We start from the raw sequence: 57,671 nt of genomic DNA on the forward strand, positions 1-57,671 counted from the left end.
GCTAGAAAAAGAAAATTGGCAATTAAGAGCAATGCTAGAATAAAAATATATTAAAGCCGAAAGTCTCCCTTTCGGCTTTTCTTTATACGCTCAACAATGACCTTGAAGATGTCAATCATATGATGCTTCACAGGTTCTCCATCAAGTACTGCCAATGCGTGGGCAATGGCCTCATAAGTACAAAGAAAATTTTCTCCAGGTGACTTTCTTAGCTCGTAAATACTATGGCCAACATCGATTAAGTGATACTTTGGCATTTTCGCCAAGACCTCTTCACGCTTATGGAATTTCTTTGCCTTCGACCAAGAACCATCCGGCACAACTAAGCAAGGCGTTTTATCAGACGAGCGATATTCATTTATAGGCAATGAGTCTTCAGTTGGGAAAAGATAGATATAATCAAATGTTTCAAAGTCAAAAGAATCAACATCAAAAGGCGCTTCAAGGTTACCACGTTCCATAATTTCACAATTCTTAAGTACTTTTGTTGCGAAATAGGCCGTATTACTCGTTAGCCAACGCTCGGTGAAGTGCATCGGTATAATCACTTTAGTTTGGTTAGCGAACGGTTTTAAAACGTCGCAAAAGCACCAATGAGTATTGATGCGACAATTTGGACAACGGGAATCTCTTGTATCTCGACGTGACTTTGACATAGGTTTGATTTATCATAATTAGTGCATTTATTCGATTTTAAAATAAAGGAAAGGTAAAAAATGAATTATTTTAGTGATGAAAGTGAATGGAAGTGGATGCTTAGAAACGCGATTGATTGGAAAACGATCATTCCAATGTACTATCCAAACTTCCCTACTGAAGATGGCTTTAATAATGAAGAAGAAATCCTAGGCTTTATGGAAGAGCTTCTAACTCAAACAGGGAGTTGGGCGGCCGACGCAGTTTATGGAAGAGCTGAAGCTATTGATCAAAATGGCGCCGGTGAAGTAAAAGATGGACGAACGATTCCAGGGCCAGAGCTTAGTGCTTTTTACAAAGAAGCAACAGAGCTAGGAGCATTTGGTGTAAGTCTTCCTACTGACTTTGGTGGAATGGGACTACCTGCGGTGGCACTTATGGTTTTACTAGAGCAACTATCTCGTGCCTGTAACTCACAATGTACACAACTGGCCTTCTTTAGTTCGATTGCAGACATGGTTCATCGTTTTTGTGATCATGAAACAGCACAAAGAATTGTTCCAAAGATTATATCAGGGGAACTTTCAGGTTCAATGAATTTAACAGAGCCAGGTTGTGGTTCTGATCTTGGAATGATTAAAACTTCAGCAACACCTGTTGGAGATGGAACATACAAACTTAATGGATCAAAAATCTTCATCACAAACGGTGGTGGCGGTGTTGGATTTGTTCTAGCACGTATAAAAGGGGCCCCTGAAGGTCTTCCTGGACTTTCACTTTTCCTTTGTGAACAAGATGAAGAAGGTATTGAAGGGCCAAACTTTATCGTTGCAAAGAACGAACATAAAATGGGAATGCACGGCTCTTTTACTTGCGAAGTTGTTTATGAAAACTCAATTGCTCGCCTAATTGGCGAAGAAGGCCAAGGATTCAAGTACATGCTTCACCTAATGAATGAGGCACGTATTGCTGTAGGAATGCAGGCCCTAGGTGGAATCGAAGGCTGTATTGGTTATGCAAGAAAGTATGCCGATGAGCGAATGCAATTTGATAAGCCAATTTCAGAGCTTCCACTGATGAAGAGAAATCTTGAAGACTTTGAAACAGAAAGAGATGCCCTAAGAGCACTTCTTGTTGATACAATTTCTTCGTATGATATTTTTCAAAAATTAGACCTTAAAAAGAAAATGACTGGTGAACTTTCTAGTGAAGAAGAAGCACAATTTAAGAACGCTTCTATCTGGACAAGAAAGCGTACACCACTTGTAAAATACTATTCTTGTGAAGCTTATACATACCTATCAACTAAGGCCATTCAAGTTCTTGGTGGATATGGATTTATGGAAGAGTATCCAATGAGCCGCTATCACCGCGATTCATTTGGGCCATTACTATACGAAGGAACAAGTCAGATCCAGGCCCTTATGGCACTAAAGGATATGATTAAGTATATCGCTAAAAATCCTGACAAGTACTTTAAAAACCTCTTTATTAAGCACCCTGCATTCAATTGGGTAAGTGCAGAGAGCAAAGAACAAAAAGAGCTAACTTCAACTCAGTACACTTTTAAGAAAAGTCTAGTGAAGTTAATTATTAAATGTCTTAAGCCTGACAGTCTTTCTGATCTTGCTAATCCAAAGGCATGGATGAATGAAGAAAATGTTGATAAGCTTATGATTCATGCAGAAACAATCTGCCAAGGATTATCATATCTTGAAACCTTACGTGTTCTTGCAAATCATGCATCAATCGATAAGGAACGCTATGATTTATTCTCACGTTACCTAAGGCTTGTCATGCCAAGACTTACTGCAATTTATAATGACTGGGATATAAGATAATTTAAAGGGCCTCTAACAAGGCCCTTTTTTATTTTAAAGAATATTCTTCAATATTTTGATAATCGTATTTCACATTGCCATTTGAGCATTGTGTTTCGTATTCAATCTTTTCAATCATCGCGTTTCTAGTCGCAGATGAGTTTGCTTCGACTGTATAGGTTTTCTTTTGTGACAAAATCGTTTCGTTAGTAGTATTTTTAGTAACGACGCTTCTAACAATTGTATTTGAATTTGGGAATGCATAGACAACTCCGAGGCCAAGAAAATTTGAGTAAACTTGGTTAGGGTCACCATTATTAAAGAATGCCTGACAAAATTGTTGCATGATACCGTTTTCATCTGTGTTCACAGATTCTTCAAGAAGCTTTCCAGGAATATCATATTGAGATAATGTCGTAACCGATAAGGTAATTTGATTATTAAATACAGAATCAACAGTTGCTCTGGCCGACATCACATCGGGATTTCCATTACAAGAACCGAAACGAACGTCAAACTTAATCGAGCTTATATCATCAGTACTTGCTAAATTCATTCTCATGGCCCTTAAACGAGAACAGGCCGAACGAGCATTAGAGAGAGAAAGTTCATCAAGAGATGGCTGAACTTCAATAATACTTCCAACACGAGCACTTGAAATAGGTGCAGGACCACCACCGTATTCACCACATGAAGACATCACAAGTGAACCGGTGATGGCCATAAAAATATGAAAGAATTTTGATTTTAAAACCGTATTCATCAATATTCTTCTCGGATACACTTAAGTAAACTTAAATTTCCATGGCCGTGAAATAGCTCAAATGTTAAATTTTACCTATGAAATTCAAAACAAAATTAGGCGAATACCAAGCTGTAGAAACCGCAGATGGCCATCTTACACTACACAGTGGCCTCTACGATGAGAATTGTCATTCAACGGCCGGAGCTTACAAGGAAACTCTCCATAACTACGTATACGGCTGTGAAACAATAGACCGAGCAAATAGCTCACCTATAATCATCCTAGAGATTGGACTTGGGGTAGGCCTAGGAATTCTGGCAACATTCAATGAGACAAAAAACTGTCAACATAAAATCAAATTCATCTCAACAGAGATCGACCCAGAATTAGTTCAATGGGTTTGTAAGCAAAACAAATTCTCTAATAATCAAGTCGACAACGATAAAATTTCATTCGATTTAAGTGATAAATTTGAAGTTGAAATACTCATTGGTGATGCCAGAGAAACTATAAAGAAACTTATCCTAGAAGATATTAAGATCGACTGTATTTATCAAGACGCGTTTTCGCCTACTAAAAATCCTTCTTTATGGACTAAAGAATGGTTCAGGAATCTGCGTAGTATATGTGATAATAATTCAGTAATGACAACATATAGTGCTTCAGTCAAAATTAGAAAGGCCATGTTAGAAGCAGGCTTTCACGTTACCAATATGAAAGGTTTTGCTAATAAGAGAACGGCCACTCGTGCTTACACTAACGGCCAGTACAAAGATGAGAAATTAGAGGCCGAACTTTCGCGCTCTAAGACTCCCCCTTTTTCAGATAAGGATTTAAATGAACTTTAATACTTTTAACACACAAGAAAATATAATTTGTAAGCTCTTTAATATTAAGTACCCTATCATTCAAGGTGGGATGGTTTGGGTTTCTGGTTCAAAACTAGCAGCTGCAGTAAGCAATGCTGGAGGCCTAGGCCTTATAGGGGCCGGTTCAATGAAGCCGGATCTTTTAAGGGAGCATTTAAGAAAAGCTAAATCACTTTTAGATGATGGTAAGCATATAGGAGTTAATGTTCCTCTTCTGTATCGTCTTGCTGAAGAACAAATCCAAACTTGCCTTGATGAAGGAATAAAAATCTTTTTTACTTCAGCAGGCTCACCTAAGAAATATACAAAGTTTTTAAAAGACCAAGGATGCACAGTTGTCCATGTTACCTCAAGTCCTGCCCTTGCCAAGAAATGTGAAGACGCAGGTGTTGATGCCATAGTCGCAGAAGGTTTTGAGGCCGGAGGCCATAATGGTCGAGATGAAATCACAACAATGTGCCTTATCCCACAAGTTTGCGATACAGTTAAGATCCCAGTCATTGCAGCAGGTGGAATCTTTGATGAGCGCACAATTGCCGCAGGCCTATGCCTTGGAGCAAGCGGTGTCCAACTTGGAACACGCTTTCTAATGACCAAAGAAAGTAGCGCCCACCAAAATTATAAAGAAATGATCTTAAAAGCTGGGCCAGGAGATACTCGCCTTCAAATGAAGCCCTATGTTCCAGTGAGACTTTTAAAAAATAAATTTGCCATGGAATCACTTAAACTCGAACTCGAATGTGCACCAGTTGAAAAGCTAGTAGAACATTTAGGAAAAGGACGCGCCAAGCTTGGTATGCTTGATGGTGATATAGACGAAGGCGAATTAGAAGTAGGCCAGGCCTCGGGTGCCATTCATGATCTGCCAAGTGTGGACGAGGTTATGTTAAAACTATCATCGGTTTTTAATTAATTACCAACCTTTATAATCTTGAAATTGGCCCGCCCTATAACGACGATCTAATTCTTTATAGAAGATTTTCATATATTGAAAATCTTCTACTTCTATACGAGCATCCATAAGCTCTGAGTAAGTTAATTGCGTAAAACGCTTTGCCTTGGTTAGATCATTATCGAAGTATTCACGATACAACTCGAATTGGTATGGGAATAAGTCAACTCCTTTAAAACCAGAGCAATATTTAAAATATGCAGTAAATTTAAAACGATCATACTGAGGACTTTTAAACTTATCTCTAAGACTAGAAAAGAAATTATTATAATAATTTCTTCTTTGTGGAGTATTAAAGTAGAGCGCATACAACTTTCGTTTTAAATAATAATCATCAAACTTAAGATTATCATAAATACAAAACCTTAAATTATTATAGAGCTGAATTTCACGCTCAACCTGAGTATGATACATATTCTCTAATTCAAATATTCTTTCAAAGTTTCTCAAATACAAAGAAGCTATCTTCCTCTCCTCCTCATTATCATTCTTTAAATTTGCCATTACATAATCAAACACATCGTCTCTAATCCCATCACCATTTTTATCAACTCCTCTAAGCGTATCACTTAGATCCTGATTTAATAGTACATGTATAGGTGGAGTTGATCTCATTTTCTCAATGATCCCATAGAGTAATAAACCTATCGCATTGGCCTGAGTAGTAAAGATGAAACAAACCAAAATCTTTAACATTAATATATTATTTATTTTTTTCATTTATGAAATCCGTTATTGTACCATATTCATGTTATATCCACGATCCTTATCAGAATAAAATATTGCAGTTACAAAAGTTTTAGTCCACGACTCAGATGTAGGGTATTGCAAATTAAACATCCTATACCTAGGATATACTCTAACAACAATATCTTCGATACCATCATTATTGATATCACCATAGGAACTAACGAATACTCTTCTGTCACATACAACATAGTCATCACTTAAAGAAGATTTTTCACATTCGTAGGAAATATAATCTCGTTCCTTACTCCCATGTTTTTTTGTATAGATTACTGCCTTATTTGACTCATTAAGTTTGATACCAATCTCTGAATTATCTTTATTATAAAGTGTAATCTTCTTCTTATCTTTTAGAACATACTCTTTTTCATACTCACCAACATTAAGCTGAGTAAGATTATACAGAGTTTGAATTTCTGAAACTTTAAGAAGATATGCACATGAATCTGTGGAAATATTATTTACGAGTGATTTATAGGAAATTATATCCGTGTCCACAACATAATCCCCTTTTGGCCCAACAGATGCAATGAATAAATCAATAGGTTTTAAACGATCATCAAGACATGCCAAATCAAACGGTTTTTTTAAAACATTTTCATTATTTATATGACGAAAACTATATTTCTTATATCTTAGAGATACTATATCCAATTCCTCTTTATTAAGACTAAACCTGACATTGTCATTTCTTAGAATCTTTCTATTTTTTATAAAAGCAGATAACTTAACATAAGCATCGCTAACACTTTTCTCATAGACGCGGGATTGTTCTATTATCTTGCCAAGTGTTACATCTTGATTCCGATTATATTTAAATTCTTTATTGAATCTTTTCTTATATTCATCTTCCAGATTCAAAAATTCTTTATAAATAAAGTTCGAAAATTCATAATATTTTTCGAAGCGAACAAAATCACCACAAGACTTTAAAAATTGAGAAATCAAAATAGGTAATTCTTCATCTTCAATTTTTCTTTGCTGAATTCTTTGAGAAGGAATCATTCCACTAGAAAGAGCGAAGAATGCATTATATAAGCGATTCTCCCATGCGTATTCAATAGCTGTAACCCCACTTGCTAGTTTCGTTAATGAATTAATACCAAAATTATTATAATCCTTAATATTTGGATTCCTTAAAGCGGCTTTGATAATCTTATCATTAAGATCTGTGTCTTTAATTTTAGCAATAAATGGAGCAAGCTCATAAAGATTTTCACCAATATCCTTGCGATTAGAAAACTCCAGGATATAAAGAAGAGGTATAACTTCTTCTCCATTAGAGTTTTCAAATCTCTCTACAAATGAATATCCTGATTTATATAAATCGCTAATGCTATTTTTATCTAAGGAAAAGCTAGTCTTGTAATTATTCGTAACAAGCATTAGAGACTCATTAACAGTAAAACCAGCTTTAGCAAGTACTTTAGTTTTATCAAATAACTTCTGATCTTCTTTGATCATGGTAAAGATATTATTGTATTTATTTTTTCTTTTGTATGGTTCTATACTCATCAAATCAGTCATGTATGACTTTCTTGCCTTATCGCTAAATTTATATTTCGATAAAATTGGAAAAAAGTAGTCATCATACATTGATGCCTTTAATAAGGTATCATTCCCAACAACTTTCGTTATTTCATCGACATTTCCATTATAAAAATAACTTAAACGTAACGCCAAAAACTTTAAAAAGTCTGAGTTGTAATGATTAAATAATATTTTTAAACTTTCGAAATTATGACTACGAACCGCTTCTAAAACATATGCAAAAGAAGAAGAATAGTGATTTACATCTTGCTTTCTTCTATAGCTTACGTAATTACTTTTGTAAGTTATAAGACGTGAATACAACGCAAAAAAATATTCATCTGAAGGTATTTTTATATTTGTAAAAGTCACTTCGCCAACCTTCAACTCAGGCTTGTCTATTACAAGTTTATCAAATATTTTCTTATTTGTTTCCAACCTTTCTTTTAATAACTTTTGACTTTCTTTGTTTCTGACAAGCTTCAAAACATCCTTATCTTCGCAAAGAAAAAATTCATCGGCATATAAACCGTATGTCACCTTACATGTATATACTATTTTTTCCTTTTTTATATAAATAGATTTGTATGCAAAAACTGAATAACTACACAATAAGAAGACAACAAAGTATTTCATAATATTTTTTTTCAATTAGAACTTCCCAATTATTAATTAATTTATCTATTTATCGACAAATAAAACCTATTCATTAAACATATATTACTGTTTAAAGATCATTAATTGTGGCGCCGCTCTGATCCCGAGCTATTTAGACAGTTACTTTGTGTCACCTGTTCATTCTTTTTTTTAGATAATAACCATCTAATATTGTTATGTTTTTTGGCACGCCCCTTGCTTTTATATAGCTAAGGAGGTGAAGAAGTCCTTAAATAAGGCACACACAACACACGCACATTACACAGACATTTTGACGGAGGAAAACGCAATGAATGCAATCGCGATGAATGGATTATCGTTTGGTTTCTATCGTGAATTGGCCATGACACTAGTATGGTATATTGGCTCACTCTCGTTGATGTTATCGCTATTTGTTTTTGTTATCAGACCAAAATTTGGTCTAGCGCAGGCCGAGCAAGCAGAGTTTAGAACGCAGATGGAGATTGCAAAATTTATTCACACAAGAAAATCCCAAGTGGCATTTGGGAATGAAAAAAATTGGAAGTACTTACGTAAGCAAGTCTTTCGTATCCAAGGCACAAAGTGTCTTAAGTGTGGAATCGAACACGACAATATGCATATTGATCATATTAAACCTAAATCGATTCACCCACACTTAGAGTTTATGATCGACAACCTTCAGGTTCTTTGTCCAACTTGCAACAGAGAAAAGTCGAATAAAGATGAAGCCGACTATCGCAAGGGACATCATTTAATGGCATTAGTAAATACCATTAAAGAAAATAAGTTATTAAGAGAAAGGTATACTTATGACTTTGATAAACTAACGAACCTTACAAAAGAAAAAATGCAATTTGAATTAGCAGCATAATCAAATGAAAGAAGGGAGCCAATAAAATAAAGGTGCTCCCTTTTTAACAATCGATAGGTGTCACTTTATACACTAACAAGCTGGCCAACCTATATACATAAATTTATAGGCATCATTTTCTTGGGAAAGATAAAATTCTAAAGTACCATAAGTTAGACTTGACTTAGCACCATCTTTTACAACAATATCAATGAGACTATCGCCATTAAGATCTCCGATAAATACAATATTAGGATGACTGCAATAATACTTTCTATCAAAGTCGCTGGTAGCACAATCAAATTTAGCAAACTTTAGAATATTACCTTGCTGATCACTTACATAATAATTTTTAAAGTCCGTCAGCATACTATATTTATCATTAATTTTTTGAATAGTAACAAGACCAGTTTTTAACAACTCTTTATATTCTCTATCGGATCGTGGAAGAATGCTGTTCCAATTCACATTTAAATCGTATTTTACAAAAGGTAACTTGAAATCTTTTTTTCCAGTAGCATCTAAGGTTGCACTACACTCATATGATTCAGGTCGCCTCTCACCACTTACTTTACCATAAAATATTTCATCAAACCTTGTGACATCTTCACCCCAACGAGTTAAATCACGTTCACTAGTTTTTATAGAATGAATATCAAAAACACCAGATAATTTAAAATCACTATCAATACAAGCATACTTAATTGTATCTTTTTGCTCTACATTCTTTTCAATTGAAACATATATGTTTTTATGAATATTAATTTCTTCGTGAGATTTTATAATGATATCTTTAACTTTAGGGTAAGTAACTTTATAAAATGGTAATTTAACAACATTATTATTATCAAACTTAAACAAAGCTGAGTTATCAATATAAGACTTTAACTTTTTTGAGAACATAGTTAAAGATTCAATTAATTCGTTTGCCTCTTTTACTAAGAATTTATCCTGCTTAGAGTTTTTAACGATATCCAACAAAGTAAGATAAAAAACAATCTCTGTATGCACAGAAGAGATGTTTTTAATAGTATTTAAATCAACATTATCATTATACATATACTTGATGCTACTTTTAATTTTATAAATGGCCTTTCTAACTTGATTAAGATCGATTATTGCTGGTATTGATGTGACTACATAATCTCCTTCCGTTATTGAAATAACATCTGAATACTTTCCCTTTTGCCAAAGATAATCGACCAATAGTAATCTTTTATTATTTATTATTAGAGTTTTAAGATTTACATCTTTAGGAAGAAAGTGCTTTCTCAAATCATCAAAAGAAACTCCTTCCTGTAAAAGTCGCTCAACTAAAGTAGATCCTTTACTATTCACTTCTAATAAAGCTTTATTATAATCAATATCAGGAATCTCTTTAATTAAGAATGGATTTTCATTTAATATAAATTCAAGTAGAGAATCTCCATCAACTGAGATTTTAAAATTCAGATTTATATTTTTACTTTTTAACAAAGTGTTCAAATCATCAGAAATACTTTTTAAGGAACAATTACAATTGAAATTTCTTAAAAGGAATAGAACCCTTTCACTGTTACCAAATATTTTTATATAAAACATTAAATCATTAATATAAGAGTCAAGAATACTCGAATTATCAAAAATAATATTTCCATTTACATCATATATGCGTTTAACTGCCCCGTATTTGATATTAAGTAAAATATTTAGTTGCTCAACACTAAAAGACTCATGCTTGTTACTTTTATTCTCATACTCATAATTGCCTATAAAAAAATTATGTGTAAACTTACTGTATCTATCTCCACTTGCCTTTAAGTATTCAAACACTTCTTTGTTATTAAAATAATGAGCTAACGCAATAGAGAACTGGTCCAATATAAAATCATTTTTTACTGATAATATTTTGATAATTTTATCATTATCATTCTGTGCAAAGAGATTAAGAAAGTATAAATTAAATACTTCAACAGGAAGAGTTTCGAATCTAGACTTCAAATGAAATTCGAAATCGATATTAGAAAAACAAGATTGTTCTGGTTGTACATATCCCGCATAAATAGATCCATCTATACTATTGCAACTATTTAGGTCTTTTAACCTTGTCTCTTTATCAAAAACTAATATATTTCTAGCGAACGTATTAACAGCAGAAAGAAAGAAAGCAATGAGAATAATTTTAATTTTTAGCATAACCATATTATCGGCTAGTTACACTTTTTTATAAACATCTAATATTTACGCCTAATTTAAGAGATTTAACCTAGCTTTCTATACATAAACTAAATATAGAAAAATAAAAAAAGGGAACCAAAAAAATGAAGTGCTCCCTTTTTAACTATGAAATTATAGATATTCTAGTTTTGTGACTTTAAATAAGAATACATCACTATCTGTTTCAACAATTGTTTCATTCGATTCAACAGCTGGTTTTGATGATCCGTAAACAACCTCAAGAACTCCTGCATTCTCAATGTTATAATCAAGACTAAGATTCGAAAATAATTGTCCAACAATTCCTTTTGAATGATCCAAGAAGTAATGAGTGAAAGCACTCGATTTAGTGTAATCATAGCCAAGGCCATTGCTTACATTCTTCAATAAGAATTTCTTCTCGTCAGAAATACAGTTAAAAACATTGATTGCATTACGCCACTCGAGAACTTGCGTTACTTCACATTCGGCCATGACAACAACTTCATTAGTCATAATATTTGTCATTTCAAAGTTAAGTTGAAATCTCGCAGTTGAATTTGCATAAGAACAAAGACTGATTGTTACAAATGCAAGTACCATTAATAAGTTTTTCATATGAATCTCCCTAATTATTCTTTAGGGATACGGTATAAAGATTGGTATGATAAGAATATATTCAAAGCAGCAATTTTTTAAGAAACTCTCCCCGAATTTGTAACAAGATTCACAAAATTAGACACAAGCAAGAATTCTTACTCATTAATATCATCACTACCAGGATTAAAGAGGTTAAAATTTAGCACAAGTGTAACAACATCGTTATCTTTGTCCTTAACTTCAGTAACGATCTTTTTAAAATCCTCAAAGAATCTTAAGTATAGAGCTATGATCTCTTGTCTAGCATTTTGACTCGTATTAAAAACCATTGATCCATAGGCATCAAGGCCAGACTTGTGTTCAAGGTTTGCAATTGCTTTATTTAACCAAAATCGACGCACATCAGTCATCTGCTTTGCGCTTCCTCGATCACTTAGCTTAATTTTTCCGGCCTGATAAATCCCGTTAACTTTCTCAATTAGATTATTCTTCTCACAAATTTCAATGATCTCATTTACTTCCTTTATACTAAGGCCCGTGGCCTTTGCGACAAAGGAGTCTTGATGAAAGCTTAGCTTTTTATAGCCTGGTAGATCCAAACAAACTAGTACATGGCCAATATTTGGATTCTCAAAATAGTGCTTCGTGATCGCAAGGCGCATTTGATTATACTGATCCAATACTTCAATAGAGCGATTTGATGAAAATTCAAAAACAAGGGCCATGGACTCCATCTCATCAAGGCCAAAAATAATTTGTAAAAAGTCATTTAAACACAGCGCCGTTTCACCACTTTTTAAACGCCTTAATTTAGATGCTGAGATTTGACACGAATTAGAGATATCACTTAGGGACTTATGACTAAAGATATGTTCTAGAAGCTTATCTGTTTTTGTCACATCATCATTAAAGCGTAAATAAGACATAAGAATCGCTTCGACATCGATATTAAAAATCGAGCAAAACTTTAAAAAGTCTTCCCATGATGCCTTAGAATGCCCCTTCTCCCAACGATGAATGATATTAGAGCTCGCCCCTAATTTCTGATTCACCCATTCTTGGCTTTTCTCACCTCGAATGGAGCGAATTAACTGTTGTGAAAGATCATCGTAATTTATCTTTTGTGCTAAACTCATCTTCTAATACCCCAAACTATCCCGCTTTATATGATGGATAAATATCCTCATACGAGTGAACACCGTGATTACTATCGCGCTTAAAAATATCTTTGCGCTTTAGATCTTTTACATTTTCATAGCCTGCTGCTGCAACAATCTCACGCACGGCCTCAACTGTAGCGTGATGAAAATTTGCCACACGCTTTCCTTTTTGATCAACATTAAGCCCTTTAACAAGGTCTGGATTTTGTGTCGTGATACCAACAGGACACTTATTTGAATTACAAGTTAACGCCTGGATACAGCCTATGGCAAGCATCATGGAACGTGCCCCATAACAAGCATCTGCTCCTAATGCCACGGCCTTAACGATATCAAATGCAGTAAAGAGTTTTCCTGCAGCGATAACCTTAATTTCATCTTTTAGGCCATGCTCCTCTAAAATATTAACAACAGTCGTTAGCCCTTCAATTAAAGGTGTTCCAATTGAGTCTGAAAATTCTAAAGGAGCGGCACCGGTACCACCCTCGGCACCATCAACTGCAATATAGTCAGGATAGTTATCAAGGTCTTTAAAAGTTTCAACCATTTCAATAAATTCATCTTTTCGGCCAAAGCATAATTTGATGCCCACGGGCTTGCCTCCACTTAACTCTCTTAGGCGCTGAATAAAGGCAACCATCTCTGTCGTGTCTCGAAATTCTTTATGAGATGGTGGAGAATCAACTTCTGTTCCTTGCTTTACACCACGAATACGTGCAATTTCAGCGGTATTCTTTCTGGCAGGAAGTATTCCACCGTGTCCTGGCTTTGCGCCTTGTGAAAGTTTAAGCTCAATCATCTTCACTTGATCATGGCCGGCCTTTACTTTAAACGTTCTTTCACAGAAGCGTCCCTCAGGTGTTCGCGCCCCAAAGTAGCCTGTCCCAATTTGCCAAATGAGATCACCACCACCTTTCATATGATAATCACTAATTCCACCTTCACCTGTGTTGTGAGCGAAGTTATTTAACTTTGCACCTAAATTCAGGGCCTCAACGGCACGGGAACTTAGAGCACCAAAGCTCATGGCCGAGATATTAAAAATTGAAAGATTATACTTATGCTCACAATGCTTACTTCCCACAAGAACTCTTAAGTCTTTTTGGACCTCGTGAAATTCCTTCGGGTACATTGAGTGATTAATCCACTCATAACCTGTTTCATAAACATCTTTTTGAGTACCAAAGGGCTTTGTACTAAGAGCAAGCTTCGCTCTTTGATAGATAACATTTCTCGTTGTTCGAGGAATAGGTGTTCCATCTTCATCTGATTCGATAAAATATTGATAGATCTTAGGACGCAGATCTTCCATCACATAACGAAAGCGCCCAACCACAGGGTAATTACTTTTTAGCGTATGCTCACTTTGCATAAGATCATAAAAACCTAGTAAATAGATTGGCCCAAGCACCAAGTATTGATAGTAGAAGAATTCATTAAAGAAAACTCCAGCAAATATTGTGGCAGCATTGGAAATAAAGAAAAACCACCAAAATAACTTACGTGGGCTAACCCCGCGACCAAGATAGGCCATACTCACCTCATTCGTAATAAACAAATTAAATTACAATTTGTCAGTTTTATACCTTTTATGACTTACTTATCGTCAAGATTTACATTTGTTTTACAATGAAATTGCTCGTGAATTGTTAAGATTAGTTAAACACAAACACGAGAGACACCTATGTGCACAAAGACTTATTCATTAAAAAACTTAAATAAAACAAACACACTCTTTCTTCTAATCACACCACTAATTGCCATCGTAGGAACAATTGCATGGCTAAAAGTAGATGGTTTTGATTGGAGAATCCTGGCCTTGTCCCTCATCTTCTATATTGCGACAGGACTTGGGATTACGGCCGGCTACCACCGCCTATTTGCCCACAGATCGTATCAAGCAAGTTGGCCAGTAAGGCTTCTTCTGCTTATTTTTGGGGCCGCAGCTGTTCAAAACTCAGCATTAAAATGGTGTAACGACCACAGAGTTCACCATGGAAAGGTTGATACTGAACTAGATCCATACAATATTAATGAGGGCTTCTTCTATGCTCACATGGGATGGATCCTTCTTCTTGAAGATCAAAATGAGTACAAATATTCTAAAGACCTCTTAAAAGACCCAATGGTTATGTTCCAGCATAAGTTCTATCTTGGCTTTGTTGCGCTGTTTAGCTTTGCACTGCCTGCCCTTATTGGATACCTTTGGGCCGGATCATGGCTAGGTGGTTTATTTGTTGCTGGTGTTGCAAGAATTGTATTCGTCCACCACTGTACATTCTTTATCAATTCACTTTGCCATGTTGTTGGAACACGTCCTTATGACAAAGGACAAACAGCACGTGATAGCTGGGTGATGGCCTTATTCACATATGGAGAGGGTTATCATAATTTTCACCATACATTTCAAACAGACTACCGAAATGGAATCAAGTGGTATCACTTTGATCCAACAAAATGGTTAATTCGTTCTTTAAACTTCGTAGGCCTAACGTGGAATCTTAAGAGGACACGTCCTGAGTTAATTCAAGCAAGAATTCAGGCATAAACGAAGCTTATATACCTGTTAAAGGCACATTCACTTGTGCCTTTTTTTCCCCTAACTTACCCCAGATAAAAACCTTGCTAAAATTGATCTATGTTCGATTTAAAGCAAGAAGATATTGGCCACGACTTTATTCTCGATGAAGAGTTTTTTGAAAACTTCACTTCATCTCATACAAGAAAATCTTATCTAAATGATATTAACCAATTTCTGTGCTGGATTAGTGACTATTATAAACTCACTTCATTTGGCTCTATCGAGCGCATTCATGTCATCAAATATAGAAATTATCTTTCAGAGTTTGGTGGCCACAATCAAAATCCTTCGACGCCAAAAACTATTAATCGCAAGCTTGCAAGCTTAAGTGCATTCTTCAAATACCTTGTTGAAAAGAACCTTCTAAAGGCCAATCCTGTTGCCAGTGTTAGAAGGCCACGAAGCGAAGTGAAGTCCCCTACAAATGCTTTAAATAAGCAGCAAGTACTAGAGCTGCTTTACCACATGGGACAGAATGAAAAGAGTAAATACCTACACCTGGCCCTCTTTACGACGTTTTTTACGACAGGTCTTAGAAAGAGCGAAATCTTAAATTTAAGATTTAAAGACTATCAGGAGCAAGGTAATAATAAGATTCTTCAATATCGTGCCAAGGGTGGCAAGCTTGGAAAGAAGGTCTTAAACCCTATCGCAATCAAGGCACTCGACGAGTATATTCAATGGATGAATGAGTGCGAAAGAGAGACAGGAGAAAATGATTGGCTCTTTCAGCCAACGAGAAATCCAAGTGATCCAACAAATTTAAATAAACCAATAAACCCTCGAACAATTAACGAATTACTAGACAAGTATGCCCAGAAAGCGGGTATTGGTTTTAAGGTTACTCCTCACTCAGCAAGGGCCACATTTATTGGTGAGTTACTCGAAATCGGTGTTGATATTTACACCATAGCCATTGAAGTGGGACACGCTTCAGTAAAGACGACAGGCGAATACGATAAGAGAAGAAATAAAATTAAAGAGTCACCTACCTTAAAATTAAACTGGGAATAGGCCTAAATCTCGCCAACGCAGCTCATCGTTCGTATATTTTATCAAGATATAGTAGTGTCAAAAAAATTACGGCCACAACATATGGTATAAGCACGTCGCATCAAACTCTCCTGTTAGCACTAAAAATTAGATGACAGAATTTTTAAGACAGCATTTTTTTTCTAAAAATAAAACTTGAAAAAGTGCCCAAACCCCTTGTCTAATGGGTCTACAAAGACACACTAACCTAATCAAGTATAAAAATTAGCGGCCCTCCAAAAAAAAGAAAAATCTATGGAGTCTTGTGTATTGAAATAAAAAGTTACGGGTCATACACTGAATAAGAACAACACAACACAATCTTATTAAAAAACATTTAAGAGATTTAATATTTTTTTAACTAAATTAAGTTGCATGTATTTAGCACACACACGCTATTGCAAAAGTTAAGGAGGAACTTGTGACTTCACCAATTCTAGCACAAAATGACGATAGATTCGTCCTTTTCCCAATCGAATACAATTCAATTTGGGAAATGTACAAAAGACACATGGCAGTTTTCTGGACTGCTGAAGAAATCGACTTGGCCCAAGATATTACTGACTGGGAAAAGTTAAATGACAATGAGAGACACTTCATTACTCACGTTCTTGCATTCTTTGCAGCAAGTGATGGGATTGTTAATGAAAACCTAGCAGTACGTTTCTACAATGACGTACAAAACCCAGAAGCTAGATGTTTCTACGGATTCCAAATTGCAATGGAAAATATCCACTCAGAAACTTACTCTCTACTAATTGATACATATGTAAAAGACGCTAAAGAAAAAGATCGTCTTTTCCACGCAGTAGATCACTTTGAGCCAGTTAAGAAAAAAGCTGACTGGGCAATGAAGTGGCTTTACTCGAAAAATACATTCGCTGAAAGACTTGTTGCATTTGCTGCCATCGAAGGAATCTTCTTCTCTGGTTCATTCTGTGCAATCTTCTGGCTTAAGAAAAGAGGCCTAATGCCAGGTCTATGTACTTCTAACGAATTCATTTCTCGTGACGAAGGTCTACACTGTGAATTTGCGGTTCTTCTTCACTCACTTCTTGATAAAGAAGAGCAATGTAGCAAAGAAAAGATCAAAGAGATCCTTACTGAAGCAGTTGAGATTGAAAAAGAATTCATCACTGATGCAATTCCAGTTTCTTTAATTGGTATGAATGCTGATCTTATGAAGCAATATATTGAATTTGTTGCTGACTTCTGGATGCAACAATTTGGTCTTGAAGCACACTACGGTTCAGTAAATCCATTTGATTGGATGGAGCTTATTTCTCTAGAAGGTAAAACAAACTTCTTCGAGAAAAGAGTTTCTGAATACCAAAGACCAGGAATCCTTTCTGAGAAATCAGAAAATACGTTCACACTAGACGCGGAGTTTTAAGAAATGTACGTACAGACAAGAAGCGGCGAGAGAGAGCCAATTAAATTCGATAAAATTACAGATAGAATCAACACACTTGCTTTCGGACTAGAAGGTAATGTTGATCCAACACTTATTACTCAAAAAGTAATTGAAGGTATCTACGACGGTATCACAACAACTGAACTAGATGGCCTTGCAGCTGAGACAGCAGCATACCTTGCTACAAAGCACCCAGACTATAATGTTCTAGCGGGACGTATTGCAGTTTCTAACCTTCACAAAGAAACAAGAGGTTGTTTCTCTGAAAACGTTAAGGAAATGTACCACTACGTAAACGCTGCAACTGGTGAGCACGCGCCACTTGTTTCAAAAGAATTATATGAAACAGTAATGGCAAATGCTGAGCTACTAGATAAGACAATCGTTGATAAGCGTGACTTCAACTACGACTACTTTGGATTTAAAACTCTAGAGAAGTCTTACCTTCTGAGAATGGATGGTAAAATTGTTGAAAGACCGGGACAAATGCTTCTTAGAGTTTCAGTTGGTATCCATATGAATGACATGGAAGCAGCGGTAGAAACATATAACCTAATGAGCCAGAAGTTCTTTACACACGCAACTCCGACTCTATTTAATTCGGGAACAACTAAGCCACAGCTTTCTTCTTGTTTCCTACTAACAATGAAAGATGATTCAATTGATGGAATCTACGATACTCTTAAGCAAACTGCTCTTATTTCTCAGTCTGCTGGTGGGATCGGTCTATCAATCCACAATATCCGCGCAAAAGGTTCATTCATTAAGGGAACAAATGGTACGTCGAACGGAATCGTTCCAATGCTAAAAGTTTTCAATGATACTGCTCGCTACGTTGATCAAGGTGGTGGAAAGCGTAAAGGTTCATTTGCAATCTATCTTGAGCCATGGCACGCAGACATCTTCGAATTCCTAGAAATGAAGAAGAATACTGGTAAAGATGAGCAAAGAGCGCGTGACCTTTTCTACGCACTTTGGACACCAGACTTATTCATGAAGCGTGTTGAAGAAGATGGACAGTGGTCACTATTTTGCCCACACGAGTGCCCAGGCCTAGCTGAATGCTATGGTGCTGAATTCGAAGCTCTTTACACTCGCTACGAAGCAGAAGGTAAAGCAAAGAAAACAATTCGTGCCCAAGACCTTTGGTTTGCAGTACTTGAATCACAAACTGAAACTGGTTCTCCGTACATGCTTTACAAAGATGCAGCTAACGAAAAATCAAACCAAAAGAACCTAGGTACAATCAAGTCTTCAAACCTTTGTACTGAAATTCTTGAATATACTGCACCTGATGAAGTTGCAGTTTGTAACCTTGCTTCTGTTGCTCTTAACAAATTCGTTAAGACTGACAAGGAAGGAAATGTAACATACGACCACAAGCACCTTTACGAAGTTGTTTACCGTATGACGAAGAACCTAAACAGAATCATCGACATCAACTACTACCCTGTTGTTGAAGCGAAGAATTCTAATATGAGACACCGTCCAATTGGTCTTGGTGTACAAGGTCTTCAGGATACTTTCTTCATGATGAGAATGCCATTTGAGTCTGAACAAGCGCTTCAGCTAAACAATGACATCTTTGAAACAATCTACTTTGCAGCAGTTACTGCTTCAAAAGATGATGCAATCATCGATGGGCCATACTCAACTTATGAAGGTTCACCAATGTCACAAGGACAATTCCAATTTGACATGTGGGGACACTCAGCTCACTCAGGACGTTGGGACTGGGATGCACTAAAAGCAGAAGTAGCTAAGCATGGTGTAAGAAACTCACTACTAGTTGCTCCAATGCCAACGGCATCAACTTCTCAAATCCTAGGTAATAACGAGTGTTTTGAGCCAATCACTTCAAATATCTATGTAAGACGTGTTCTTTCTGGTGAATTTGCAGTTGTTAATAAATTCTTAGTACGTGACCTAATTGATCGCGGACTTTGGGATGATACTTTAAGAAATGAAATCATTGCTAATAATGGTTCAATTCAAACAATTGAAAGAATCCCTGAGGATTTAAAAGCTCTATACAAAACAGTATGGGAAGTTAAGCAAAAAGCAGTTATTGATATGTCTGCTGGACGTGGGCCTTATATTGACCAAGGTCAGTCACTTAATATCCACCTAGAAAACCCTAACTTCGGGAAACTTTCTTCAATGCACTTCTATGCTTGGAAGAAAGGGCTTAAGACAGGAATGTACTACCTACGTTCACGTGCTGCAGTTAACGCTGTTCAGTTCACAGTAAAGAACGAAGGAAAGAAAACTCCTGAGCAGCTTGAGCAAGAAGCGGCAGCAATGGTTTGTTCAATCGACAATCCAGAAGATTGCCAAATGTGTGGAAGCTAGAAGTTACATAAAAATTAAATTTGATCCAACTCCGGTTGAATCGAAGTGCTAGAAAGAGGGGCCAAGGGATTTGGCCCCTCACTACATTTAGAGTATCACAATGAAAATTGAAACAAATCAAAAACAAGATAACGCCAAGTTTTGGCAAGAAGGTTGGGATAAAGGATTCACTGGATTTCATCAAAGTGAATACAACCAGGCCATGATTGATTACTTCGAAGATATCGATCTAAAAGACAAAACAGTTCTAATTCCTCTATGTGGTAAGTCCCTTGACATGATCTATCTTGCAGGCCAGGGCGCAAAAGTTATTGGCGTTGAAGTCGTTAAAGATCCAGTGGAGCAGTTCTTTCAAGAGAATAAAGTTGATTTTGACTTAGGTGATAATGTTTATACATCAAAAGATGGCAAGATCGAAATCCATAACAAAGACTTTTTTAAGATCGAAGACTTAGGAAGAATTGACTATCTTTACGACCGTGCTTCAAACGTCGCCCTTCCAATGTGCATGAGAGAAGAGAAGTATTACCCTACAATTAAGAGATTAGTCCAAGAAGAAACAAAGACTCTACTGATTACAATGGATCATGATGGCTCACGTGACTTTGGCCCTCCTTATGCCATTAATAAGGAAGAAACAAAAGAGCACTACCCATCACTTAAGTTGATTAGTGAAGTAAGTTCTAAAGCAATGGAGAGATTCCAAGAAGAAGGGATTAAGAAAGTTAGACGCTATATTTGGGCCAACTAAGAAGCTGGCCCAAAGTATAAATCGAATTAGTAATCGTAGCTAGCAAGAAGCTTTAGGCAATCAGTCTCTGGAGATTCAAATTCAGCTCCATCTGACTCAATACATTCCTCTAGTCTTCCTTTAAGTTCAATCGACATTTCTTGACGCTCTTCTTCAGTCACAACACCGTCGGCAATGATCTGACCAGCTTCTTCAAACTCATCTGTTGTAAAAGCATCAGTGATGGCCTCAGTAGTCGTCACAAATGGTGAGATTGTTAGAATCGTTGATAACTCTCTTTCAGACATTCCTTCAGAATGTGCATTAAGACTAAGAATTGTTAAAACAATAAGTGCAATATTTTTCATAAACTCTCCTTTTCCAAACGATTTCGTTTATTGATTTCTTTGATTAAGTCTTTTGTTGATTTGATATTCATAGCAATTGAGTTAATACGCTCAATTTCTAAAGAAAAATTTTGGCGATAAAAACTATCAATACGATTTAAAATACGACTCTCAATAGGAGCTTTTCCCTCCCTAATAAGAGAATTATTCGTCCTGTACCAACCTTTGTACTCAGTTGCTAGGTTGCTAAATTCTTTTGCAATTGATGCATCCTTATTCTTTGCAGCAATATTTAAAAGATTCATATTCTCTTTTGAAAAGGCCATAGACTCTAAGAAAACAAATGCATGCAACACAGCTGTATCTTCACGATTTTTTCGTGATGCCTTATGGTGATACAGATTGGCCATCGCTGATCTCTTGTCTGGATCTATCTGAAGGTAATCTTCAAAGCTTTCGACAGAAAGCTGTCTTAAATTTTCTTGAACTCTATTTGATTTCTCTTTCAAGACTCGGTTTTCTTTTTCATTGATAAGCCCAGCATCAAGAAGTTCTTTTAGGAGTCCCTTAGGTGTTGAGATCTTGTCACGTAAATCCTTATGGCCAAGAGCTGCCCTTAGAATTTTATAGGACTCAGTTGCACAATTTGCTGAAAAGAATTTATAGCGTCCCATATCTTTTGTCTCATATAAAGAGAGGGCGTGAGAAATAAACTTCCTTCTTTCTATCCCATCAATTTTTAAGTCATACTGATAAAGGTCTCTAAATTCTTCATAATTATATTTTTGTTTCACTTGTGACAAAGACATGAAATCAATCTTTGCAGCGTATCCGCCAAAGATTCCCTTAAAGAAGCCAGGCGATAAATCGTCAACATCTGCGGCCACACCTAGAACAAACTCAACTTGTTGTCTTAGCGGACAATTCTCTTTATCAACCTTACAAGCAGCGACATAGAACATGCTGTGGCCAAAGCGGCTCATGGCACTACTTCCATTAGAGGCCATTAAATACGAAAGCTTCGTAATACGATTCGTATAAAAACTTATTTCCACAAGGCCTGTTTGATTAAAAATAAATGTCGAGAAATGATTGTCACATTTACTTGGCGCAGGCCTCATACCTGTAACGTCTGCCATAAATTCATAAACAGCAAAACGCTCACACTTGAAATTTCCATCAAGATAGAAACTTTTTAAAACGGAAGTAAATTCCATAGCAGGTGATTTAAAATCTGATTCGAGATTAAGAGACTTATAGATGACTTGCCTCTTTCTGACATCGCCGTAGCGAATCGTTCGAATACTTCTCTTCCAATTAGTCAGAGAAAGAAATTGATCCCTATGGGCCTTACTTAATTGACGAAACTCAAGAGCACCTGCTTTATTACTAGCAAGAGCAGAACTTATAAATAAGCTCATCAAGAGTGTTGTGAATAGCTTGGCACATAAACGTAATTTCATATTTTATAAAATTACGCTAAATTAAGTCAGTAGAGTTAAGAAATGAAAGAATGTTATGGCCGACTATTAAGTAGACGGCCATAAAGTATTGAATTAATTAGCGTTGGCACTGGCCTGAACAAAGCTATAGTAGAATACAGCGTTAGGATCATTAGAAACCTTTCTAAGTTCAACCCTCATCTCATCAACAGTTTCCTGCTCCACTCGTCCTTCTTTTACAAGCTGAGGGGCCGCAGACAAAAGAAGCTCGCACCAATAATCGATAAATTCTTTTCTCTTATCAGGCTTGCGATTATCAAGGTGCCATGTTTTAGATTCCACCTTTATATTTCTAAAGCCTTGTTGCATAAGTAGGTTTCCAAGTTTTGCACCAATAAAAGGATCTCCGCCCATATCGTATTGGTAGTCGTTAAAGGCCTGCCAATACTTCCAAGTACTAGGTGAGTATGGATCAAGTAGGAAACTTGAGTTCATAACCTCTGTGATATAAATGCGCCCACCAGGTCTTAGAACTCTTCTTGCTTCAGACAGAACTTTGGCCGGCTCTGGCACGTGCTCAAGAATCCAGCAAAGAAATGCTCCATCAAATTTTCGTGAATCAAAAGTAAGATTTGTCGCATCCATTTGATGAAGTTCAAATCGATCTTTAAATGCACCATTAAGAGTGTTTCCAAGAAACTCTTTGGCCGAAGAAAGTTGATGTTCACTTCGATCAACACAAGTAATATGCATATCAGGAAATCTTCTTAAAAGGATTTCTGTTTGAGCACCAACGCCACTACCAATCTCAATTAATTCTTTTACTCTTGAAAGATTCACATCTTTGTAAACAGTTTGTTCTGCAAAGCGGGCCTGAGCTCGCAGTCGATCTTGTTCGGCCTTATCAAATCCGTGAAGATATGGAAATTCACTTGGTTTAATTTTATTTGTTTCATTATTATCAGACATATTTACCTCAATAAAGTTTGAGTAATTATAACATGAATGGCCCAAGCGTGATAGATTTGCTAAGTTAGAATAAATCGTTAACGGAGTAAAATATGCAATTAATCTTAGGAAGTTCATCACAATTTCGCCAGGCACAACTAAAGCAACTCGGCCTAGAATTTACATGTATCTCCCCTAATATTGATGAAGAGTCTATCAAAACTCAAGGTCTTACTCCTCTTGAAGTCTCTCGTGAGCTTTCCCTACAAAAAGCACAAGAAGTACTTAAAACGAATCAAGATGCAATTATTATTGGTGGAGATCAAGTCCTAAACTTTAAGGGCGAAATCTTTAATAAGCCAGAAACACCAGAAAATGCATTTAATCACCTAAAACGCCTGCAAGGCCAAACTCACGAGCTAATCACAAGTATTGCAGTTATCTCAAAAGATAAGCAAGTTATCGAAACTGTTGTTTCAAAAATGACAATGAAGCAACTTAGTGATGAGCAAATCAAGCGCTATATTGAAATCGATGAGCCTCTATGGAGCTGTGGTGCTTATAAGTTAGAAACACTTGGGATCGCGCTTTTTGATACAGTCGAGTGTCCTGATCATTCATCGATTATTGGCCTGCCACTTATCTCACTTTCAAAAATCTTAGAAGAATTTGGGATAAGAGTACTATAAGTTACTGAAAAAGCTTAAAATTACAATATCAGACTAAACAACTCCCCTAAAGGTGCCGATATATAATCGATATCTATTAATGTGAGGGAGTTATCATGATGAGAAAGAGCGCCATAGTTGTCGTTATGGCAACCAGCTTAATTGTTTCAAGCTGTACCAAAGACTATGCGAATATCAATAGTAGGAAGATCTCCTCTGTGAGCCTCTATGGCCCTGAACTTGAAACATATTACGATCATGAAGAGTTAGAAAACTACCAAAATAGAATTGAAGAGATTCTTGTCTGGCGACATAAGGCCATTGACTTTATTATAGATATCCAAGAACAGAAAGTATTAAGAAGTGATCAAATCACTACGATGCATGAAGAAGGGACCGAAACATATAAAAGCTTCAGAGACGCAGTCTGGCCTAAAGTAGAAGAAACAATGTGGGTTGTTGATAAGTACAATGAAATCACTATCACTTCAAACAAAGCTTCTCAAGTTTTAGAAAAGAAGAAAAAAGTAAAAAGGCCAGGGGCCCCTCATAAGAATGAATCGAATAATTACCGATGGGTAAAGTACAAAGAAATAACAATCAACCCTAATGATGAATTAGGAAAGACTCTTATCTATGACATGAAAATGGCCATCGCCACTTCCCTTGTTATGTATGACAATTACATGATCGTTCTTTCACAGATCCAAGAAATGAAAAAGATCCGCCACCTTATCAATTACGACAACGCCGAACTTAAAAATCAGCTAGCTAAGATTACCTATAGCTATAATAAATATGATAACTATAATCGTATTGAAAGAGGGCTAGGCCTATATCACGATCTATTAAAATTCAATCATGACAATAAAGTCGTAGTTGACCGTGCAAATTACTATCTTGATTCACTCATCCAATCATCACAAAGTTTTGAGAAGCTAAATAAAGAATTTAAGAGAGGAATTTTTGGTCGCAAGCTATCAATGATCTGGCGCTATATTGGTGACTACTTCAAAGAAAGTAAGAATAACGTTACTCACGTTGTTTCTAAAGGTTTTGGAAATACAGCAGGACTTGTTCAAACAAGACGTGGAAAACTTTATGATCCAACACCACAAAGAATTCAGGAGCTTGAATCACAACTTGAGCCTCTTGATGTTTTACTAGAAAAAACTCCATTTAGACTTACGGATAAATTTATTCCTGGACACTGGGGACACGTTGCTATTTGGACGGGAAATAAGGCCCAGCTACAAGAGCTAGGAATCTGGGATCACCCAGAAGTTGTGCCATTCCACGATGAGATTGAAAATAAAGGAAAGAGAATTATTGAAGCGCTTAGACCTGGCGTTCAATACAACACCCTTCACCACTTTATGGATATTGATGACCTAGCAGCAGTTCGCTACCAGAGAGAACTTACTCGCGAGCAAAAACAAGATTACTTAATCAATGCTTTTAAACAAGTAGGAAAGGTATATGACTTTAACTTTGATGTTGAGACAGATGAGAGAATCGTTTGCTCGGAGCTTGCCTACGTAACATTTGATGATATGGAGTGGCCAGTGGCCAAGGCCGCTGGACGTTATACCATTTCACCAGACAACGTTGGAGAGAAAGTCGGCGACAACTTAGACTTTAAAACAGTTGTTCTTATACACGATGGGAAAGAAGTCATTGGCGACTTAAATGCAGGCTTTAGAAAACTTATGAAAGACAGTAGTCTATAATCGATTTAAGACAGAGAATTTCCAAGCTGGGGAATTCTCTGTTTCTTCAAAGAATGCCTCATCACTTACTCGAAATTCACTTCGGTCAAATTTAGGAAAGAAAACATCGGCCTCTCCTTCATATTCGACTTCTGATAAATAAATACGATCAACCTTTGGAAGATAGTATTCATAGATAAACGATCCACCAATAACCACGGCCTCTTTAACGCCTGATTCTTTGAGATCTTTTAAAACAACTTCGGGATCCGTGAAAACATCACAACCTTCAATTTTAAGTGAAGGGTCGCGAGAGATAACAATATTGCGTCTCTTAGGCAGAGGTCTGCCGATTGAATCATAAGTCTTTCGTCCCATGATAATCGGCTTACCACTTGTTATTTTTTTGAAATTTTTAAGGTCTTCGCTAATATGCCAAAGCAAATCATTGCCCTTGCCTATTTCGCGATTCTTTCCTATTCCAACAATTAAAGAGAGAATCAAACTGATACCTCACCTTTAATATGTGGATGGGCCTCATAATTTTCTAAAGTGAAGTCTTCATATTTAAAATCAAATATTGACTTAACTTCAGGGTTGATCTTCATTGTCGGTAGCGCATGTGGCTCGCGAGTCAATTGAAGCTGTGCCTGTTCGATATGGTTTAAATAAAGGTGAGCATCCCCCATTGTGTGAACGAAATCACCAAGCTTTAAGTCACAAACTTGAGCAAGCATCATTGTCATTAGTGCGTATGAAGCAATATTAAATGGAACGCCTAAGAAGATATCGGCCGATCTTTGATAGAGCTGACAAGATAATTTCATATCAGGTGAAACATAGAATTGAATAAATGAGTGACATGGAGGAAGGGCCATATTATCAACATCGGCAGGATTCCATGCAGTTAAGATGTGACGACGAGAAAAAGGGTTTTCACGTAGACCTTTAACAAGATTAGCAACTTGATCAACCTCTTCTCCACTTGGAGTTTTCCAGTGACGCCACTGATAACCATAAACTGGACCTAGGTCACCATTTTCATCTGCCCATTCATCCCAGATACGAACTTTATTTTCTTTAAGGTAAGCAATATTTGTATCACCCTTTAAGAACCAAAGAAGTTCATGAATAATTGAACGAAGGTGACACTTCTTAGTTGTCACTAAAGGAAACCCTTCTTCTAAATTATAACGAGCTTGATATCCAAAAACTGAAATTGTCCCCGTACCTGTACGGTCTTCTTTCTTCTGACCATTTTCAAGCACGTGCTTCATTAGATCTAAGTATTGTCTCATCCGTGTGTCTCCCTAGCTATGTGTGTATTTGGTGTGTTTTGTCTAAAGTTTATTATACAGAATCAAGCACAGTTTTAATAGCTTGCAACTCGTCAAAAAGGCCCATAAAATATTACAAATAAGGGAATATATCATGATAAAAATCGGACTAGAGCGTCTTAGAGATGACGCAACTTTACAAAATAAAATTACAGGAAATATCGCACTACTGTGTCACAGTGCAAGTGTTGATTCAAAATTCAAAGTCGCCCCAATTATTTTCAAGGAAATTTTTGGAGATCGATTCAAGAAACTCTTTGGGCCACAGCATGGATTTGTTAGTGATGTGCAGGATAATATGGTTGAGACAGACCACTACACTCACCCATTTTTTGGAGTACCTGTTTACTCACTTTATAGTGAAACGAGAAAGCCTACAAAGGAAATGCTTGAAGGAATTGATACTTTTGTTGTTGATCTTCAAGATGTGGGAACACGTGTTTATACTTACATCACAACGGTGACTTACCTTTTAGAAGAATGTGCCAAGAATGGCATCAAGGTAGTTATTCTCGATCGCCCAAATCCAGTAGGATTAGAAAAGATCGAGGGAAATATTCTAGAGACAGAATTTAAATCTTTTGTTGGTGCACTTGAAATCCCACAGCGCCACGGCCTTTCAATGGGAGAATACGCCCTTCTTGCTAAGAAGAAACTAAGTATTGATGTCGAACTTGAGGTTATCGAAGTCGAAGGACTTACGCGATCAATGTTTTGGAAAGACACTGGACTTGCTTGGGTTAACCCATCACCAAATCTTCCGACACCAGAAGGCTCGCTTACTTTTTGCGGAACTGTTCTTTACGAAGGAACAAATTTAAGTGAAGGACGTGGGACAACTCGCTCCCTTGAAGTTGTGGGCCACCCTGCGATTGAGGCCTACTTATTTGTTGACTCACTAAAAGAAAGCCTAAAAGAAATCGATAATGGAAGCTTCATTTTACGTCCAGTTAACTTCATGCCGACATTTAATAAGCATGCTGGTAGTGCTTGCGGAGGTGTTCATATTCACGTCACAAATGAAAAAGAGTTTAACTCTTGGCAAGTCTCTCAATATCTTTGCCGTGAATTTAAACGCGCCTTAGGAGACAAGTTTGAATGGGATGCCAAGGATTATGAGTACGCCTTTGGCAAGCTTGCCATTGATCTTATTAATGGATGTGAGTTTGTAAAAGACTGGGCCAATCGACTTGGCAGTATGAGTGAGCTACGTGAATTTGAAACGAGGGGCCATGCTGAATACTTAAAAGAAATCGAATCGATTAAAATTTATAAATAAAACAAAGGCCCGACATCAAATTAAAAGTCGGGCCTTTTAATTTCTAGTTATAAGTTTTCATTTGTCCTGAATTAAAGCGTGCTAGATAGTCATTTACTTTTGCTTTAAGTAGATTAGAAAAACAAATCATCCCAATAATATTAGGGAAAGCAATTGAAAGCAGCATTAAGTCAGCAAAGTCTAGGACGTGACCAATCTTAAGAACAGGCCCTAGAATAATGATGAAGACATAACAAAGACGGTACATCTTTACACTTTTAAAACCAATCCATTTTTCAAAGAGAAATAAAGTTGCTCTTTCACCATAATAAGACCATGAGATAACTGTTGAGTAGGCAAAAACACAAATTGCCATAAGAAGACAATACGGGGCCCAGTCACCAAGTGTTGAAAAGGCATAGGCCGTCATTTCCACACCCTTACCCGCAACAGCTGGGTTTTCATATGCTCCAGTTACAAGAAGAGTAAGTGCCGTAATCGTACAAACAATATGAGTGTCAATAACTGGCCCAACCATAGCAACGACACCCTCTCTTACAGGCTCACTTGTTTTGGCCGCAGAGTGAGCAATAGCAGCAGAACCAAGTCCGGCCTCATTTGAGAATGACGCTCTTTGGATCCCAACTAGCATAACTGCGAAGGCACCACCAAAGGCCGCATCAGGAGTCATGGCCTCTCTAAAGATCATAGAAAACATATGTGGAATATTTTGATAATTAGAAAGAATAATTGCTAGACATGTAAAAACATAGAAAGCACACATAATCGGTACAAGTTTTGAAGTTACATTACCAATTTTCTTAATACCACCAACTAGAACAACACCGGCCAGGAATGCTAGAACAATTCCAACAACCCATGGGGATGCATCAGGGTGCTGATCAGCAATGATTTTAAAAGTTTGATTTGCTTGGAAAAGGTTCCCACCACCAAATGAAGCACCAATAGTCATAATTGCATAGAAGATACCAAGAAACTTTCCAATCCAAGCAACTTTCGTCAGCTTAAACATTTGAGTAAGGTAAACCATTGGCCCACCTAGCATGTCACCACTTGAAGTCTTGTGCTTAAACATTTGTCCAAATGTTGATGAAGCAAATTTCATCGACATTCCAAAGAAGGCAATGATCCATAGCCAAAGAACAACCCCTGGGCCACCCTTACCAATAGCTAAGGCCACACCTGCAATATTTCCTAGACCAACTGTTGCAGACAGTGCAGAAGTTAGGGCCTGAAAGTGAGTGATATCACCCTCATCCTCAGGGTTATCATACTTACCGCGGATAACATCAATAGCGTGCTTAAATAGACGCACATTGATAAAACCCATTCGAATCGTAAAGAAGAGTCCACCAAAAACCATAACAAATAAAATAAGTGGCATTTCGATGAAAGGAATTTCCCAGAATAAGAATGGATAATACTTTCCGTTAATTATGCCAAAGAATTCGTTAATTCGCTCTTGAAGGTCAACTTCCGTTTGACCATAATCCTGAGCATACGTACTTAGGCCGATGATAGAGAAAATGAGTCCCATCATCGCTCGTGACATTGCGATTTTAATCATTAAACAATCCTTTGTTTTAGTTCTACTCTCTCAAAATATGTATGTGTTTTTTATTGTCTTACAGTAAATTTTATAGAAACTTTATTGATCTTGTCACCTTTTTTATTTTCTGGCCTATCAAAATCGTGTATTCTTATCTCTATTAAAGATTTAAAAGGAGTAAAAAGTGAGTAAGTTACCAACGCTTGATGAAGCGATTGAAATTGTAAAACCACTTGTGAAGTATTCAACAATTGATAATCAAAAACATATCGACCTTTCTGTTGCAACAGCAGATAAGAGATTTCTTAGCCAACAGGCCCTAATGGTCATCAAAAGCTCAATTGAAGCTGGCCAAGCAGATGAAAAAGAAGTGAACGCTCGCCTAGGGCTATAAGCTTAAATCAGTGCAGATTCCCTGTTAAGTGATGAAAAACGCTTGCAGGAATCTGCGAAACTGAAACCTTGTCTACCATCAATACACCCTTGTAAGCCTTACACCATTTAAAGAATGTCATTTTAGAAAGTGTTAAAATGAAAATATGAAAGCACTACTTCTTGCACTATTCATTTCAACTCAGGCACTTGCAGCTATCCCACTTAGTGGCGATGATGAAAGATCAATTAATAATATCTCTCAAATCCTAAAGCAGGACCAAAAGCTTAAAGAGATGACTAAGAGGCTTAACCTTGCCATTTTAGAATATGCAAATATTAAAGATCTTGCGCATCGAGACTACGGGCCAGAACTTAATGATATGGCCAATGAGCTGACACATTTAAATGATTACGCGAGCGAGATTTCGCCAGAATACTTAAAAGCATTAGAAGAAGATATTGAATATATCCATCAAGATTTAATCGAGATGAGATAACCCCTCCCCCCAATGAATATGAAATAAAAAGACCGATGTAACTCGGTCTTTTTATTTAATCTGCTCTAAGAAATTTTTGATAGATTAATTTATAATCCTTACCTGAGTGGTCACTAATAAAGATCTCACTCTGTTCTATGGCCATACCATAGTAGCGAGAGGCCTTATTGATATCAAAGCGGTATTGATATGATCGATATAAGTAATATTTTGAATCATTATGCTTAGTATAGATCCCGACATCAAAACGATCGTCAGAGACAACATTATAAACATAGTAACGAGAACCAACTAACTCTTGAACCTTTGGAGCTGGGCCAACATTATTTAATGTATAGTCACATAGAGAGGCCATATAGAGATTATTTTCAGTCGGAATTTGTGTGATAAAATTCTTAACGACTCCCCTCGTTCCTTTAAAGACCGGAGTTGATTGATAATCATTAGGAACTTCAATATAAACACCAATATTTGAAATATCTCTTACTGTAGGATCACCATAGTTTTTTTGACGACGAGAGAAGATAAAATCTTCCGAAAAACGACTTCTTAAAATATTATCGTGATACTCTTCAAGAGCTTCACACATTTTAGTTAGACGAGTTAAGCTTACACCAGTTAATAATGTATTTTTAATTTCTAAGGCCTGACCAGCGCGAATGACACCGCGATCACTATCTCCCCCTTCTCCGTAATCATCGCAAGAAGAGAAAGTAAGGGCGATTACAATTGGCCACAGTAAACCTGAACCGATTTTTTTAAGCATTAGAAACTCCAATTAAAAATATAAAAGTCATCTCTTATTCTAACGAATAAAAAGAAGTTAAGTTCTGATAATTTCTTACAATTATTTAATCAATAACACGATAATCGGCTTCGATCACATCTTTATCATGAGATGAGCTTGGCCCTTGTTGAGACTTATGTGCAGAACGGTAAGCGGAATGCTCGTACTGCTGGTGTTTTTGTGCTGAAGGCTTAGAATCTGAAAGCACACCAGAGTTTCGAAGAAACTTTCTTATCTGGATAAAGATAAAATAGAAAATGGCGGCCTTAATTAATGCTGCAAACATGCTTAAAATCTAGCATAAAAGTGGCCAAAATATCATTAAAAATCTTAACTACGTGAAATTATTTTGTTATAGTGTGAGCAATTTCGATTTATATAGTTTAAGCAGTAGGTATCATATGACACAAAAATTAAATCTTGTTCACTGGGCCGATATGACGGCAGACCGCATTATCCGTCAACATGGCGACAAAGACGACTATGTTGTTGCCAGTGGGATCACACCTTCAGGTGTTGTTCACTTTGGAAACTTTAGAGAAGTAATCACAACTGACCTTGTAGCACGTGGACTACGCGCTCGCGGTAAGAATGTTCGCTTCATCTTTTCTTGGGATGATTACGATACATTTAGAAAGATTCCAGCAAACCTTCCTAAACAAGACGAGTTAGCTCAGTACCTATTTCAACCAATCGTTGATACTCCAGACCCATTTGGAGAACATGATAGCTACGCTGCTCACCACGAGCACAACTTTGAAGAGCAACTCAAAAAAGTTGGCGTCGACGTAGAGCCAATCTATCAAGCAAAAAAATATCGTGCTGGAGATTACAAAGACCAGATTAAACTTGCTCTTAATAAGAGACTAGAAATTCGCGATATTCTAAACCAGTACAGAAAAGAGCCATATGGTGATGACTACTATCCGGTATCTGTTTACTGCGAAAAGTATAAGACTGATAAGACGACAATTCTTTCATGGGATGGAGAGAGCAAGTTACGCTACAAGCATAACGAGCATGACTATGAAGGTGAAATCGATATTAATACAACAAGTCTTGTGAAACTTCCTTGGCGAGTTGACTGGCCAATGCGTTGGGCATTTGAAAAAGTTGACTTTGAACCAGGTGGAAAGGATCACTCTTCTCAAGGTGGATCTTTCACAACAGCAAAAGACATTGTAAAAATCTTTGACTGGGAAGCGCCAATTTACCTTCAGTACGATTTCGTATCGATTAAAGGTCTTGGTGGGAAGATGAGTTCTTCAAAAGGTAACCTTGTTACTGTAAATGATATCCTAAAAGTATATGAGCCAGAAATGGTTCGTTGGATTTTTGCTTCTTATAAGACAAATGTCGACTTTGCGATCTCGTTTGATCTTGATGTTCTTAAGACTTACGAAGATTATGATCGTCAAGAGCGTCTAGCTTATGGGCTTGAGCAAGGTAACGAAAAGAAAGTTGCCATGGCAAAGAGAGTTCTGGAATTATCACAAATTGGAGAGCATCCAGCGCAGTGTCCATTCCAACCATCTTTTAGACACCTTTGTAACGTTCTTCAAATTAATGATGGTGACATTGAGGCCGCTCGTGCTTTCTATGCTGACCAAATTAAAAATGACAGAGACGAAAGACGCTTTAGAGAAAGAAGTGCTTGTGCTCTTCACTGGCTACAAGAAAACGCTCCAGAAGAATTTAAATTTGCTATCAATAAAGAAGCTGTTGATATGCCTCTTGAGCAAAATGTTCGCACATACCTTGATAAGTTAGTTGCTCTTTGTGAGTCTGAGTGGGACTCAATTGCAGATGATAAAGAGTTCAATGATAAGATGTATGAAATTATGCACGAGCTAGAACTTAAGCCTGCAGATATTTTTGCACCAATTTATCAAAAACTAATTTCACGTGAAAAAGGACCAAAGCTTGCAGGATTTATCCGTACAATTGGTAAAGAGCGTGTGATTAAGCTTCTAAAGTAATCAAAGCTTACTTAAAGAGTTATTTAAAAACTTTTTTAAATACTAGGCCATCCTTTGCGATGGCCTTTATTTCAATTGGATAATCCCTAAATTGTTTTAAGCGTCGCGCGACTTCAAGGTCGCTCTTAGATAATAAACAAAGTTTAAATTTATTCTTATCGATATAACATGAGCTTAAATGTGTATGGCCAATCTCGGCCTTAATTATCTCTAGGCCACACTTACGAGCTTCGCTTTCAAGCTCCAGCATTGCATTCATAATCGTCTTATAATCAGAAACACTCTGGGCAGTCCCTTTAAAAATTTTTGATTCTAAAATAACGTCGCCGGCCAAGTGAAAGCGTATTTGCATCACTTCCCTTTTGATGACCCCATAAAGAGCATAGGAGTGGCGCAAAAGCTTACGGTCCCACATTGTTGGACTACAAATCAGCTGATCATTGCAGTATACCTGCTGTCCTGCAGTCTTCAGGTTTACGTACTCATTGCTTAAGGCGTGAATTTTAACTCGATCAAAGAAGCTCATTTCCATATTAAAATGATCGGCGTTGCCAAAAGTAAGTGTGAATAAATTTTAAATATTGATCATAATCGGCAAAATAGTGACATTAGGGGCCCAAAAACAGGGCATTTTTGTAAAATGTACAACTCGAAAATGTCATTTTTTGTGAAAATTCTTAGAATTTCTTACATTCGGCCTATTTTCTGGCCCGCTAAATTATTGAAATTGTCACTTTTGTTCTTTGTTCATAAAACTAACTTAACAAAATAAAAGAAACGAGAGGGGTTTTATTTATGAAAAAATTTTTAGTTGCTGCTGCTTTATTAGTTACATCTGCAATGGCCATGGCCGAGACTTGTCATGTTGATATGGTTGCCAGAAATGGACGCTCAATTGATAAATTCTCATCGTATGATTACAACTTTGAAGCTGCTTGTCGCCAGGCCCTAAGGCAATGTACACGCGAACAAGATAGAAGGTCATATGACCGCGTTGTTGCTCGTGCTACATGTACAGTTACATCAAGAAGGCCAGTTCCACCACCACACCAAAGAAAAGAAGTTTGTTCATTTAACTTAGTAAACACACAAAACGGAAGAGTTGTTAATACATTTACAGCTCAAGCAAATAACGAGCACCAAGCTTGTCGTAAAGCAGATGATAAGTGTTTTGATGCAAGATACACAAAACAAAACCCATGGAAATTCTCTTGTGAAAAGGTTCGTGGAGGTTCTAGGCCACCAAGACCAAACCCAACTGTGACAAGATTTTGTACTGTTGATAGAATTGCAAATGGAACAATCTCAGGTCGTGTTGTTCAAACATACACTTCAAGTGCAACAGCGAGAACAGCTTATGAAGCAGAAAGTCGTGCATGTCAAAAAGCAACTAGTGACTGTGCAATAGATGCAAGATATAGCCACCGTCGTGACACTTGTATGAGAAGATACTAATCTAAAATTTTTTAATAAATCTAATACTCCATTAGATTTTGGTTGTAAGAAGGGGGCGCCTTTTCCAGGGCGCCCTCTTTGCGTTTTGGGCATATTTTGATAGGATAACTCCATAAAAAGTGAGGTATTCAATGACAAATAATGTCTATATAAACCGCCGTAAAAAGCTACTAGAAATGATGGATGACGGAATTGCAATTATTGCTTCCGCTACATATGCTCATAAGAGTAATGACACAGAATTCCCATTTCGCCAAAACTCAAACTTTCGTTATTTAACAGGCCTAAATGAAGCCGATAGTGCTCTTATCCTTTCAAAGAAAGGTGGGGTTGAAAAACAGATTATCTTTGTTCGTCCAAAAGATGAAATTGCAGAGATGTGGGCCGGAAAAAGACTTGGCCCAGTAAAGGCTAGTGAGCTTCTTGGAACAGATGAAGGTTACTCAATTGAGGAACTTGATAAGAAACTAGAAGAACTTCTACCAGGACACAAAAGTCTTTACGTTCACCTAAGTGAGCGCACTGATATTGCAGATAAGGCCAGAAAAATTGCAGCTTCACTATTTCACAAGAAAAGAGCGCAACAAGAGCTGCCACCAGATACATTTAAAAATGTAGGCCACTTAATTGAAAAGATGCGTTTTATTAAAGATGAAACAGAAATCGCCACAATGAGAGAAGCAATGATCGTTACAGATCGTGCTCACCGTGCGGCCATGGCACTTGCTCGCCCAGGGGCAACAGAGCAAGAAGTAAATGCACTTATGACTTACCTTTTCATGAAGGGGCCATCTCAAGGAAGTGCATACGATAATATTATTGCAGGTGGAAATAACGCAAACTGCTTACACTATATCAAAAATGATGAAGTTCTAAATGAAGGTGACCTTCTTCTTATCGATGCAGGAAGTGAGCTAAATGGTTACGCAACAGATATCACAAGAACATTCCCAGTTAGTGGAAAGTACACAGGTATTCAAAAAGAAGTTTATAATATCGTTCTTGAATCACAGCTTGCGGCCATTGAATTATCAAAACCGGGTAATAACGCAACAATCCTTCATAATAAAGTTAGTGAAATCCTAACTCAAGGTCTAATTGATCTTAAGGTTCTTGAAGGAAGTGTTAGTTCAAATATTGAACAAGCAAATCACAGAAAGTACTTCCCTCACGGAACAGGTCACTGGCTAGGTCTTGATGTTCACGATCAAAACCCATACTTAATTGAAGGGACAAAAGATCCAATGACTTTCACAAAAGGTTGTATCTTTACAATTGAGCCTGGACTTTACTTCAACAATGAATTCTCAAATATTCCAGAAGAGTTAAAAGGAATTGGAATTCGTATCGAAGATAATATTCTTATCACTGATGATGGATACGAGAATCTATCTCACATGATTCCAAAGACAGTTGAAGAAGTTGAAGAAGCTTGTGCAAAAGACGTAAAGGAATTCCTACTGTAATGAAAACGACAAATCTTCTTTTAATAACTCTTTTTATTTTAATAGGTGCTTCTTGTGCCTCCAATGATAGACGAGATGATGAAATTCATCTCGTTCATTGGAATATTAAGGAACTTGATACTGCGAAACTAAGTAAGAAGAATGACCAACTTACAAGTGTTAAAAATATTCTAGAGAAACTTGATTTCGACGCTATTAGCGTAAATGAAATTCAATACGACCTTCCTAATGGAAAGAATCTAGAAAAGCTCTTGGGTCAATTAAAAGAAGATACAAGTGAATTTGCCTTTAGCTTCACTCAGGCAAACACTGGAAACAAAGCAAAGAAAGTAAATGGAAAGTACTCTAAGGATCGCAAGAATGCCGACCAAGTAAATTACGGACTTTTCCCAGGTCAGTACTCAACAGGTTTCGCTTCAAAGCATCCAATCAAGGAAGAGATCATCGTAAAGGATCTTCAGTGGAAGGAGTTTAATCCCGCCGCAGACTTTTCAAAATTTCGCGATGGTGGCGGAAAGAAACTTCCAAAAGAGATGCAACTTTTTGATAAGAGCTTCACTCACCTCGTCATTGAGGTCGCAGATAAAGAAGTGCATATTATTCTTCTTCACACAGTTCCAAGTTATCACTTTGGAAATCGCCAGACGCCAAACTATGAAAGAAACCGTGACCAACTTCGTTTTCTTGAGTGGTATGTAACTGGTGCAACAAATTTCAATGTGAAACTTCCAAAGAAGTATGCTCACTTAAAACCAATTCATAAAGAAGATCGAGTGATCATCATGGGTGATTTCAACACTTCAATTTATATGAATAATCCTGGCTCTGTTGTCCTTAGAAGATTATTTAATCACCTAAGTCCTTGGCTCAAAAATCCAGGGCCAACAAATGAGCGCCAAACTTTTGCCGGCAATCGTAATCCACTAACACTAGATTATATTGCTTACAGGGGCCTAAAGCTTATGGATTCTGGAATCTATAATCCAGAGACTCTTGTTAATAAAGGCAATGTCTTTTGTACGCCACCAAGTGAGCTACCAAAGTATATGGTTAAAGGATTAGATAAGCGTGTGACTTGTATTGATGACGATGCCATTGAGCTAAAGAAGGCAAGTGATCACTTCCCTATTTGGGCAACATTTCGATTATAATTTAAAAATAAAGTAATTAAACATTACGATTGAGGATAAAGCCACCGATTAATTCAAGTGGTTTTATCGTCTCTTGTAGTCGCTCTTCATTGAATCCACGTGCAATTAATTCAGTGCGGATTTCGTGAAGGATATCACGGGCCTCATCAATTAGTGCCTTTGCCTCATTTTTGATATTGAATACACTGCTAGCGATCTCATCGAGATTTACAATATCCTTTAGTTCACCACCTTTTTGGTAGGCTTCCATCTTAAGAGGATTGGCCGCAAGATAGTCATAGACAACTGAGTTAACTAAGTTTTGCTCAAGGTCGAGGTGAGCATCTTTTAAACTCTCTCCGTCACTGAAATCAAGTGTGTCATCGACCATTTGGAATGCAATACCAATGAGATGTCCAAAGCGTGCGGCCTTAGCTGCCAACTCTTCATCTTCAACACCAAGGTAGGCTCCAGACCAACAGCACCACCCCATAACAGAAGCTGTTTTATGGAAGGCGATATTTTCAATAACTTCTTTTGAGTATTTACGAGACTCAAGAGCATCAGACTGAACCCATTCACCAATGGCAAGGTCTTGAATAACTTGAGACATGCTTTGTAGAACTTTAATTGAACCAATTTTTGAGAGACTTAAGATAACATCTGCCAGTAGGTAGTCTCCAGCAAGTACGGCCTTCTTATTTGATGCTTCAACATTAATTGAAGGATTTCCACGCCTTTGCGTTGCGCCATCGATAACATCATCGTGAGCAAGTGAAGCAGCGTGAACCATTTCAATCGCACGAGCACAAATCGTCACATCCTCTTTCTCATGCGCATTAAAAAAATCTGCCATTAAAAATGTCAGCATTGGGCGCAGGCGTTTTCCACCAGATAAAACAGTTTTAGCGAGAACTTCCTTAATGGATTTAAGGCAGTTTTCAGACTTAATATCAAGGTCAATATTGACCGCTTTCTCTAAAATTTGTGGAGGGATGCTTTCAAAAAATTCGTTCATAGTTTTTTCCGTTTTAATAGTAATACCACTTGTCGAAAGGGGCCGTAAATGATTAATATAACGCAAATACTATTGATAAACACTGCACTGCAGAAGGACTGATTAAATATGAGCAATAAAGAACTTGCTACAAGAAAAACGAAGTCATTTGAGATCTTTGATAAGATCGCTGGTACATACGATTTACTAAATCACATCCTTTCATTTGGTATTGATATTTACTGGCGTAAGGTGGTTATTGCCAACCTTCCAAAGAGAGAAAAACTACAATGCCTAGACCTTGCTTGTGGAACTGGGGATCTTACAATTGCCCTTGCCCGCGCAAAAAACGTTGAGAGCGTAACAGGAATTGATCTATCGAAAGGTATGATTGAAATCGGTAAGAAGAAAATCGTAGCAAAGAAATTAGATCATAAAGCCAAGATGCATATTGGTGATGGCGTTGAAATTCCAGCGGCCGATGAAACATTTGATGTCACAAGTGTAAGCTTTGGTATTAGAAACTTCCCTGATTTCAAAAAATCTCTACAGAATATGTACAGAGTTATTCGTCCAGGTGGAAGAAGCTTTGTCCTTGAGTTTTCAATTCCAAAGAATTTTATCTTTCGTGGAATTTACTTCTTCTACTTCAGATACTTACTACCATTTGTTGGAAATTTAATTTCAAAGCATAAGGATGCCTACACTTACCTAAATCAAACTGTAGAAGACTTTCCATATGGACAGGAATTTGCGGACGAAATGACTAAGGCAGGATTTAAGAATGTCAGATTTATTACTCTAACATTTGGAATTGCCACTCTTTACATTGGAGAGAAGTAATTGCGTTTATCTGCTAATAACCTTCAAATTGATATTATCAATGCCTTGATTAAGCTTGATTGCTCAAGTGAAGATTTAATCAAAGGCAGTGAATATAGCCTCTATAAGTTTGAAGCTGGCTTTAATAATATTTCATCTATTATTGATCACTTTCAAACTTTTAAGAAGTTTTACTTTTTAAACAAGGACAAGGACACAGAAATCTTGGCCCTTGGTTCATGGCGTGACTTCAACTCTCTTTATCACTATGAAGACATTGAACGCCTTATTGAGTCACATGACTTCTTAAAAATCTGTGGAGCACAGCGCTTTAAAGCTGAAGCAGACTCTCTCGAATGGCACGGCCTTGAAGACTGCTCGTACTTTGTTCCCAAGGTTTTAATTGAATCAACTCCTCAAGGAGTCGATATCAATGTGATTCTACCAAACTCTTTCTTTGCGGATGAGCAAAATAAGAAACAAGCTCTCCATGAGTTAGCGATCACTTTAGATCCGAATCCTAAGCATACCCTTAGTGATTATAATCACATTACAAAGAATGTGTCTGAAACGAGCAAGAATCAGTGGAATAAAATTGTGAAGGCAGCTGTTTCAAAAATTAATCGTTCACAGATATCAAAGATTGTTCTCTCAAGAAAACTTAAGGTTTCTTTTAAGAATCCAATTTCCTCTTATGGACAATTTAAAACGTTGAAAGAAAATAATAGTCACAATAGCTATAATATCTTATTTCAATTTTCTCCTCACCAGTGTTTCTATAGCGTAACACCTGAGACTCTATTTAAACTTGATGGTAGAAAAATCTTTATTGATAGTCTTGCGGGGACGACAAAAAGAGGTGCAAATAAACAAGAGGACGATGCTCTTGAGCAAACACTTCTAACAAATACAAAAGAGCTAGAAGAACACAGACATGTCTCTAGCTATATTGAAGACACACTTGCGAGTCTTGCAAGTGATATTGAAATCACAAAGAAAGAGCAAATCTTAAAGCTTAAGTATATTCAGCATATTCACACTAAGTATGAGGCCATCTTAAATGAAAATGCAAAACGTAGTGATTTAATCACACACCTGCATCCAACTCCAGCTGTAGCGGGACTTCCAAAGCCACTAGCGATGGATCTCATTAGTGAACTTGAGACAAATTCAAGGGGGCTCTATGCTGCACCAATTGGTTATTTTTCAAAAGATAGAACTGAATTTGCTGTAGGACTAAGATGTGCCCTTGTGGATAAAACAGACCTTCATATCTATGCGGGTTGTGGAATCGTCAAAGACTCCTCGGCCGAAAAAGAATGGAATGAAACCACAAATAAAATGAAGAACTTCACTGAAGTTATCAAGGCCAAATCATGGACAAATTTCCAATAACAGAAAATCTTTCAAGACTTTGGGCATCCATTATTGTTGATGAGTTAGCAAAGAACTCAATCACACAATTTTATACAGCTCCTGGTATGCGAAATGCACCAGTTCTTGCAGCTGCCCACTACCATGAGTTAGTCGATACCTATTCTTACTTTGATGAAAGAGCACTAAGCTATAGGGCCCTAGGGCGCTCAAAAGTTTCGGATTCAATTCCCCTTCTGACTTGTACTTCAGGAACGGCCATGGCCAATTTCGCGCCGGCCATTATTGAAGCAAATAAATCGGGGCTTCCACTAATTATACTTACGGCAGATAGGCCAAGTGAGTTAGTAAAAACGGACTCGAATCAGACCATTGACCAACTTAGTGTCATCGCTGATCACACTTGCTATAACTTAAGCCTTGAAGCACCAAATGAAGCATTAAGTGCCACAAGACTTAGAACTCTAATTTCAACGGCCATAGGTCGAGCAAAGATCAACAAGAGACCGGTGCATATCAACCTACCTCTTAGAGAGCCTCTTGACTCAACAGCAATGCCTATTTCCAAAGAATACCTAGAAAAGGCACGAGAAAGTTTTAATGCAAATGGAGCAAAGGTTATCTCAAGCGCCTATCAAACATATCAAATGGAGTTTGAATTAGGTCAAAAGCTAGTTGAAGCAAAGAATATTCTACTTGTTATTGGTAAGCTTGATGGAAAGAAAGATCTTGAACACTATCAAGACGCTCTGATGAAAATCAAAGTCCCAAAGTATCTTGATCTAACAAGTGGATTAAAGTATCAGTTTTGCTTAGAAGACTACCTAACACCTAATTTTGATCATCCAGAAGTCTTAGATGTCTATGAGCAGAACCCGCCAGATATCATCATTCATATTGGTGGACGCTTAGTTTCTAAGCACTACTATAATTACTTAGAAAGAAATAATTGTGAGCTTATCCATGTAACAAATGTGGACTTTGATCACGACCCTGGTTTTTCTAATACACACAAAATCATCTGTGACCCACTCTCATTTCTAAATGGGCTTGTTAAGCTAGAATTAAACCAAGCACCACCAGTGATGTGGCATGACTTTGTCGAGAAGAAAAGGGCCATCATTGAAGAGCAAGAGCTAACACAGCCATTTATTTCTAAGAATATCATTGAAAATATCGACGACAATTATGACTTACTTGTAGGTAACTCAACTATTGTACGAAGCTTTGATAACTTTGTTTCTAGCAACTACAGATCAAATGTTAACGTATTTAGTAATCGCGGTGTAAGTGGAATTGAAGGCTTTGTTGCAACTCTTGTTGGACTTAGTGATGAGAACGATAAACCAAAACTTCTCGTTCTAGGTGATATCTCGTTTAAGCATGACCTAAATTCACTTTATATGCTTGAAGAAGCGGCCAGTGCCGGAAAGAATCTAACAGTTATTATCATTAATAATTTCCAAGGTGATATTTTTAACCTTCTTCCAATAGCAAAAGAAAAAGAATTTCTTCCTCTTCTAACAACACCACACAAAGACCGCTTTGATCGCCTTATCAAGGCATTTGATGGACTCACTTATCAGTGTTGTGAATTCAAGAAAGACTTTAATAAGCTAGTGGCAGATGCCCTAAGTACTAAAGGTGTCAATATTATCGAGGCCATCACTAATAACGAGTCAAATTTGGCACTCTTTAAAAAATTAAAAACAGTAAAAAGGTAAAATAATGAGTCAACTTGTAAAAGGATTTATAACTGCAGCAAGGCCCAAGACATTACCGGCCGGGGCCTCTCCGGTTATCATGGCCACGGCAGCGGCCTATTTTGATCAAGGTGATATTAGTTGGATAATATTTGCGATCACTCTTGTCTGCACTCTCCTCTTACAAATCTCTTCTAATCTAATTAATGATTACTACGACACCCAAACAGGTGTTGATACACAAGAGCGTTTAGGCCCAGAGCGTGTCACAAGCACAGGCCTTGTAACTCCACAGACAGTAAAGAAGTTTTTCATTGCTACATTGGCCATGGCCTTCTTACTTGGAATCTTTCTCATGAATGTTGGAGGACTGCCAATTATCATTGTTGGCCTTGCCTCAATTCTTGGAGCCTACGCCTACACAGGTGGCCCTTTCCCACTATCTCACTACGGCCTTGGAGAGCTTCTAGCTCTTGTCTTTTTTGGCAATATTGCAGTTTGTGGAGCTTACTATCTTCAGGTGGGCACAATTAATGATTCAATTATCCTTCTTAGTCTCTATCCGGGCCTACTAAGTGCGGCCATTATGGCCATTAATAATGCTCGTGATATCGAAAGTGATAAGGCCGCAGGTAAGCTAACACTTGGAATTTTACTTAATAGAATGATGAAGAATGCCTCAAGCTGGCTGCCTTTAATCTTTGTTATTATTGCCTTTGCCGTCTTATGCGGACATTCTCTTCTCATTTTAAGAAGTGGTCAGGCCATGGCCCTCGATCTTTTTCTTTTCATTTTAACTTTGGTATTTTTAAAAACATGGACGTATCCTATTAAGAATGGGCCATCGCCGGCCTATAATGAAAGTCTTGCCCGTACAGGTAAGTATCTTTTCATTTCAACTCTTATTTATAGTGGGGTCATGTGGCTAAGCTAGTTCTTAGACCTATATACAAAGAAGTTCATAATATGCGCTTAGCACTTAAGGCGCGTGCAAAAGAATATAAGAAGATTGATTACTTTGAAGTGGAAGTCTACATTAAAGAAGAAGTCTTCACTTCCTATATCACCCAATTTGCCTTCTTCTATGAGAATCAAGAACTCGAACACGAGTATGAGATCGACTATCCCCTTGATGAGTTTATTAAGGGCGATTTATTTGAAGCTCCTATTATTAATGAGAAGGAGATTCCAAATAATGTTATCTTGGCCTTTGAGTATGCACTCATTAAGTTCTACCGAAAAGTAAATGGTAACAATGATTACTTTAATCAGGCCAACAGCGTGAGGATCAATTTACTTTATCAAAAAGGCCTAGACTTAAAATTCCATTCACATGATATTTTAAAATATAAAATTTCCACAAGCTCCAACACTCATGATGTGATCTCAGACCTTAACTCATTGGCAGCTAAGGGTGTAAGACTGCGCTTAGATGGAAACCGTAGTCTTGATAGTTCTGTTTTAGAAAGCATCCTTTATAATCTTGAACCTAAGACAATTGAAGCAATTGAGTATATTGAAGAGCCATTTAGTGATCTCGGACTATGGGCCCAAAGCCTATGGAGTGATCGCATTGCCCTGGCCCTTGATGAGAGCTTTGAGTTTCAATTTAGAAAGAATATTCCAGAAGAAGTTAATCATATAATTCTTAAATTTGGTGTCAATATCAACGTTTTTGAATTCTTCCAGGTAAGGCGCGACAAGAGAAATTGGCAGATTATTGTCACAAGTGGACTTGAGTGCCCTCAATTATTTAACTTTGTTATTCATTTAGCAGCTTTAGAAAATAATTCCGCAGGCCTTTCAACCTTCAATTTCTACCAAAATGGGTTAAAATTATTTAAAGAATTTCAACCTGAAAAGAGTTTGCTAATAGCAAGGCCTCTTTAATCTTTGTGTTGAAGAGTTTTAACAAATTTTAAGGAGAAGTTATGTTTAAAGTACTTGGTTTAACAGCACTACTAGTTATGGGATCTTGCTCATCATTTCATTCAGATAAGTCTGGAAAGTCATGTGATCGCTCACAAAAGAGCTGTTGTGCAAAAAAGAAGAAGGATTGCAAGGACTCTAAGAAATGCGAAGGTAAGACATGTGATCGCAAGAGCAAAAAAGCTAAAAAGAAATCTTAATAATCGATTCTATCGATCATGTAATAGAGGGCCTGCACATTTTGCAGGCCTTTTTTTTATCCCTATTCGAGTTATAATATTGGCAGGAAAAGGAGTTTTTCATGAAAAAAATTATCTCTCTACTTACCCTGTCTACACTAGTTTTATTTAGCGCCTCGTGCTCTTCAAGCACAACTCGTGATGTCGCTTCTGAACGAAAAGATTGTAAGGAAACATCTGTTCCTGACTACGAACAATATTACGAGAATTACGAAGACTGTAATCAGCTTTAAAAAACTGCAAAGACAAATTTATATTGTAAGTAATTCATACTTAACACAATTCTGTTTTTACACATTGTCACTTAATTGATACATCTCTCTTATTAAATCGCCAATTTATAAGCCAATTTGAGAAGAGAGAGTAGACAATGTTTAAAAAATCCCTACTAGTTTCACTTTTACTACTTAGTAGTATTACTGCCCAGGCATACGACTTCAATGTTCGTGCCTTCATGGTTTTAGACCTAATGACACTTGAGAAGATCGGTGGTAACAGCACTCGTGCTGAAATGGGTTACGGAACAGCAGATATTAAAGTTTATTTCAACCACGAGCAGTGGAGCGCCAAATTCAAACTTGATATCGATGCAACAGAAGAAGCTGGGACAACAGTTGACCTGATGGAAGAGGCCCTACTTACTTACCGTTTCAATAATAATTGGAAGCTAACAGGTGGTAAGGGTAAAGTTCCTTTCTACACAATGCACTTTGGTATCACTGAAAGAAACCTAATGGACGGTGGATACCTAACACAAACATACTCAGGAATGAGAGCTGGATACTTCAAAAGAAAGTATCTTCTAACTCTTCGTTATGGTGGTTGGAGACAAGGTCAAACTCACGATGTGACTTTCTTTGGTTCAAATCAACAAGCAAGACGTGACAGAGATAATCAGTCGATCCCATACCTTGGTGGAGATCCAACATCTGAGCTTTCTTACGATACAGAAAGAACATTTAACACAAACTTCCAAAGAGGTTTTGCTTATAAGGGACGTTTTAACCCATCTCAAAATCATGAAATCATCTTTGGTGCTTTCACTTACTGGCGTGATATTGATCCTGAAGCCGATCACGGATACTCTGTTGCTTACCAATTTGAAAATAATAGCTGGGCATTTTGGACAGAAGCTCTTTACGGATACTTCTCAAAGCACCCTAATGATCGCTATGCAACTCTTAAGCAAGAGACTTATAACGCTCAAGCAGGTTTCATATATAAGATCGATGACAAGTGGGCGGCAGGGATCAACGCTGAGTACTCATTTGTTTACGACCTAGCTCACGATAAAGCCGATTACTCTGCTGACCCAGACACAGGTTTCGGACAGTCGAGATACAATGACGGAAATATCAGTAGAACAACGATCTACAAGCTGGATATCGGTGCACAATATAAGCTATCAAGAAAGGTACAACTTAATGGTGGTTTCCTTGTTGAGCGCCAATACAGAGAAGAAACAAATACATCAACAGATGGTAATGCGGACGAAACGAACGGATACGCAATTAACTTCTCACTAAGTACTTGGCTTTAGGCCCAGTACTTAGAGCTTAAAAGTTTTACTTATTTAAGTTATCTTAACTAACAATCAATACGATACATCTCCTAAAATGAATTAATTTAGGAGGTGTTTCGTGGCCATCGAACAATTTATCATAATTTTATTTATTGGTGCCATCTCTGGCTGGCTAGCAGGAAGTCTCTACCGTGGAGAAACCTTTGGCCTTGTGGGTAATATCATTGTGGGTATTATGGGCTCCTTCGTAGGAAGCTTCACATTCCACCTGGTAGGCTTTGCAAGTTACGGGCTTATAGGAAGTATTGTTATCTCCACCATCGGCGCTATCGTCTTCTTAGCGACTCTCCAGCTTTTGCAGAAGTTGTGATGATATCTTTTAATTATCTGGTAGACTATTCGCAGACCTGTGACTAAAATACGCCACATGGGCCTAATGTTTATATTTCCAGTATCAAAAGAAGAAAAAGATCGTATCACAATCAACGAAGAGGGTTTAACTCTTAAGACCTATGGACTACCGATGGTTTTTTGGGGCTACCTTCTAGCAGCTGCAACAGTCGTTATTGCCATGTTTATTGGTGTTAAAGGACCGATGATTAAGCTATATAACACAGGTGATAGCATCAACCAGGCACTGGTTATTGCGGTTGCGGCCACACTATTTCTTATCCCTTTCATCACACTTTCTTTCTATATGTATGAGAAATTTATTATCAAGCAAGATGATAAGCTTGTCCTAAAGCATAGACTTTTCTTTATCCCAATCTATAAGAAAACTTATAAGCTTGCGGCAAAGGATGCTTTTTCAATTGACCACTTCATGGACTCTCCAAATGTGGCAAAGATGAAGCAAGATCCAACAATGCGTGGTTTTGAAAATAAGGGCTACTTTCAACTTTTTGCAAAGCTTGAAAATGGAAATTATATTTTTGTGGATCGTTCAAATAGAAAAGCAGACCTGAAAAAGATTCAGGCCCTGCTATCAGAATTTTAACTGGATTTTACTCGCTATCGTCTTCTTTGTAGTTTTGACGAATTGTTTTAGGGCGGCGACCACCACCAAGGCGTTTTTCTTTTGAGCTGTCGCGTCCATCACGCTCCCAGTGGTTCTTCCATTCCTCTTTCTTAGAGTTCTTTTCTTCCCACTTTGCTTGGCGCTCAGTCATAACCTTTTCAACTTCATCTTTCTTTCTTACTTTGAAGTTTCCAGATTGCTTAAGCTTTGAAAGTTTCTCATTAACAACTTTCTTATTCTTAGCTTCACGCTTGGCCTCAACACCTGCTTTCGTGTGCCCTGACATATCCACAGTAACTTCACCGTTAACGAGTGTCTGACAAGACATACGCTCTTTAGTGATGTGGAATACATTCCCTAAAAGTTTTTGCTCAACTTCCGTCGGCTCATTTAGGTTATCTGCTCCAGCAGTGATTCTCACAATACAGTCAGTACATGTACCGTGTCCTCCACAACTAGAGTTAACATAAACTCCATTCTTTTTCAGATGCTCTAATAGAGACATCTCATCATCAACGTAAATTGTCTCATTTGATGGAGTAAGATTAACTTTGAACATTTTAAGCCTTCATTAAATTTATTGAGAACGAATAACTCGATTAAACGGTCTTCTTGATCTTATTCTCAATGGTTTCTAAAATTTTTCCTTTAAGAGGCTTTAGCATAAAAGATAGGTCAAGATCAACTAGACAGTAAGAATCTTCAAACTTTAGCTTCAATTCAAAGCCTTTTCCTTTAGCTTGCATGGAAAAATTACCATCATCTGTTGTGACATCAGCCTTTACATTGAATTTTGCCACGTACTCAGGCGTCACGGCCTGCTTTCCTAGATTATAAGCTTCCTCTTGATTTGAGGCCTGACTATAGTTTACCTTTAAACTCATCGAAATAATCCTTATTGTATTGGTTTGTTACTTAGTTCCTGTTGAACCGAAGCCTCCGGCCCCTCTTTCAGTATCAGTCAACTCATCCACGGCCGAGATTCTGGCCTGCCAAACAGGTGCCATAACCATCTGAGCAATACGCTCACCATGCTTAATGATGAAGTCTTCCTTTCCGAAATTTCCAAGAATGATCTTAACTTCCCCGCGGTAATCACAATCGATTGTCCCAGGTGAGTTAACAACAAGTAGGTCTGTCTTAAATGAAAGTCCTGAACGAGGTCTGATTTGAACTTCATATCCATGAGGGATCTCAAAGCTTAAACCTGTAGGAACAAGAACACGAGCACCTGGAGCGATAACAAGGTCATCTTTGTTCTCAAGGTGAGCACGAAGATCTGCTCCTGCAGCTCCAGTTGTTTCATATTGTGGAAGATCGAAGCTAGAGTCGTAATGCTCTAGCTTCTTAACTTTTAAATCAACTACTCTATCGATCATAAGTCTCAATCTGCCTATTAGTCTTTTTTGTCACCACGTGGCTTTCTGTCACCGCGAGGTTTTCTGTCACCTCTTGGGCGACGATCACCTCTGTCACCGTCTCTCGACTCACGTGGCTCGCGCTTAGGAGCATCTTTTTGTGCTTCAGCTTCAGTTTTTCCGTCTTTTCTCTTAAGAGCTTCAACTGCTTTGATAGAAAGCTTAGCGCGTCCCATTTTATCGATTTCAAGAACCTTGATCTTAACTTCCTGACCTTCATCTAGGTAGTCAGCAGCATCAGTGATTCTCTCTTCAGCGATTTCAGAGATGTGAACAAGTCCACCAACACCAGCAGCGATATCAACGAATGCACCGTAATCTTTTAAAGATGCAACTTTCGCTTCGTATACTTTTCCAACTTCTGGTCCATTCATTTGTAGAGCAACTAGTGCCATACACTCATCGATTGCTTCTTGGTTAGTTGAGATGAACTTAGTTGTTCCATCTTCATCAATCTCGATAGTAAGATCGAAATCTTCTTGAAGCTTCTTGATATTCTTCCCACCAGGACCAATAAGGCCACCGATTTGATCTTGCTTAATTTGCATAGACTTCATAACAGGAACACCTTCTTTAAGTGTCTTTCTTTCTACGCTAATCGTTTTTGCCATTTCACTTAGGATGTGTAGACGACCTTCACGAGCTTGTGCCATTGAAGTCTCAACGATTTCTTTTGTAAGACCAGTGATCTTAATATCCATTTGAATTGCAGTAATACCTTCTGTTGTACCTGCAACTTTAAAGTCCATATCACCTAGGTGATCTTCGTCACCAAGGATATCTGTAAGGATTTTGAATCTCTCACCATCAGTTACTAGACCCATTGCGATCCCTGCAACCGGAGCAGCTAGAGGAACACCAGCGTCCATAAGAGCCATTGAACCAGAACAAACAGAACCCATTGAAGAAGAACCATTTGACTCTAGAACCTCACAAACAAGACGAGTTGTATATGGGAAGTCTGTAGGAATTACTGCTTTAAGAGCACGTTCAGCAAGGTTACCGTGACCTTGTTCACGACGTCCAACACCACGTACACCACGTGCCTCACCTACTGAGTATGGAGGGAAGTTATAGTGTAGGTAGAATTGATCTTCACTTGTTCCGATAATACGATCACTCATTTGAGCACCTTTGCTACCACCAAGTGTAACAGCGGCCATTACCTGAGTTTCACCACGTGTGAATAGAGAAGATCCGTGTGGAACTTTAAGAACATCAATTTCTGTTTCGATTTCACGTACTTCAGCAAGACCACGTCCAGCAATACGCTTATCTTCGTCTAGGATATCTCCACGAAGCATTTCATACATTAGCTCATCAACACCTTTGTATGCTTCTTTTCCAAAAGCTTCGTCTTCAGCAAGACCAAATGCTGCAGGATCCGCCGCCATTGCGTCTTTAACTTGAGCTTCAATCGCTTTAACAGCTTTTTGTCTTTCAAGTTTATCTGTAATTTTTAGGGCCTCACGCGCAGTTGCCGTGTAGTCTGTTCTAATTTTTTCTAGCATTGTTTCGTTAGCAGCAGCAGAAATGAATTCACGCTTTTCTTTACCAACTTCTTTTTGAATATCTTTAAGGAATGAAACGAAACCTTCGATTTCTTTTTGTCCAAAGAAGATTGCATCAAGAACATCTTGCTCAGGAGCAACTTTCGCTTCCCCTTCAACCATAAGGATTGCATTGTCACTTGCTGCAACAACGATTTCCATATCAGACTCTTCCCACTTATCGTGGTCAGGGTTGATTACGAATTCACCGTCAATACGCCCAACCTTACAAGTACCAATTGGACCAGCAAATGGGATATCAGAAATAGTTAGAGCTGCAGAAGCACCAAGTGCTGCTAGAACCTCAGGGTCACCTTCTGGTGAGTAAGAGATAACTGTACAAGAAATAACAGTATCAAACATATATCCATTAGGGAAAAGAGGTCTAAGTGGTCTATCAATTAGACGAGCATTTAGAGTCTCACCTACTGAAGGGCGACCTTCTCTTTTTAGGAATCCACCAAGGAATTTCCCTGCTGAATAAAATTTTTCTGTGTATTCAACTAGAAGTGGAAAAAAGTCTTGTCCGTCTTTTACTTGAGTTGCAGATGTAGCAGTAACTAGAACTTGTGTACCGCCACTAGATACGATAACTGATGCGTCAGCTTGCTTGGCCATACGTCCAGTTTCAATTGTAACTTCCTTACCACCAAAGTTGTAAGTAAACTCTCGTTTGTTGTTTAACATAAATAACTCCATTTATATTTTTGAATGTCTATATTAAGAAATGTGTTAGTTGGAATGTATGTGAGAAGAAATCCAAAGAATATGAAAATCTAAAACCACCGAAATCAGCATGTTTTTAAATTTTAATATCCCTTAAATCTCAAACTCTCCTCTTAACCATTTCCGTACTAAAATTTTAACTTTTTAAATAAAAAAAAGGAAGCATAAAGCTTCCTTTCTTTTTATTTGGTTTACTTTCTAAGACCAAGTTTCTTAATAAGTGCTTTGTAGCTTTCTTCGCTGTTAGTAGCTACATACTTAAGAAGACGACGACGACGTCCAATCATCTTAAGAAGACCACGGTTAGATGAGTAATCGTGGATGTGTGAACCAAAGTGAGCTTTTAGGTTGTTGATTCTTGTTGTAAGAATAGCAACTTGAACCGCTGCACTTCCGCTGTCTTTTTCACCTGCACCAAATTCTTTACCAAATTCAGCTACGATGCTTGCAGTTTCTGCTTTTGTAATCATAATTTTCTCCGTACTTACCCAAAACCGAGCAAGGAAGTTATTTTCCAGGCCAAGTGAGGGGCGCTATAATTTTGAGCATATTATCTTATAATTTCGCTCATGTAAACCTTTAAATTCTCGAGCAAACGGGCCTCAATTTGGCGAATTCGCTCTCTAGACACCCCGTAATCGTCAGCAATGGACTGGAGTGAGCGCGGAGCATCATTTAAGAGTCTCTCACGAAAGATTTCTCGGTCCCTAGGCTTTAGGCCTTGAATGAATTGGTCCAGATTATCTTGTAATAATTTCAAGGATTGCTGAAATTCAATATCCTCAGCAAAGTCACCAGAATCAGGTAGCAGATCACCCATTGTTGATGATGACTCTCCCACAGGAGTATCGATGCTGACTTCTGAGCCACCTTCACCAAGGCGCATATCCATCAGGGCCACGGCCTTCTCGCTTACATCAAGGTTTTGAGCAATGGTCTTGTGGTCGGGTTTAATCCCCTGGGCCTCGAGGCGTTCTTTTTCACGCATGAGGTTATAAAAAAGCTTCTTCTGTTCATTAGTTGAACCGAGCTTAACTAACTTAAAATTATCGAGAATGAACTTCAAGATATAAGACTTAATCCACCAAGAAGCGTAATAAGAGAGCTTGGCACCCTTATCTGGCTCAAAGAGTGAGACGGCCTTCATTAAGCCGATATTTCCCTCTTGGATAAGGTCCATCACATTGGCATGAGCACTGCGATATTCCATGGCAATCTTAACCACAAGGCGTAGATTTGAGACAACAAGCTTCTTTGCCAGATCAATATCCCCTGATTCACGAAATTGCTTAACGAGTAGCTTTTCTTGTTCAGGTGAAAGGAGTTCGTAGCGAGAGATCTCTTTTAGGTATTGATTAAGTTTATTATCTAGCTTGGAAGGAACCGGCAGGTTCGAAGCAATGGCCGGTAGTGTCTCTTGAATCAGCTGGACTTCTTCATCAATTGTCAGCTTCTTTGGGCCGATATCAACGTAGTCGCCTTCCTCATCAGATATTGAATGAGGAGTTACGATAAGATCGGAATCTTCGACAGATGGAAGAACCTCGACATCGAACTTTGGTTTATTATTGTTTTTAACTTTTGCCATTAAGGCTATTTATCATTTTTTGGCTTCGACGGCCATAGAATCGATATTATTTAGGGTTTCTAAGGACTTAATTTCATTTAAGTCCCTTGTTGATAAATCAGTGACAATCCTTTTATTTCGTATTGCAACAAGAGCAAATGGAGCAATACGGATGTTAACTCCAATCTTTAGTTGCTTTGCTTCATCACCTTTTGGCAGCTCGATATAGTCAATAATATCGAATTGTCTAATAAGTTCATCGGTCATCACTTGAGTGAGATCTGCATTTACAGAGAACTGCATTAGGGTATTTTTAATATCCTTATAGTCATTTTCAATATAGAGACTTAGACGTTTTTTTAGCTGTTCAACTTTCTTGTCGTCATTTCCAACATGAGCGATTTTGTACTGCTCATAAATCCACTTAATATCAGTACGTGGAATATTGATATCGAAGTGGAGATTAATCATATTAGTTACATCACTGGCCTTATCAAATTCACCATGAAGAACATTGAAATTTATTTCAGGAAAGCTTTTGCGATAAACAAAGTAGTTATTTACTTCTTTATCAACTTGCATAACGAGAGCTTCCTCGTAAGAAAGTTTTTTAGAATTTGATTTTAAATAATCAAGGGCCCAAAAATCCCATAGGCCATCATTTGATAAAGAGATATAATCTTTGATCGTTTTTGAATCATGTGTCCAAACGTTAAAATCAGGCACTCGTGTGACGAGGGCCAAGAATTGACCAATAAGGCGAGGCTTTTCATCCTTAAATTCATCAAGCGCTTTAACAAATTCGCTATCAACCTCAGTGGAGTACTTTGGTGATGAGAAACGAAATTTTTCACAATAGGCCAGTTTATAATCAAAATTAAGATTAGCTGAACCAACTGGACGAATAATATCTTGTTGAATTTTGGAGATGTTTTTTGGGCGACAGATTTGATTTCGGCAAAGGGCCCCTTTTTTGTCTGAGAGCTTATCTTTAAATGCATATGTATCAAGTCCACTCAGTTCGCGAATGATATAGCTCATGACAGCAGATGAAGATAAGAAATTTGCAAGCTTTCTTGGGTAATTAACTTGGCCCCCCCATGAGCATGCGTATGAGAAAATACCAGTGGTGTAGTATAACTCATTAACTAGAATTTCATTTTCACTTTGTAGTTTATTTAACTTATCTGTATAGAGCTTCTTTCTTTGATCAATTGGTAAAAAGATTTGGCCTTCGTCTTTAAAGTAGTTTTGGAAAAGATATTTAATTAGGCGGTGGCCCATCAATGTAATATTTTGAGAACATTTTGAAACGAGAGAGTTAACAAGATTGTCATATTGCTCACTATCAAATTGAAGCTTCTTGGCATAGGTTGCAATGGCCTGCATCGAATAATTCATCATCTTATACTGAAGTGTGGCCATTATTGTTCGGTAGAACTCGTCTCTTTCTAGGCCATTATTGAAGTAAAGTTTTGCACTATTTTCACGACAAAAATAATCAAGCTTTTCATCTTCGAGATAGAATTTTCGGTAATTATTTAGAAGGTCGAAATTTTCTTTTGAATTTTTAACACGAGATTGCTCAATAGACTTACCAAGATTATCAAATATTTTATCTCCTTGTTTGTTAAGAACAAGAGAATCAGCTGATAGTGCTTGTAGCGATATCATTGCCAACAATGGGCAGGCCAACAAACGTATATACTTTAAGAATTTTGCAAAAACATCCATGTAAAATCCATTTAAACTTTCGCTTAAGTTATCGGAATTATTCCCGAAAGGTTTAATGGGAAATTTAAAAGAATTAAAATATGAAAATAATTTCACTTAAGGCCATTCTCTTACTCATAAGCTTATCGTTATTAAGTGAAGTCATTCGTGCGCAATCTAATGCAAATATTATTTCAAGGCAGGCCAAGCGTGAGCTAGATCCACCTTATAATATCTATCACGAAATTGAGGCCGCTTACTTCAATGAAGGGCTACAACTAGATGATCGCAAGGATTTTCTTGATCAATTGAGGGTTGCTAAATCCCTTTTAATTGATGGCCATTCCAATGATGCCATCCTTGTTCTAGAAAAACTTTCGGCCAAAACAAATAGTTATAAGAAACAACTTCTCATTAACCGCTTCCTTGTACTTGCATACTTCTCCGATGCACGGGCCAAGGAGACACGCGAGACACTGGCCTCCTTACAAGATAACGCCTCTTGGTTTTATCAAAATTGTACAATGAGAATGGTGAGTGCCCTTTCAATGCCAAAAGAAATGAATGAGAAAATTGAAGAAATCTTCAATAATTGCATTGTCAGAATTCACAACAAGAATCCTTATCAGGACAATACTTGGCTTAACCTTGTCTTAGAAAAGCGCCTTAAAGGTTATGTTAGATCAACACGAATCAGAGACCTAATGGCCAGCAATAATATCGATATCATAAAAACAGTTCTTCGTTATGGTATCTTTTTTAAAGAACACGAAAGAGTTTTAAAACACTATGGAACAATACCAGTTGAATTCTATGCAGACCCAATGCTTAGAACACTAGTTGCAGTTAATCTTTATAACGCTGGAAAGTATGATCAAGCATTAAAACTTGCTCAATCAATTGATAATACAAATACAAATAAAATTAAAGGCCACATGGAGATTCATAAAGATGATATCAAGACGGCCTACTCTCACTATATATCAAACTTAATTCAAAAGCCTGAATCAATCGTAAATAATAAGCTCATACTTACCACAGCATGGCTTAGTGGGAATTTTAAGAATGCTCGAATCGCACTTTCAAAAATTCCATTATCAAACTCACTTTCTCGTGAAAAAGAACTTTTAAGAATCAATATTCTTATCAAAGAGGGAAAGTTTAAAGAGGCCGTTTACCTAATGAATAATCTGGATATTCGTTATAACAAGCGTCTACCTTATGAGGCAGCGATTCTTAGTACATATTTAAAATTATTAAATAATGATCAAAACTGGATTCAGCTAAGTGATAAGTCATGCCTTAACAAGAATATCATCAGTTGCTGGCTGCATATGCAATCGAAACTATGGGATAATTTTACAACTGAAGTGATTCGAAAGGATCAAAAGATGGAATCAAAAACGATACAGGATCGACTTGAGTCCATGATTACAGCACCAGCACAAAAGAAATTTAATGAGCCAGTGCTTATTTATCAAAAAGATATTTACGAACTAGACTTAGCACAGTACCCAGACCTTGGGCACTGATCTCGTTAGAACGAATAGCGATAACCAAAGTTAATCATCGCGCCACTCATATCAACATCGCTGTCATTACCGCCACCAGAAATAGAGAAAGAGTGTGTTAAATACTCTAGCTCAGCGAAGACGAAACTATAACGATTAAGCCAATAATCAAGCTTACCTCCGAAATAAAGGCCCATACCACTTTCAATATCAAAGCCATCATCAGCATTGGCCAAGCTATACTTAGCACCAGCTTTAGCAAAGAGGTCTAGCTTTTTCAAATTAAGAACCTTAACGCCAAACTCTCCGATAAAATTGGTAAGAGTTGCACTGACAATACTAGAAGTAGCATTTAAAACAATAGGCTCTTCATCAATTGAAAGCTGTCCACTAACGTAGAAGATCGAACCAAATTGATAATCGACACCAAGATTCATTTGATAGAATCGTTCAATATTATTTGAAAGACTTGAGCTCGCAAAGTTTTCATTCAATAGTCTAAACTTGGCAAATGGACGAAAGCTTCCATTACCCATAAGGGCCAAGCTAAGCTCAACCCCCCTCTTGCCTAATTCGTAATCACCACTATCATAGCCGAATGTATGGCCCTGATTCACAAGAGAGAGCCCTACAATATTTGAAGAGAATCTTTCGGCCGTCGTCATTTTCTTTCCACTAACACTCTTATAGCTTGCAAGAAGTAAGTTTGATTTTAAGAGGTCATTTAATTCACTTTGTTTTTGAATTGACTCATGAGTGTTATTAACAACAAGAAATCCGCGGTTTGGATCAAGTGTAAGATTCTTTGGGGAAATAAAATTCCCGTTGGAGCTGTTGATACGTCCAATTTCTCGTGCTTCATAGACACGATAATTCTCATTGAAGGTCGCATTCTTTTCAGGTGGAATATAAATACCAGAAACCAGATCAACTAATCCACCGGCCTTTGGCGCATACCTTTTTTGTGAGCTTGAATACTGGCCACGGTATGAGCTTCTCTGCTCAGCAGGTTTGAAGAGATTTTCAGTAAGTGGATAAGGAGATAAGTTAATTTCCTCACTATCAGTATCTTCTGAATAGACTGTCATATCTAAACGATTATTAGGATAAAGTTTTGATAGCTGTAGCGGATTTAACTTAACAGGCATGGAAACAGGCCTTGACTCGTGAAATGTAGCACTATATTGGCCACGTGCAACTGTTGCCACGTCCTTTAATTTTTCACCAAAGAGAACATCATTAATCTCTTTGCTAAAATTTCTGATTTCATTATTTGTACGAAATTTAAATTTAATTTTTTGTTCATTAAGACTTCTTCTAAAAACAAGTCTTTCCCCCGCACTGAATTTATGAGAGCGATTGATTCGCTTCATATTTGCTTTACCAGTAAAAGTCAGTGTTCCAGTTACGTTATTATAGATATTGTAGAGAACAAGAGAGTCAGTGTCTTCAAGGCCAACAAGAGCGCTATTAGTTCTTACAAAAATACGATCAAAGCGAGAGTCCCTAACCTTTCTTTGTTTCTTAACTTTAAGTCTTATGATCCCAGCGTGAAGTGAGACAAAGTCACCTTCAGGTGCATTGATAAGCTCAATTGTAACCTTTGAATTAGGCCCAATGATAAGTAAATCACCACGTTCATTTGAAAGTCGAGCATATGAATTATCTTCAGTAATAATAAGAGTGTCTTGAGAAAGATTTATATCACTAGTGATTTTAGTTGCATCTATTTGGCGTGATTGATTCTTACTTATCAATGAAATATCACCACGTCCTGAATTA

General features: G+C 37.3%; 55 protein-coding genes and 1 pseudogene (2 of these 56 cut by a window edge). 30 read left to right on the forward strand and 26 right to left on the reverse strand.

Features of this window, described 5'->3' with window-relative positions; all coding sequences use genetic code 11:
* Positions 1–43: the 3' end of a DNA starvation/stationary phase protection protein gene (locus tag ABMA72_RS01740; protein WP_392860744.1), read on the forward strand. The gene continues 392 nt to the left of window position 1, outside the view; the window shows 43 of its 435 coding nt (coding positions 393–435); its start codon lies beyond the left edge, outside the window; the stop codon is at positions 41–43.
* A 7-nt stretch (positions 44–50) separates the two neighbouring features.
* Here the strand turns inward: ABMA72_RS01740 and ABMA72_RS01745 are convergent, their stop codons facing one another.
* Positions 51–656: a tRNA-uridine aminocarboxypropyltransferase gene (locus tag ABMA72_RS01745; protein ID WP_392860745.1), complete on the reverse strand. Its 606-nt coding sequence runs from the start codon at positions 654–656 to the stop codon at positions 51–53.
* A gap of 60 nt (positions 657–716) precedes the next feature.
* On the opposite strand from ABMA72_RS01745, the gene ABMA72_RS01750 reads away from it, so the two are divergent.
* Positions 717–2,477 carry an acyl-CoA dehydrogenase family protein gene (locus ABMA72_RS01750; protein WP_393055731.1) on the forward strand — a complete coding sequence of 587 codons (1,761 nt, stop codon included), beginning with the start codon at positions 717–719 and terminating at the stop codon, positions 2,475–2,477.
* 28 nt (positions 2,478–2,505) lie between these two features.
* On the opposite strand, the gene ABMA72_RS01755 is transcribed toward ABMA72_RS01750, so the two are convergent.
* Complete coding sequence (locus ABMA72_RS01755; RefSeq protein WP_393055734.1) at positions 2,506–3,219, reverse strand: hypothetical protein; 714 nt, start codon at positions 3,217–3,219, stop codon at positions 2,506–2,508.
* Positions 3,220–3,296: 77 nt separating this feature from the next.
* On the opposite strand from ABMA72_RS01755, the gene mnmD reads away from it, so the two are divergent.
* Positions 3,297–4,049: a tRNA (5-methylaminomethyl-2-thiouridine)(34)-methyltransferase MnmD gene (mnmD, locus tag ABMA72_RS01760; protein ID WP_393055737.1), complete on the forward strand. Its 753-nt coding sequence runs from the start codon at positions 3,297–3,299 to the stop codon at positions 4,047–4,049.
* Positions 4,039–4,983, forward strand: a complete 945-nt coding sequence (locus tag ABMA72_RS01765; protein ID WP_393055739.1) for an NAD(P)H-dependent flavin oxidoreductase — start codon at positions 4,039–4,041, stop codon at positions 4,981–4,983. The genes mnmD and ABMA72_RS01765 overlap by 11 nt, the downstream gene beginning before the upstream one ends.
* On the opposite strand, the gene ABMA72_RS01770 is transcribed toward ABMA72_RS01765, so the two are convergent.
* A complete protein-coding gene (locus ABMA72_RS01770; RefSeq protein ID WP_392860752.1) occupies positions 4,984–5,718 on the reverse strand; it encodes a hypothetical protein in 735 nt (244 codons plus the stop codon).
* 36 nt (positions 5,719–5,754) lie between these two features.
* Complete coding sequence (locus tag ABMA72_RS01775; protein WP_392860753.1) at positions 5,755–7,950, reverse strand: hypothetical protein; 2,196 nt, start codon at positions 7,948–7,950, stop codon at positions 5,755–5,757.
* 295 nt (positions 7,951–8,245) lie between these two features.
* Here ABMA72_RS01775 and ABMA72_RS01780 point away from each other — a divergent pair, with 295 nt between their 5' ends.
* On the forward strand, positions 8,246–8,809 hold the full coding sequence (locus tag ABMA72_RS01780; RefSeq protein ID WP_392860755.1) for an HNH endonuclease: 564 nt from the start codon (positions 8,246–8,248) through the stop codon (positions 8,807–8,809).
* Between the two features lie 72 nt (positions 8,810–8,881).
* Here ABMA72_RS01780 and ABMA72_RS01785 read toward each other — a convergent pair whose 3' ends face one another.
* The 4 genes from ABMA72_RS01785 to ABMA72_RS01800 form a co-directional block, all read right to left on the reverse strand.
* On the reverse strand, positions 8,882–10,963 hold the full coding sequence (locus tag ABMA72_RS01785) for a hypothetical protein (RefSeq protein WP_393055742.1): 2,082 nt from the start codon (positions 10,961–10,963) through the stop codon (positions 8,882–8,884).
* Positions 10,964–11,116: 153 nt separating this feature from the next.
* Positions 11,117–11,581 carry a hypothetical protein gene (locus ABMA72_RS01790; RefSeq protein WP_393055745.1) on the reverse strand — a complete coding sequence of 155 codons (465 nt, stop codon included), beginning with the start codon at positions 11,579–11,581 and terminating at the stop codon, positions 11,117–11,119.
* 137 nt (positions 11,582–11,718) lie between these two features.
* Positions 11,719–12,699 carry a helix-turn-helix transcriptional regulator gene (locus ABMA72_RS01795; RefSeq protein WP_393055747.1) on the reverse strand — a complete coding sequence of 327 codons (981 nt, stop codon included), beginning with the start codon at positions 12,697–12,699 and terminating at the stop codon, positions 11,719–11,721.
* Positions 12,700–12,715: 16 nt separating this feature from the next.
* The gene (locus tag ABMA72_RS01800; protein ID WP_392860760.1) at positions 12,716–14,257 is read right to left on the reverse strand and encodes an FMN-binding glutamate synthase family protein; all 1,542 of its coding nucleotides are present in this window, start codon (positions 14,255–14,257) and stop codon (positions 12,716–12,718) included.
* 150 nt (positions 14,258–14,407) lie between these two features.
* On the opposite strand from ABMA72_RS01800, the gene ABMA72_RS01805 reads away from it, so the two are divergent.
* The 5 genes from ABMA72_RS01805 to ABMA72_RS01825 all read left to right on the forward strand — a co-directional run bounded on the left by ABMA72_RS01805 (position 14,408) and on the right by ABMA72_RS01825 (position 20,853).
* The gene (locus ABMA72_RS01805; protein WP_393055750.1) at positions 14,408–15,271 is read left to right on the forward strand and encodes an acyl-CoA desaturase; all 864 of its coding nucleotides are present in this window, start codon (positions 14,408–14,410) and stop codon (positions 15,269–15,271) included.
* A 90-nt stretch (positions 15,272–15,361) separates the two neighbouring features.
* The gene (locus ABMA72_RS01810; RefSeq protein WP_393055753.1) at positions 15,362–16,318 is read left to right on the forward strand and encodes a tyrosine-type recombinase/integrase; all 957 of its coding nucleotides are present in this window, start codon (positions 15,362–15,364) and stop codon (positions 16,316–16,318) included.
* Between the two features lie 439 nt (positions 16,319–16,757).
* Positions 16,758–17,729, forward strand: coding sequence for a ribonucleotide-diphosphate reductase subunit beta (locus ABMA72_RS01815; protein WP_392860765.1), 972 nt, complete (start codon positions 16,758–16,760; stop codon positions 17,727–17,729).
* Between the two features lie 3 nt (positions 17,730–17,732).
* The gene (locus tag ABMA72_RS01820; protein ID WP_392860766.1) at positions 17,733–20,102 is read left to right on the forward strand and encodes a ribonucleoside-diphosphate reductase subunit alpha; all 2,370 of its coding nucleotides are present in this window, start codon (positions 17,733–17,735) and stop codon (positions 20,100–20,102) included.
* 100 nt (positions 20,103–20,202) lie between these two features.
* Complete coding sequence (locus tag ABMA72_RS01825) at positions 20,203–20,853, forward strand: hypothetical protein (RefSeq protein WP_393055756.1); 651 nt, start codon at positions 20,203–20,205, stop codon at positions 20,851–20,853.
* A gap of 26 nt (positions 20,854–20,879) precedes the next feature.
* Here the strand turns inward: ABMA72_RS01825 and ABMA72_RS01830 are convergent, their stop codons facing one another.
* The 3 genes from ABMA72_RS01830 to ABMA72_RS01840 all read right to left on the reverse strand — a co-directional run bounded on the left by ABMA72_RS01830 (position 20,880) and on the right by ABMA72_RS01840 (position 23,590).
* Positions 20,880–21,200, reverse strand: coding sequence for a hypothetical protein (locus ABMA72_RS01830; RefSeq protein ID WP_392860770.1), 321 nt, complete (start codon positions 21,198–21,200; stop codon positions 20,880–20,882).
* Positions 21,197–22,642: a DUF4105 domain-containing protein gene (locus ABMA72_RS01835; RefSeq protein ID WP_393055759.1), complete on the reverse strand. Its 1,446-nt coding sequence runs from the start codon at positions 22,640–22,642 to the stop codon at positions 21,197–21,199. Before ABMA72_RS01835 ends, ABMA72_RS01830 begins: the two co-directional genes overlap by 4 nt.
* A gap of 93 nt (positions 22,643–22,735) precedes the next feature.
* Positions 22,736–23,590, reverse strand: coding sequence for a class I SAM-dependent methyltransferase (locus ABMA72_RS01840; RefSeq protein WP_393055762.1), 855 nt, complete (start codon positions 23,588–23,590; stop codon positions 22,736–22,738).
* A 92-nt stretch (positions 23,591–23,682) separates the two neighbouring features.
* On the opposite strand from ABMA72_RS01840, the gene ABMA72_RS01845 reads away from it, so the two are divergent.
* Together ABMA72_RS01845 and ABMA72_RS01850 are read left to right on the forward strand one after the other, a co-directional pair.
* Positions 23,683–24,258: a Maf family protein gene (locus ABMA72_RS01845; protein WP_392860776.1), complete on the forward strand. Its 576-nt coding sequence runs from the start codon at positions 23,683–23,685 to the stop codon at positions 24,256–24,258.
* Between the two features lie 95 nt (positions 24,259–24,353).
* Entirely contained in the window at positions 24,354–25,967 is a 1,614-nt protein-coding gene (locus ABMA72_RS01850; protein ID WP_393055765.1) for a YiiX/YebB-like N1pC/P60 family cysteine hydrolase, read from the forward strand.
* On the opposite strand, the gene ABMA72_RS01855 is transcribed toward ABMA72_RS01850, so the two are convergent.
* Positions 25,962–26,450 carry a dihydrofolate reductase gene (locus tag ABMA72_RS01855; protein WP_393055768.1) on the reverse strand — a complete coding sequence of 163 codons (489 nt, stop codon included), beginning with the start codon at positions 26,448–26,450 and terminating at the stop codon, positions 25,962–25,964. The genes ABMA72_RS01850 and ABMA72_RS01855 overlap by 6 nt on opposite strands.
* Entirely contained in the window at positions 26,447–27,244 is a 798-nt protein-coding gene (locus ABMA72_RS01860; protein WP_392860781.1) for a thymidylate synthase, read from the reverse strand. Before ABMA72_RS01860 ends, ABMA72_RS01855 begins: the two co-directional genes overlap by 4 nt.
* Before the next feature lie 133 nt (positions 27,245–27,377).
* Here ABMA72_RS01860 and ABMA72_RS01865 point away from each other — a divergent pair, with 133 nt between their 5' ends.
* Positions 27,378–28,562: an exo-beta-N-acetylmuramidase NamZ domain-containing protein gene (locus ABMA72_RS01865; protein WP_393055771.1), complete on the forward strand. Its 1,185-nt coding sequence runs from the start codon at positions 27,378–27,380 to the stop codon at positions 28,560–28,562.
* A 43-nt stretch (positions 28,563–28,605) separates the two neighbouring features.
* On the opposite strand, the gene ABMA72_RS01870 is transcribed toward ABMA72_RS01865, so the two are convergent.
* Complete coding sequence (locus ABMA72_RS01870) at positions 28,606–30,129, reverse strand: alanine/glycine:cation symporter family protein (RefSeq protein ID WP_393055774.1); 1,524 nt, start codon at positions 30,127–30,129, stop codon at positions 28,606–28,608.
* A 166-nt stretch (positions 30,130–30,295) separates the two neighbouring features.
* Here ABMA72_RS01870 and ABMA72_RS01875 point away from each other — a divergent pair, with 166 nt between their 5' ends.
* Entirely contained in the window at positions 30,296–30,505 is a 210-nt protein-coding gene (locus ABMA72_RS01875; RefSeq protein WP_392860784.1) for a hypothetical protein, read from the forward strand.
* A gap of 145 nt (positions 30,506–30,650) precedes the next feature.
* Positions 30,651–30,983 (forward strand): hypothetical protein, encoded by a 333-nt coding sequence (locus ABMA72_RS01880; protein ID WP_392860785.1) that lies wholly within the window; start codon positions 30,651–30,653, stop codon positions 30,981–30,983.
* 55 nt (positions 30,984–31,038) lie between these two features.
* Here ABMA72_RS01880 and ABMA72_RS01885 read toward each other — a convergent pair whose 3' ends face one another.
* A complete protein-coding gene (locus ABMA72_RS01885) occupies positions 31,039–31,749 on the reverse strand; it encodes a hypothetical protein (RefSeq protein WP_392860786.1) in 711 nt (236 codons plus the stop codon).
* Positions 31,750–31,834: 85 nt separating this feature from the next.
* Positions 31,835–32,056, reverse strand: a complete 222-nt coding sequence (locus ABMA72_RS01890) for a hypothetical protein (protein WP_392860788.1) — start codon at positions 32,054–32,056, stop codon at positions 31,835–31,837.
* Positions 32,057–32,171: 115 nt separating this feature from the next.
* Between ABMA72_RS01890 and lysS the strand changes: the two genes are divergently transcribed.
* On the forward strand, positions 32,172–33,749 hold the full coding sequence (gene lysS, locus ABMA72_RS01895) for a lysine--tRNA ligase (protein ID WP_392860789.1): 1,578 nt from the start codon (positions 32,172–32,174) through the stop codon (positions 33,747–33,749).
* 19 nt (positions 33,750–33,768) lie between these two features.
* Here lysS and ABMA72_RS01900 read toward each other — a convergent pair whose 3' ends face one another.
* Positions 33,769–34,281, reverse strand: coding sequence for a hypothetical protein (locus tag ABMA72_RS01900; protein ID WP_393055777.1), 513 nt, complete (start codon positions 34,279–34,281; stop codon positions 33,769–33,771).
* A gap of 263 nt (positions 34,282–34,544) precedes the next feature.
* Here ABMA72_RS01900 and ABMA72_RS01905 point away from each other — a divergent pair, with 263 nt between their 5' ends.
* From ABMA72_RS01905 to ABMA72_RS01915, 3 genes are all read left to right on the forward strand, one after another.
* The gene (locus tag ABMA72_RS01905) at positions 34,545–35,204 is read left to right on the forward strand and encodes a hypothetical protein (RefSeq protein ID WP_392860792.1); all 660 of its coding nucleotides are present in this window, start codon (positions 34,545–34,547) and stop codon (positions 35,202–35,204) included.
* 131 nt (positions 35,205–35,335) lie between these two features.
* Entirely contained in the window at positions 35,336–36,670 is a 1,335-nt protein-coding gene (locus ABMA72_RS01910) for an aminopeptidase P N-terminal domain-containing protein (protein ID WP_392860794.1), read from the forward strand.
* Positions 36,670–37,821, forward strand: a complete 1,152-nt coding sequence (locus ABMA72_RS01915; protein WP_392860795.1) for a hypothetical protein — start codon at positions 36,670–36,672, stop codon at positions 37,819–37,821. The genes ABMA72_RS01910 and ABMA72_RS01915 overlap by 1 nt, the downstream gene beginning before the upstream one ends.
* 16 nt (positions 37,822–37,837) lie before the next feature.
* Here the strand turns inward: ABMA72_RS01915 and ABMA72_RS01920 are convergent, their stop codons facing one another.
* A complete protein-coding gene (locus tag ABMA72_RS01920) occupies positions 37,838–38,818 on the reverse strand; it encodes a polyprenyl synthetase family protein (RefSeq protein WP_392860796.1) in 981 nt (326 codons plus the stop codon).
* 108 nt (positions 38,819–38,926) lie between these two features.
* On the opposite strand from ABMA72_RS01920, the gene ubiE reads away from it, so the two are divergent.
* From ubiE to ABMA72_RS01970, 10 genes are all read left to right on the forward strand, one after another.
* On the forward strand, positions 38,927–39,640 hold the full coding sequence (ubiE, locus tag ABMA72_RS01925; RefSeq protein ID WP_392860797.1) for a bifunctional demethylmenaquinone methyltransferase/2-methoxy-6-polyprenyl-1,4-benzoquinol methylase UbiE: 714 nt from the start codon (positions 38,927–38,929) through the stop codon (positions 39,638–39,640).
* Complete coding sequence (locus ABMA72_RS01930) at positions 39,641–41,014, forward strand: isochorismate synthase MenF (RefSeq protein WP_392860799.1); 1,374 nt, start codon at positions 39,641–39,643, stop codon at positions 41,012–41,014.
* The gene (gene menD, locus ABMA72_RS01935; protein ID WP_392860801.1) at positions 40,996–42,717 is read left to right on the forward strand and encodes a 2-succinyl-5-enolpyruvyl-6-hydroxy-3-cyclohexene-1-carboxylic-acid synthase; all 1,722 of its coding nucleotides are present in this window, start codon (positions 40,996–40,998) and stop codon (positions 42,715–42,717) included. Before ABMA72_RS01930 ends, menD begins: the two co-directional genes overlap by 19 nt.
* A gap of 4 nt (positions 42,718–42,721) precedes the next feature.
* Positions 42,722–43,630, forward strand: a complete 909-nt coding sequence (menA, locus tag ABMA72_RS01940) for a 1,4-dihydroxy-2-naphthoate octaprenyltransferase (protein ID WP_392860802.1) — start codon at positions 42,722–42,724, stop codon at positions 43,628–43,630.
* On the forward strand, positions 43,618–44,586 hold the full coding sequence (locus ABMA72_RS01945; protein WP_392860803.1) for a hypothetical protein: 969 nt from the start codon (positions 43,618–43,620) through the stop codon (positions 44,584–44,586). The genes menA and ABMA72_RS01945 overlap by 13 nt, the downstream gene beginning before the upstream one ends.
* A 41-nt stretch (positions 44,587–44,627) precedes the next feature.
* Positions 44,628–44,825, forward strand: coding sequence for a hypothetical protein (locus ABMA72_RS01950; RefSeq protein WP_392860805.1), 198 nt, complete (start codon positions 44,628–44,630; stop codon positions 44,823–44,825).
* A gap of 101 nt (positions 44,826–44,926) precedes the next feature.
* On the forward strand, positions 44,927–45,097 hold the full coding sequence (locus ABMA72_RS01955; protein ID WP_392860807.1) for a hypothetical protein: 171 nt from the start codon (positions 44,927–44,929) through the stop codon (positions 45,095–45,097).
* A 137-nt stretch (positions 45,098–45,234) separates the two neighbouring features.
* Positions 45,235–46,404, forward strand: coding sequence for a hypothetical protein (locus ABMA72_RS01960; RefSeq protein WP_392860808.1), 1,170 nt, complete (start codon positions 45,235–45,237; stop codon positions 46,402–46,404).
* Between the two features lie 100 nt (positions 46,405–46,504).
* On the forward strand, positions 46,505–46,756 hold the full coding sequence (locus tag ABMA72_RS01965) for a GlsB/YeaQ/YmgE family stress response membrane protein (protein WP_021266560.1): 252 nt from the start codon (positions 46,505–46,507) through the stop codon (positions 46,754–46,756).
* 66 nt (positions 46,757–46,822) lie between these two features.
* Entirely contained in the window at positions 46,823–47,383 is a 561-nt protein-coding gene (locus ABMA72_RS01970; RefSeq protein ID WP_392990121.1) for a hypothetical protein, read from the forward strand.
* 7 nt (positions 47,384–47,390) lie between these two features.
* On the opposite strand, the gene ABMA72_RS01975 is transcribed toward ABMA72_RS01970, so the two are convergent.
* The 7 genes and pseudogenes from ABMA72_RS01975 to ABMA72_RS02005 all read right to left on the reverse strand — a co-directional run bounded on the left by ABMA72_RS01975 (position 47,391) and on the right by ABMA72_RS02005 (position 54,399).
* Entirely contained in the window at positions 47,391–47,963 is a 573-nt protein-coding gene (locus ABMA72_RS01975; RefSeq protein WP_392860812.1) for a 2Fe-2S iron-sulfur cluster-binding protein, read from the reverse strand.
* Between the two features lie 40 nt (positions 47,964–48,003).
* Positions 48,004–48,288 carry a hypothetical protein gene (locus ABMA72_RS01980; protein ID WP_392860814.1) on the reverse strand — a complete coding sequence of 95 codons (285 nt, stop codon included), beginning with the start codon at positions 48,286–48,288 and terminating at the stop codon, positions 48,004–48,006.
* A gap of 27 nt (positions 48,289–48,315) precedes the next feature.
* On the reverse strand, positions 48,316–48,783 hold the full coding sequence (gene dut, locus ABMA72_RS01985; RefSeq protein ID WP_392860816.1) for a dUTP diphosphatase: 468 nt from the start codon (positions 48,781–48,783) through the stop codon (positions 48,316–48,318).
* Between the two features lie 188 nt (positions 48,784–48,971).
* Positions 48,972–51,059: pseudogene (gene pnp, locus ABMA72_RS01990) on the reverse strand (polyribonucleotide nucleotidyltransferase); the annotation flags it as partial.
* A 230-nt stretch (positions 51,060–51,289) separates the two neighbouring features.
* Positions 51,290–51,568, reverse strand: coding sequence for a 30S ribosomal protein S15 (rpsO, locus tag ABMA72_RS01995; RefSeq protein WP_392860817.1), 279 nt, complete (start codon positions 51,566–51,568; stop codon positions 51,290–51,292).
* An 80-nt stretch (positions 51,569–51,648) separates the two neighbouring features.
* Positions 51,649–52,686 (reverse strand): RNA polymerase factor sigma-32, encoded by a 1,038-nt coding sequence (locus ABMA72_RS02000; RefSeq protein WP_392860818.1) that lies wholly within the window; start codon positions 52,684–52,686, stop codon positions 51,649–51,651.
* A 12-nt stretch (positions 52,687–52,698) separates the two neighbouring features.
* Positions 52,699–54,399, reverse strand: a complete 1,701-nt coding sequence (locus ABMA72_RS02005; RefSeq protein WP_392860819.1) for a hypothetical protein — start codon at positions 54,397–54,399, stop codon at positions 52,699–52,701.
* A gap of 80 nt (positions 54,400–54,479) precedes the next feature.
* Between ABMA72_RS02005 and ABMA72_RS02010 the strand changes: the two genes are divergently transcribed.
* Entirely contained in the window at positions 54,480–55,910 is a 1,431-nt protein-coding gene (locus tag ABMA72_RS02010) for a hypothetical protein (RefSeq protein ID WP_393055780.1), read from the forward strand.
* Positions 55,911–55,915: 5 nt separating this feature from the next.
* Here ABMA72_RS02010 and ABMA72_RS02015 read toward each other — a convergent pair whose 3' ends face one another.
* Positions 55,916–57,671: the 3' portion of a hypothetical protein gene (locus tag ABMA72_RS02015; protein ID WP_393055783.1), read on the reverse strand. The gene runs 71 nt beyond the window's last position; the window shows 1,756 of its 1,827 coding nt (coding positions 72–1,827); its start codon lies off the right edge, out of view; its stop codon occupies positions 55,916–55,918.

The organism is Halobacteriovorax sp. CON-3 (assembly GCF_043196995.1).
Lineage (GTDB): Bacteria > Bdellovibrionota > Bacteriovoracia > Bacteriovoracales > Bacteriovoracaceae > Halobacteriovorax_A.

Excerpts from the sequence above, each read along its gene's own strand:
- ABMA72_RS01745 (WP_392860745.1), bottom strand. The coding sequence starts at position 656 with ATGTCAAAGTCACGTCGAGATACAAGAGATTCCCGTTGTCCAAATTGT.
- ABMA72_RS01750 (WP_393055731.1), top strand. The coding sequence starts at position 717 with ATGAATTATTTTAGTGATGAAAGTGAATGGAAGTGGATGCTTAGAAAC.
- ABMA72_RS01755 (WP_393055734.1), bottom strand. The coding sequence starts at position 3,219 with ATGAATACGGTTTTAAAATCAAAATTCTTTCATATTTTTATGGCCATC.
- mnmD (WP_393055737.1), top strand. The coding sequence starts at position 3,297 with ATGAAATTCAAAACAAAATTAGGCGAATACCAAGCTGTAGAAACCGCA.
- ABMA72_RS01765 (WP_393055739.1), top strand. The coding sequence starts at position 4,039 with ATGAACTTTAATACTTTTAACACACAAGAAAATATAATTTGTAAGCTC.
- ABMA72_RS01770 (WP_392860752.1), bottom strand. The coding sequence starts at position 5,718 with ATGTTAAAGATTTTGGTTTGTTTCATCTTTACTACTCAGGCCAATGCG.
- ABMA72_RS01780 (WP_392860755.1), top strand. The coding sequence starts at position 8,246 with ATGAATGCAATCGCGATGAATGGATTATCGTTTGGTTTCTATCGTGAA.
- ABMA72_RS01785 (WP_393055742.1), bottom strand. The coding sequence starts at position 10,963 with ATGCTAAAAATTAAAATTATTCTCATTGCTTTCTTTCTTTCTGCTGTT.
- ABMA72_RS01790 (WP_393055745.1), bottom strand. The coding sequence starts at position 11,581 with ATGAAAAACTTATTAATGGTACTTGCATTTGTAACAATCAGTCTTTGT.
- ABMA72_RS01795 (WP_393055747.1), bottom strand. The coding sequence starts at position 12,699 with ATGAGTTTAGCACAAAAGATAAATTACGATGATCTTTCACAACAGTTA.
- ABMA72_RS01800 (WP_392860760.1), bottom strand. The coding sequence starts at position 14,257 with ATGGCCTATCTTGGTCGCGGGGTTAGCCCACGTAAGTTATTTTGGTGG.
- ABMA72_RS01805 (WP_393055750.1), top strand. The coding sequence starts at position 14,408 with ATGTGCACAAAGACTTATTCATTAAAAAACTTAAATAAAACAAACACA.
- ABMA72_RS01810 (WP_393055753.1), top strand. The coding sequence starts at position 15,362 with ATGTTCGATTTAAAGCAAGAAGATATTGGCCACGACTTTATTCTCGAT.
- ABMA72_RS01820 (WP_392860766.1), top strand. The coding sequence starts at position 17,733 with ATGTACGTACAGACAAGAAGCGGCGAGAGAGAGCCAATTAAATTCGAT.
- ABMA72_RS01825 (WP_393055756.1), top strand. The coding sequence starts at position 20,203 with ATGAAAATTGAAACAAATCAAAAACAAGATAACGCCAAGTTTTGGCAA.
- ABMA72_RS01830 (WP_392860770.1), bottom strand. The coding sequence starts at position 21,200 with ATGAAAAATATTGCACTTATTGTTTTAACAATTCTTAGTCTTAATGCA.
- ABMA72_RS01835 (WP_393055759.1), bottom strand. The coding sequence starts at position 22,642 with ATGAAATTACGTTTATGTGCCAAGCTATTCACAACACTCTTGATGAGC.
- ABMA72_RS01840 (WP_393055762.1), bottom strand. The coding sequence starts at position 23,590 with ATGTCTGATAATAATGAAACAAATAAAATTAAACCAAGTGAATTTCCA.
- ABMA72_RS01845 (WP_392860776.1), top strand. The coding sequence starts at position 23,683 with ATGCAATTAATCTTAGGAAGTTCATCACAATTTCGCCAGGCACAACTA.
- ABMA72_RS01850 (WP_393055765.1), top strand. The coding sequence starts at position 24,354 with ATGATGAGAAAGAGCGCCATAGTTGTCGTTATGGCAACCAGCTTAATT.
- ABMA72_RS01860 (WP_392860781.1), bottom strand. The coding sequence starts at position 27,244 with ATGAGACAATACTTAGATCTAATGAAGCACGTGCTTGAAAATGGTCAG.
- ABMA72_RS01865 (WP_393055771.1), top strand. The coding sequence starts at position 27,378 with ATGATAAAAATCGGACTAGAGCGTCTTAGAGATGACGCAACTTTACAA.
- ABMA72_RS01870 (WP_393055774.1), bottom strand. The coding sequence starts at position 30,129 with ATGATTAAAATCGCAATGTCACGAGCGATGATGGGACTCATTTTCTCT.
- ABMA72_RS01880 (WP_392860785.1), top strand. The coding sequence starts at position 30,651 with ATGAAAGCACTACTTCTTGCACTATTCATTTCAACTCAGGCACTTGCA.
- ABMA72_RS01885 (WP_392860786.1), bottom strand. The coding sequence starts at position 31,749 with ATGCTTAAAAAAATCGGTTCAGGTTTACTGTGGCCAATTGTAATCGCC.
- ABMA72_RS01890 (WP_392860788.1), bottom strand. The coding sequence starts at position 32,056 with ATGTTTGCAGCATTAATTAAGGCCGCCATTTTCTATTTTATCTTTATC.
- lysS (WP_392860789.1), top strand. The coding sequence starts at position 32,172 with ATGACACAAAAATTAAATCTTGTTCACTGGGCCGATATGACGGCAGAC.
- ABMA72_RS01900 (WP_393055777.1), bottom strand. The coding sequence starts at position 34,281 with ATGGAAATGAGCTTCTTTGATCGAGTTAAAATTCACGCCTTAAGCAAT.
- ABMA72_RS01905 (WP_392860792.1), top strand. The coding sequence starts at position 34,545 with ATGAAAAAATTTTTAGTTGCTGCTGCTTTATTAGTTACATCTGCAATG.
- ABMA72_RS01910 (WP_392860794.1), top strand. The coding sequence starts at position 35,336 with ATGACAAATAATGTCTATATAAACCGCCGTAAAAAGCTACTAGAAATG.
- ABMA72_RS01915 (WP_392860795.1), top strand. The coding sequence starts at position 36,670 with ATGAAAACGACAAATCTTCTTTTAATAACTCTTTTTATTTTAATAGGT.
- ABMA72_RS01920 (WP_392860796.1), bottom strand. The coding sequence starts at position 38,818 with ATGAACGAATTTTTTGAAAGCATCCCTCCACAAATTTTAGAGAAAGCG.
- ubiE (WP_392860797.1), top strand. The coding sequence starts at position 38,927 with ATGAGCAATAAAGAACTTGCTACAAGAAAAACGAAGTCATTTGAGATC.
- menD (WP_392860801.1), top strand. The coding sequence starts at position 40,996 with ATGGACAAATTTCCAATAACAGAAAATCTTTCAAGACTTTGGGCATCC.
- menA (WP_392860802.1), top strand. The coding sequence starts at position 42,722 with ATGAGTCAACTTGTAAAAGGATTTATAACTGCAGCAAGGCCCAAGACA.
- ABMA72_RS01950 (WP_392860805.1), top strand. The coding sequence starts at position 44,628 with ATGTTTAAAGTACTTGGTTTAACAGCACTACTAGTTATGGGATCTTGC.
- ABMA72_RS01955 (WP_392860807.1), top strand. The coding sequence starts at position 44,927 with ATGAAAAAAATTATCTCTCTACTTACCCTGTCTACACTAGTTTTATTT.
- ABMA72_RS01960 (WP_392860808.1), top strand. The coding sequence starts at position 45,235 with ATGTTTAAAAAATCCCTACTAGTTTCACTTTTACTACTTAGTAGTATT.
- ABMA72_RS01970 (WP_392990121.1), top strand. The coding sequence starts at position 46,823 with ATGTTTATATTTCCAGTATCAAAAGAAGAAAAAGATCGTATCACAATC.
- ABMA72_RS01975 (WP_392860812.1), bottom strand. The coding sequence starts at position 47,963 with ATGTTCAAAGTTAATCTTACTCCATCAAATGAGACAATTTACGTTGAT.
- ABMA72_RS01980 (WP_392860814.1), bottom strand. The coding sequence starts at position 48,288 with ATGAGTTTAAAGGTAAACTATAGTCAGGCCTCAAATCAAGAGGAAGCT.
- dut (WP_392860816.1), bottom strand. The coding sequence starts at position 48,783 with ATGATCGATAGAGTAGTTGATTTAAAAGTTAAGAAGCTAGAGCATTAC.
- rpsO (WP_392860817.1), bottom strand. The coding sequence starts at position 51,568 with ATGATTACAAAAGCAGAAACTGCAAGCATCGTAGCTGAATTTGGTAAA.
- ABMA72_RS02000 (WP_392860818.1), bottom strand. The coding sequence starts at position 52,686 with ATGGCAAAAGTTAAAAACAATAATAAACCAAAGTTCGATGTCGAGGTT.
- ABMA72_RS02005 (WP_392860819.1), bottom strand. The coding sequence starts at position 54,399 with ATGGATGTTTTTGCAAAATTCTTAAAGTATATACGTTTGTTGGCCTGC.
- ABMA72_RS02010 (WP_393055780.1), top strand. The coding sequence starts at position 54,480 with ATGAAAATAATTTCACTTAAGGCCATTCTCTTACTCATAAGCTTATCG.